Annotated in this window: 50 protein-coding genes and 1 pseudogene (1 of these 51 only partly in view); 21 read left to right on the plus strand and 30 right to left on the minus strand. The window is 69.0% G+C overall.

What is annotated here, in order from left to right; translation table 11 throughout:
- Positions 1-755 precede the first annotated feature (755 nt).
- From OIE47_RS27085 to OIE47_RS27095, 3 genes are all read left to right on the plus strand, one after another.
- Positions 756-1,229 (plus strand): hypothetical protein, encoded by a 474-nt coding sequence (locus tag OIE47_RS27085; protein WP_326557326.1) that lies wholly within the window; start codon positions 756-758, stop codon positions 1,227-1,229.
- Positions 1,230-1,393: 164 nt separating this feature from the next.
- Positions 1,394-2,068: a cytidylate kinase family protein gene (locus tag OIE47_RS27090; RefSeq protein ID WP_326557327.1), complete on the plus strand. Its 675-nt coding sequence runs from the start codon at positions 1,394-1,396 to the stop codon at positions 2,066-2,068.
- A 264-nt stretch (positions 2,069-2,332) separates the two neighbouring features.
- The gene (locus tag OIE47_RS27095) at positions 2,333-4,933 is read left to right on the plus strand and encodes a carboxypeptidase-like regulatory domain-containing protein (protein WP_326557328.1); all 2,601 of its coding nucleotides are present in this window, start codon (positions 2,333-2,335) and stop codon (positions 4,931-4,933) included.
- A gap of 86 nt (positions 4,934-5,019) precedes the next feature.
- Here the strand turns inward: OIE47_RS27095 and OIE47_RS27100 are convergent, their stop codons facing one another.
- Positions 5,020-5,517, minus strand: a complete 498-nt coding sequence (locus OIE47_RS27100; protein WP_326557329.1) for a hypothetical protein — start codon at positions 5,515-5,517, stop codon at positions 5,020-5,022.
- A gap of 192 nt (positions 5,518-5,709) precedes the next feature.
- Positions 5,710-6,186 (minus strand): annotated as a pseudogene (locus OIE47_RS27105) (non-reducing end alpha-L-arabinofuranosidase family hydrolase); the annotation flags it as partial.
- Positions 6,187-6,228: 42 nt separating this feature from the next.
- Here OIE47_RS27105 and OIE47_RS27110 point away from each other — a divergent pair.
- Positions 6,229-6,762 (plus strand): hypothetical protein, encoded by a 534-nt coding sequence (locus tag OIE47_RS27110; RefSeq protein WP_326557330.1) that lies wholly within the window; start codon positions 6,229-6,231, stop codon positions 6,760-6,762.
- A gap of 206 nt (positions 6,763-6,968) precedes the next feature.
- Entirely contained in the window at positions 6,969-7,274 is a 306-nt protein-coding gene (locus OIE47_RS27115) for a hypothetical protein (protein WP_326557331.1), read from the plus strand.
- On the opposite strand, the gene OIE47_RS27120 is transcribed toward OIE47_RS27115, so the two are convergent.
- Positions 7,261-8,466 (minus strand): MFS transporter, encoded by a 1,206-nt coding sequence (locus OIE47_RS27120; protein ID WP_326557332.1) that lies wholly within the window; start codon positions 8,464-8,466, stop codon positions 7,261-7,263. The genes OIE47_RS27115 and OIE47_RS27120 overlap by 14 nt on opposite strands.
- A 765-nt stretch (positions 8,467-9,231) precedes the next feature.
- On the opposite strand from OIE47_RS27120, the gene OIE47_RS27125 reads away from it, so the two are divergent.
- Positions 9,232-10,908, plus strand: coding sequence for an ABC-F family ATP-binding cassette domain-containing protein (locus tag OIE47_RS27125; protein ID WP_442792189.1), 1,677 nt, complete (start codon positions 9,232-9,234; stop codon positions 10,906-10,908).
- Positions 10,909-11,196: 288 nt separating this feature from the next.
- Here the strand turns inward: OIE47_RS27125 and OIE47_RS27130 are convergent, their stop codons facing one another.
- The 3 genes from OIE47_RS27130 to OIE47_RS27140 all read right to left on the minus strand — a co-directional run bounded on the left by OIE47_RS27130 (position 11,197) and on the right by OIE47_RS27140 (position 14,274).
- The gene (locus tag OIE47_RS27130; RefSeq protein ID WP_326557334.1) at positions 11,197-11,778 is read right to left on the minus strand and encodes a peptidase inhibitor family I36 protein; all 582 of its coding nucleotides are present in this window, start codon (positions 11,776-11,778) and stop codon (positions 11,197-11,199) included.
- Positions 11,779-12,248: 470 nt separating this feature from the next.
- Entirely contained in the window at positions 12,249-13,232 is a 984-nt protein-coding gene (locus tag OIE47_RS27135; RefSeq protein WP_326557335.1) for an aldo/keto reductase, read from the minus strand.
- 64 nt (positions 13,233-13,296) lie between these two features.
- Complete coding sequence (locus OIE47_RS27140; protein WP_326557336.1) at positions 13,297-14,274, minus strand: aldo/keto reductase; 978 nt, start codon at positions 14,272-14,274, stop codon at positions 13,297-13,299.
- A gap of 220 nt (positions 14,275-14,494) precedes the next feature.
- Here OIE47_RS27140 and OIE47_RS27145 point away from each other — a divergent pair, with 220 nt between their 5' ends.
- Together OIE47_RS27145 and OIE47_RS27150 are read left to right on the plus strand one after the other, a co-directional pair.
- The gene (locus OIE47_RS27145; protein ID WP_326557337.1) at positions 14,495-15,439 is read left to right on the plus strand and encodes a helix-turn-helix transcriptional regulator; all 945 of its coding nucleotides are present in this window, start codon (positions 14,495-14,497) and stop codon (positions 15,437-15,439) included.
- A 93-nt stretch (positions 15,440-15,532) separates the two neighbouring features.
- Positions 15,533-16,411: a helix-turn-helix transcriptional regulator gene (locus tag OIE47_RS27150; protein WP_326557338.1), complete on the plus strand. Its 879-nt coding sequence runs from the start codon at positions 15,533-15,535 to the stop codon at positions 16,409-16,411.
- Positions 16,412-16,420: 9 nt separating this feature from the next.
- Here OIE47_RS27150 and OIE47_RS27155 read toward each other — a convergent pair whose 3' ends face one another.
- The 9 genes from OIE47_RS27155 to OIE47_RS27195 form a co-directional block, all read right to left on the minus strand.
- Positions 16,421-17,119 carry a flavodoxin gene (locus OIE47_RS27155; protein WP_326557339.1) on the minus strand — a complete coding sequence of 233 codons (699 nt, stop codon included), beginning with the start codon at positions 17,117-17,119 and terminating at the stop codon, positions 16,421-16,423.
- Between the two features lie 239 nt (positions 17,120-17,358).
- Positions 17,359-18,537, minus strand: a complete 1,179-nt coding sequence (locus OIE47_RS27160; RefSeq protein ID WP_326557340.1) for an aldo/keto reductase — start codon at positions 18,535-18,537, stop codon at positions 17,359-17,361.
- Between the two features lie 380 nt (positions 18,538-18,917).
- Positions 18,918-20,117: a sensor histidine kinase gene (locus OIE47_RS27165; protein WP_326557341.1), complete on the minus strand. Its 1,200-nt coding sequence runs from the start codon at positions 20,115-20,117 to the stop codon at positions 18,918-18,920.
- Positions 20,114-20,797 (minus strand): response regulator transcription factor, encoded by a 684-nt coding sequence (locus OIE47_RS27170; protein ID WP_326557342.1) that lies wholly within the window; start codon positions 20,795-20,797, stop codon positions 20,114-20,116. The genes OIE47_RS27165 and OIE47_RS27170 overlap by 4 nt, the downstream gene beginning before the upstream one ends.
- A gap of 209 nt (positions 20,798-21,006) precedes the next feature.
- Complete coding sequence (locus OIE47_RS27175) at positions 21,007-22,155, minus strand: VWA domain-containing protein (protein WP_326557343.1); 1,149 nt, start codon at positions 22,153-22,155, stop codon at positions 21,007-21,009.
- Complete coding sequence (locus OIE47_RS27180) at positions 22,155-23,138, minus strand: VWA domain-containing protein (RefSeq protein ID WP_326557344.1); 984 nt, start codon at positions 23,136-23,138, stop codon at positions 22,155-22,157. Before OIE47_RS27180 ends, OIE47_RS27175 begins: the two co-directional genes overlap by 1 nt.
- The gene (locus OIE47_RS27185) at positions 23,135-24,022 is read right to left on the minus strand and encodes a DUF58 domain-containing protein (RefSeq protein WP_326557345.1); all 888 of its coding nucleotides are present in this window, start codon (positions 24,020-24,022) and stop codon (positions 23,135-23,137) included. Before OIE47_RS27185 ends, OIE47_RS27180 begins: the two co-directional genes overlap by 4 nt.
- A gap of 3 nt (positions 24,023-24,025) precedes the next feature.
- Complete coding sequence (locus OIE47_RS27190; protein WP_326557346.1) at positions 24,026-25,018, minus strand: AAA family ATPase; 993 nt, start codon at positions 25,016-25,018, stop codon at positions 24,026-24,028.
- Positions 25,019-25,032: 14 nt separating this feature from the next.
- The gene (locus tag OIE47_RS27195; RefSeq protein ID WP_326557347.1) at positions 25,033-25,890 is read right to left on the minus strand and encodes a S1C family serine protease; all 858 of its coding nucleotides are present in this window, start codon (positions 25,888-25,890) and stop codon (positions 25,033-25,035) included.
- A 233-nt stretch (positions 25,891-26,123) separates the two neighbouring features.
- Here OIE47_RS27195 and OIE47_RS27200 point away from each other — a divergent pair, with 233 nt between their 5' ends.
- From OIE47_RS27200 to OIE47_RS27235, 8 genes are all read left to right on the plus strand, one after another.
- Positions 26,124-26,909, plus strand: a complete 786-nt coding sequence (locus OIE47_RS27200; protein ID WP_326557348.1) for an MBL fold metallo-hydrolase — start codon at positions 26,124-26,126, stop codon at positions 26,907-26,909.
- A gap of 72 nt (positions 26,910-26,981) precedes the next feature.
- Positions 26,982-27,788, plus strand: a complete 807-nt coding sequence (locus OIE47_RS27205; RefSeq protein WP_326557349.1) for an alpha/beta fold hydrolase — start codon at positions 26,982-26,984, stop codon at positions 27,786-27,788.
- 14 nt (positions 27,789-27,802) lie between these two features.
- Positions 27,803-28,618 carry an alpha/beta fold hydrolase gene (locus OIE47_RS27210; protein WP_326557350.1) on the plus strand — a complete coding sequence of 272 codons (816 nt, stop codon included), beginning with the start codon at positions 27,803-27,805 and terminating at the stop codon, positions 28,616-28,618.
- Positions 28,615-29,409 carry an alpha/beta hydrolase gene (locus OIE47_RS27215; RefSeq protein ID WP_326557351.1) on the plus strand — a complete coding sequence of 265 codons (795 nt, stop codon included), beginning with the start codon at positions 28,615-28,617 and terminating at the stop codon, positions 29,407-29,409. The genes OIE47_RS27210 and OIE47_RS27215 overlap by 4 nt, the downstream gene beginning before the upstream one ends.
- Positions 29,410-29,527: 118 nt before the next feature.
- Positions 29,528-31,933, plus strand: coding sequence for a LuxR C-terminal-related transcriptional regulator (locus OIE47_RS27220; protein WP_326557352.1), 2,406 nt, complete (start codon positions 29,528-29,530; stop codon positions 31,931-31,933).
- Positions 31,930-34,635 carry a helix-turn-helix transcriptional regulator gene (locus tag OIE47_RS27225; RefSeq protein WP_326557353.1) on the plus strand — a complete coding sequence of 902 codons (2,706 nt, stop codon included), beginning with the start codon at positions 31,930-31,932 and terminating at the stop codon, positions 34,633-34,635. Before OIE47_RS27220 ends, OIE47_RS27225 begins: the two co-directional genes overlap by 4 nt.
- Before the next feature lie 12 nt (positions 34,636-34,647).
- Positions 34,648-36,153, plus strand: coding sequence for a penicillin acylase family protein (locus OIE47_RS27230; RefSeq protein WP_326557354.1), 1,506 nt, complete (start codon positions 34,648-34,650; stop codon positions 36,151-36,153).
- A gap of 232 nt (positions 36,154-36,385) precedes the next feature.
- Positions 36,386-37,048 carry a hypothetical protein gene (locus OIE47_RS27235; RefSeq protein ID WP_326557355.1) on the plus strand — a complete coding sequence of 221 codons (663 nt, stop codon included), beginning with the start codon at positions 36,386-36,388 and terminating at the stop codon, positions 37,046-37,048.
- 61 nt (positions 37,049-37,109) lie between these two features.
- On the opposite strand, the gene OIE47_RS27240 is transcribed toward OIE47_RS27235, so the two are convergent.
- From OIE47_RS27240 to OIE47_RS27250, 3 genes are all read right to left on the minus strand, one after another.
- On the minus strand, positions 37,110-37,886 hold the full coding sequence (locus OIE47_RS27240) for a maleylpyruvate isomerase family mycothiol-dependent enzyme (protein WP_326557356.1): 777 nt from the start codon (positions 37,884-37,886) through the stop codon (positions 37,110-37,112).
- Between the two features lie 367 nt (positions 37,887-38,253).
- Complete coding sequence (locus tag OIE47_RS27245) at positions 38,254-39,051, minus strand: SAM-dependent methyltransferase (RefSeq protein WP_326557357.1); 798 nt, start codon at positions 39,049-39,051, stop codon at positions 38,254-38,256.
- A gap of 151 nt (positions 39,052-39,202) precedes the next feature.
- Entirely contained in the window at positions 39,203-39,799 is a 597-nt protein-coding gene (locus OIE47_RS27250) for a TetR/AcrR family transcriptional regulator (protein WP_326557358.1), read from the minus strand.
- A gap of 273 nt (positions 39,800-40,072) precedes the next feature.
- On the opposite strand from OIE47_RS27250, the gene OIE47_RS27255 reads away from it, so the two are divergent.
- Positions 40,073-40,630: a hypothetical protein gene (locus OIE47_RS27255; protein WP_326557359.1), complete on the plus strand. Its 558-nt coding sequence runs from the start codon at positions 40,073-40,075 to the stop codon at positions 40,628-40,630.
- Between the two features lie 364 nt (positions 40,631-40,994).
- On the opposite strand, the gene OIE47_RS27260 is transcribed toward OIE47_RS27255, so the two are convergent.
- Both OIE47_RS27260 and OIE47_RS27265 read right to left on the minus strand, forming a co-directional pair.
- Positions 40,995-41,795, minus strand: a complete 801-nt coding sequence (locus OIE47_RS27260) for an SDR family NAD(P)-dependent oxidoreductase (protein WP_326557360.1) — start codon at positions 41,793-41,795, stop codon at positions 40,995-40,997.
- Between the two features lie 29 nt (positions 41,796-41,824).
- The gene (locus OIE47_RS27265; RefSeq protein ID WP_326557361.1) at positions 41,825-42,571 is read right to left on the minus strand and encodes an SDR family NAD(P)-dependent oxidoreductase; all 747 of its coding nucleotides are present in this window, start codon (positions 42,569-42,571) and stop codon (positions 41,825-41,827) included.
- A gap of 1,355 nt (positions 42,572-43,926) precedes the next feature.
- Between OIE47_RS27265 and OIE47_RS27270 the strand changes: the two genes are divergently transcribed.
- The 3 genes from OIE47_RS27270 (at position 43,927) to OIE47_RS27280 (ending at position 47,968) form a co-directional block, all read left to right on the plus strand.
- Positions 43,927-45,864, plus strand: a complete 1,938-nt coding sequence (locus OIE47_RS27270) for an ABC transporter ATP-binding protein (RefSeq protein WP_326557362.1) — start codon at positions 43,927-43,929, stop codon at positions 45,862-45,864.
- A gap of 439 nt (positions 45,865-46,303) precedes the next feature.
- On the plus strand, positions 46,304-46,648 hold the full coding sequence (locus OIE47_RS27275; RefSeq protein ID WP_326557363.1) for a DUF1801 domain-containing protein: 345 nt from the start codon (positions 46,304-46,306) through the stop codon (positions 46,646-46,648).
- 582 nt (positions 46,649-47,230) lie between these two features.
- Positions 47,231-47,968 carry a VOC family protein gene (locus OIE47_RS27280; protein ID WP_326557364.1) on the plus strand — a complete coding sequence of 246 codons (738 nt, stop codon included), beginning with the start codon at positions 47,231-47,233 and terminating at the stop codon, positions 47,966-47,968.
- Here OIE47_RS27280 and OIE47_RS27285 read toward each other — a convergent pair.
- On the minus strand, positions 47,896-48,432 hold the full coding sequence (locus OIE47_RS27285; RefSeq protein WP_326557365.1) for a low temperature requirement protein A: 537 nt from the start codon (positions 48,430-48,432) through the stop codon (positions 47,896-47,898). The two genes, OIE47_RS27280 and OIE47_RS27285, sit on opposite strands and share 73 nt — an antisense overlap.
- A gap of 280 nt (positions 48,433-48,712) precedes the next feature.
- Between OIE47_RS27285 and OIE47_RS27290 the strand changes: the two genes are divergently transcribed.
- Positions 48,713-50,116 (plus strand): serine hydrolase domain-containing protein, encoded by a 1,404-nt coding sequence (locus OIE47_RS27290; protein ID WP_326563259.1) that lies wholly within the window; start codon positions 48,713-48,715, stop codon positions 50,114-50,116.
- A 119-nt stretch (positions 50,117-50,235) separates the two neighbouring features.
- Here OIE47_RS27290 and OIE47_RS27295 read toward each other — a convergent pair whose 3' ends face one another.
- From OIE47_RS27295 to OIE47_RS27335, 9 genes are all read right to left on the minus strand, one after another.
- Positions 50,236-51,150 carry an urease accessory protein UreD gene (locus OIE47_RS27295; RefSeq protein ID WP_326557366.1) on the minus strand — a complete coding sequence of 305 codons (915 nt, stop codon included), beginning with the start codon at positions 51,148-51,150 and terminating at the stop codon, positions 50,236-50,238.
- On the minus strand, positions 51,147-51,830 hold the full coding sequence (gene ureG / locus OIE47_RS27300) for an urease accessory protein UreG (protein ID WP_326557367.1): 684 nt from the start codon (positions 51,828-51,830) through the stop codon (positions 51,147-51,149). Before ureG ends, OIE47_RS27295 begins: the two co-directional genes overlap by 4 nt.
- Before the next feature lie 22 nt (positions 51,831-51,852).
- Positions 51,853-52,554: an urease accessory protein UreF gene (locus OIE47_RS27305; RefSeq protein ID WP_326557368.1), complete on the minus strand. Its 702-nt coding sequence runs from the start codon at positions 52,552-52,554 to the stop codon at positions 51,853-51,855.
- Positions 52,554-53,117: an urease accessory protein UreE gene (gene ureE / locus OIE47_RS27310; protein ID WP_326557369.1), complete on the minus strand. Its 564-nt coding sequence runs from the start codon at positions 53,115-53,117 to the stop codon at positions 52,554-52,556. Before ureE ends, OIE47_RS27305 begins: the two co-directional genes overlap by 1 nt.
- Before the next feature lie 30 nt (positions 53,118-53,147).
- Positions 53,148-54,866, minus strand: a complete 1,719-nt coding sequence (locus OIE47_RS27315) for an urease subunit alpha (RefSeq protein WP_326557370.1) — start codon at positions 54,864-54,866, stop codon at positions 53,148-53,150.
- Positions 54,867-54,908: 42 nt separating this feature from the next.
- The gene (gene ureB, locus OIE47_RS27320; protein ID WP_326557371.1) at positions 54,909-55,304 is read right to left on the minus strand and encodes an urease subunit beta; all 396 of its coding nucleotides are present in this window, start codon (positions 55,302-55,304) and stop codon (positions 54,909-54,911) included.
- 87 nt (positions 55,305-55,391) lie between these two features.
- Positions 55,392-55,694: an urease subunit gamma gene (locus OIE47_RS27325; RefSeq protein ID WP_326557372.1), complete on the minus strand. Its 303-nt coding sequence runs from the start codon at positions 55,692-55,694 to the stop codon at positions 55,392-55,394.
- 165 nt (positions 55,695-55,859) lie between these two features.
- Entirely contained in the window at positions 55,860-57,371 is a 1,512-nt protein-coding gene (locus OIE47_RS27330) for a lactonase family protein (protein ID WP_326557373.1), read from the minus strand.
- A gap of 116 nt (positions 57,372-57,487) precedes the next feature.
- Positions 57,488-57,671, minus strand: the final stretch of a protein-coding gene (locus OIE47_RS27335; RefSeq protein WP_326557374.1) for an alpha-L-fucosidase. The gene runs 1,901 nt beyond the window's last position; the window shows 184 of its 2,085 coding nt (coding positions 1,902-2,085); its start codon lies beyond the right edge, outside the window; the stop codon is at positions 57,488-57,490.

Consider the following 57,671-nt stretch of genomic DNA (forward strand, 5'->3'; position numbering starts at 1 on the left):
GTGAATCAGCGGACCACTACCCAGTGCGGAGCCTCGGCAACCTTCAAGATCTCAGCCAGCCAGTCCTCGACCGACGAGTCGAAGCTGTGGCTTCGCCCGTGGTGGACCGGACCCGGGAAGGATTTGGTCGGGCCGACCCTGCCGCCGGAGGTAGGTCCGGCAGGTGGGCTTCAAGCTGACGAGGGCCGAGGACGGCTCTGGCAGCCTGTTCTCGACCCTCGTGGGCCGATCCGGCGTACAGAAAGGCGACGTTGACCCTTGTTTTTACGTCGCCAACGGCTGTAGTCCCGCGTCCGGCGAGTTCCCACGACCGGGGAAGTGGTCGGACGCCGTTCGAAAATGTTGTTGACGGCCGGCCGATCAGAACCGTTTTGGAGAGTCGGCGGACGTCGCGGGCGGCTATCCCTGGTTGACGACTTGACCGGAAGAGGCCGGTGACCGGCTCGGTGGTGTGGATGGCCCGCGTGTCACCGGGGCGTTCGTCGAGTGGACAAAGTCTGCCAGGGGCGGTTATGGGCTGCTTGCCACTGAGGATCTCCGGGACCTCGACCAGGAGGGGGCGGGACGGATCTTTCCGATGTTGGCGCCGGAGATGCGGGCCGGAGATGCGTACCCTGGCTTCCCTGGGGACCCCCAGTGTTCCATCTCTTGTCGCAACGCGGCGGAATTGAAGGGTTAGCCGAATGGGGTACACCGGGCGGATCGTGGTCGCGCGTTCGGGTCGGCCGCTGTCGGAGTTGGCAGCGGTGCGGGGCGTGGACGCCCTGGAGGAGAGGGTCTTCGCAAACGGCTGGCGGTCGGCCACCCTGGACGGCGATGCCCGGGGTGCACTTCGGGGATTGGTGACCGAGACCGGGGCGCCTGCGCTGTCGGCCTATGTCATGGACAGCGACCTGGCGGATGTAGAGGCGCTCACGCCGGCCGGAGTCTCGTGGCATGCCTACCTCCACGAGCGGACGGCGATCGAATATGGTGCACCGCCGATGGAACAGCCGCTCGACGAGGTGGTCCGGAGGGCGCTTTCCTGGTCCGCCGAAGCGCACCTCACATCGTCCGAGAGTGCCATCGGCGCAGCGTTCGACGCACAGAACGTGTTCGTGGAGGACACCCTGGAAAAACTGCTCAACGCCCTGGGTATCACGCCGGCTCCATCCGGCGGATCGCAGGAAGGTCAACCAGCCGCAGTTCCCGCCCGGATCGTTGACCGCCGTCCGGAGGTCACGGCGTAGGAAGGTGCCGGCCATTGTCTGCCCGAACAACCTGGGTCAAGTCTCCTGTATTCCGGCTGGGAAGAGCATTGGGTCGGCGCTCATCGCCGCCACGACCTGCGAAAGGCTGGCACCTGAGGTCGGCTTGACCTGGCGACCTTCGCGAGACTAGGACGGGGCGGGACATGGATCAGGGCACCCGCGACGAGATGCTCGGCCGCCTGGCCGAGGCAGTCCGGTCCGTCACGGTCGCACACCCGACGCGGGTGGCCGTCGATGGACCGCCCGCTGCCGGCAAGACCACCCTCGCCGACGAGTTGGCCGTCGTCCTGCGCGAACAGGGCCGCGACGTCATTCGCGCGACGATCGACGATTTTCTCTTCCCCCGGGCGCAGCGCTATCCGCGCGGAGAGTTCTCGGCCGAAGGCTGCTACTTCGATGCCCACGACTACGACGCGTTGAACCGGGTTCTGCTCGACCCGCTCGGCCCGGGCGGAGATCGACGTTTCCAACACGCGGTCTACGACCGCACCGCGGATACTGCGCTGTCCCCGCCGGTCACGACTGCCACCGCCGACGCCGTGCTGGTCTTCGACGGCGTCTTCCTCCTGCGCCCGGAATTGATTGTTCGATGGGATCTGCGCATCTTCGTGTCGACCGCGCTCGAGAAGACCGTGGATCGTGCCGTGATCCGAGAGCGCAGGGTGTCATCTCGCGCCGAAGTCGAACGGCGCTGGCGTGAACGTTACATACCCTCCCAAGAGTTCTACTTCGCCACGGTCCGCCCGACCCATCACGCCAACATCGTCGTGCACAACGACGAGCCCCATCAGCCGGTCTGGGAGACCCAAACACGTTGACCGCACCTAACTCGGTAGATCCGGTCATCTCGGAGGTGTGTCGGCCGGCCCCGTGAAGCCGTCGGGGAGGCGAGAGCTGTCGCCGAGCTGGTCCGGCGTCGACACCCGTGGCTACGACGCCGGGAAGGAAGTCAACGGTCGCATCGTGACCGGCACCCGTACCCGCGATCGTTTCCCGTTCATCCAGAGACCCCCCCCGGCAGGTCTGATCTCCGCATAGGCTCAGGTCCTTAGTGGATCAACACCCAGCGGAGTTTGACACGCATGCTCAAAAGACTCTTTTCCGCCGGCCTCGTCGCCGTCGGTCTGATCCTCGTCGTCCCGGCCACACCGGCGTCGGCCGCGCAGATCTCCGGGCCGCTCGAGCCGCAGACCGGCACGGTCCGGGGCGTCTTCACCGACCGATCCGGCAACCCGATCGTCCACGCGTCGATTTCCACCAGCAGCCTGACCTACAACCACTGGCAGCGTTCGGCCTACACGGACGCGCAGGGGCGCTACGAGATGGATGACGTGCCGGCCGGCCCGGTCACGGTCCGATTCTCGGACGGCACCATCTCGCAGTACGCCCCCGGCAAGCCGAACGCGGACGACGCCCAGCGCTACACCGTGGTGCCGGGCCTGGCCACGGTGGTCGACGAGCGGCAGGTACCGACCGGCACGGTCCAGGGCCGGCTCACCGACCAGGCCGGCAGCCCGGTGGCGCAGGCGTCGGTCTATCTCGACGCCGAGCCGTACTCCTATTTCGCGCCGGGCGCCACGACCGACGCCGACGGCCGCTACTCCATCACGCACGTGCCGGCCGGCGAGGTCACCCTGCAGTTCGTGAAGTTTCCGTTCCGCGTGTGGGCACACCAGGAGCACGGCCAGGCCGCCGCCAAGAGGTTCACCCTGCGCGGCAACCAGACGCTGACCGTGGATGAAAGCCTCCTGCCGACCGGCACCCTGACCGGGCTGATCACCGACGCGGAGGGCAACCCGGCCCAGACCAGCGTCGTGGCATACGAGGTCGACGGCGACGGCAACTACAACACCAGCACCGGGGCGGACGGTCGGTTCTCGCTTACCGTGCCCGCCGGGCGCTGGCGGGTCTCGCTCAACGCCCGCCAATGGGTGCCCGGGAAGATCGACGAGGCGGCGGGCAAGATCTTCCGGATCGCCGTGGGGCAGTCCGTCGAGGTGAACGACTCGCTCCGGCCGACCGGTGCGCTCCGTGTCGAGTTGCGGGACGGCAGCACCAGGGTCGACCAGTACTCGTTTGCCCTCTGGCATGGCGGCACGAAGGTCGCGTTCGCGAACGGCACAAACGTTGGCTCCCGTACCTTCGAGGACCTCCTGCCGGGCGACTACCTGTTCAGCTACGACGATTACTTCGCGCCCGGCACGCTCCGGATCGAGGACGCCGTCCCGGTCAAGGTCCGGGCCGGACGGACCAGGACGCTGGAGGTGACGCACCCGGCTCGGTCCACGCTCTCGGGCCGGGTGACCCTGCCCACCGGGGAGCCGGCGCCCGCGCTCTCCGTGCAGGCCGACGTGATCGCTGAGGGCGTGCACCAGCGCCACACCGTCCAGACGGGTACGGACGGCGAGTGGCAGATGACCGGTGTGTTCCCGGAGTCGTACCGGATCACGCTCACCAACTCGTCCCGTGAGCTCTCCCAGGACGGCGGTGAGGTAACCGTGGCAGCGGGCGGTTCCGCGTCGGTGAACTCGACGTGGCACACCGGTGGCTCGCTCGTCGTCAGCGCGGTGGACGCCACCACGGGTGCCCCGGTCGGCAACTACTGCGTCGCGGTGGTCGCGAAGTTCGACGACTTCTGCACCCAGGGCTCGACGGTGACCGTAGCGGGACTCGCCGCAGGCCCGACCTTGGTCACGCTGAACATGCTGGACGGCAGCGACTACCTCGGCAAGAAGGACGTGCCGGTCACCATCCCGGCCGCCGGGCGGGCCACGCTGACCATCCCGGTCGAGATCGGCGGCCGGTTCAACGCGCGAGTGGTCGACCGTGCGACGGGGACGACGGCGGGTGAGAGCGTGTGCTTCTACGCCGTACCGCCGGGTGCGGGTGGCACCAGCGAGCGCGCATCCGCCTGCACCAACAAGCAGGGCATGGGCACCAGCGGCACTCTGGCGCCGGGCACCTACCAACTGTTCGTCAAGCCGCCGGACGGCAGCGCGTACGGGGCGCAGTGGTTCACCCCGGAGGGCGGCACCGGCGACCAGAGGCAGGCTGCCAAGATCAATATCAAGGCGGGCAAGACCACTCGGCTCGGCACGATCCAGTTGGACCCCGCAGGGTCGGTCACCGGCGTGGTGCGCGACCCGGACGGCCAGCCGGTGGAGCACGTCGAGGTCGGGGTCACGGCCTTCGAGATCCCCCGGTCGGAACTCTTCCCCGAGGGCACGGACAACGAGGGCGGATACACGGTCGGGAACCTCGGGCCGTACGCGTGGCCCCTGCTCTTCACACCGATCGCCGATCTGCCGCGGCAGTGGTCCGGCGCGACCGGCAACCGGTTCCAGGCCGAGACGGTGCCGGTCACCAGCGGCGCGACCAGTACCTATGACGCCACGCTGTCGGCGGGTGCCAAGGTCACTGGAACGGTTACCATCGCACCCGGCGACACCGCCTGGAGCGGCGGCCGGCTGAAGGCACGCGGCGTGAACACCGGCGACCTACTCGCCGTCGGTGACGTGGCAGGTCAGGGCGGCACCTACGAATTCCGGGTGATCGGCGGTGGCCCGGTCAACCTGGAGTGGTACCTGGCCGACCCGGTGACCAAGTCGACCGGCTGGCACGACGGCAACCCGGTGCGGGTGCCCGCGAACGGCCGCGAGCAGCTTGACCTGACCATCGGCTGAGCCGTGGGGCCGGGCCGGCGACCGCCGTCGCCGGCCCGCCTCCGCTCCGGACCAACGCCCGTCGGGGCGAACTCCGGGGGATTCGGCTACTTCTCGCCACGACCTGCTTCAGGGGTCGGTTCGACCGCAAACTGTTGTCCGGAGGCGGCCAGGGCTGCCATCAGGTCGGGAAACTCGTGTGGCGACTTGGAGAACAGCGCTTGGAAGACCGGGCGGCGGGAGACCGCGACGGCGATTCGCTGCCACCCTTGATCGTGATGCGGGTCCGGAAACCGCTTGGCCACCCGGTTTGCATGGTCAATCGCCCCGGCCATCACGTCGGCCACCAGCAGCGCTCGATCACGGTTAGGGTCGTCGTCGGCGAGGGGACGGCCTTCCAGCACGTACGACCGGAGTTCAGGATGCTCGAAGATCATCATTAGGGCCTGGTCGTACCGCTCGCTCGCGGAGTTCAGCGCCTCATACCGTCCCATCAGGTTGGTGATTTGCGTCTGCTCCCGCAACTTGCTGGTCTGCCGCGCGAGCAGGAGCAGGGAGACCACTACCGCAACCGCGCTTACCGACTCCGCAATGTCCCCGAGCATGGCTCTCCCCGCAGTCGTCGTCTCCCTTCAGGATAGGAATCGGCCTCAAGAACGTGGCGGTCGCCGGGCTCCGGCGAGGCCCCGGGTGGGCTGTGCCGGCAGCATCGGCGCCGGCACAGCCCACCGTGATTTGCTCGCATCGCCTGTGTCCCGAACGGTTTCACGAACGAGATCCACGGCCGTGGGACGGACCTAGCGCTGCCGTGTGAGCAGTCCTGGCCGGTAGGGCAGGAGTCCGTAGTCGCCGCCGGAGCTGGGGGATCGTCCCTGGTAGAGCAACTGCAGGTTGCAGGGATCGACGGTCATGGTCTGATCGGCGTTGCTGCGGATCAGTTCGCCGTGGCTGATGTCGTTGGTCCAGGTGGCGCCGCTGTTGGCCTTGCCGGCGAAGGGATTGTTCTCGGTCGCGGCCTGCGGGGTCCACGAACCGCCGAGACTGGTGGCGGTGAACGAGCGGAAGTAGCGACCCTGCGAGCCGATGGCCTCGACGAGCATGAGGTATTGGTTCTGGCCCTGGATCTTGTAGACCTGAACCGCTTCGAACAGGTTGTTCGTCGTGTCGCTCATGATCACCGTCGAGGTGGAGCCGAAGCTGCCCGGGAAGTTTCCGATGGGCATGCTGGCGCGGTAGATCTTGCCGTTGTCCCCGGCGAGGAACAGGTACATGTTCGTGCTCGTTTCGTCCCGGGTGTCGGTCGGGTAGGTGAGGGCATGGATCGCAACGTGGTCAAGGTGGTGCTCGCCGCTTGGGAACGACCCGACTTCCGGGCTGGCCTGCGGCACCTGATCGACCTTGACGAGGTGACGTCTCTGCTTGCCGCGCTGGCCGTCGACGATCACGACGACGAGGTGCGGCATCGGGCGATGGAGCTGCTGCGGTCGGCGCTGGAGACAGCGGAGATCCGTGGTGCGGTCCTGCTGCTGATAGAGACCGACGACATCCGGCGCAGCCTCGCGGACGCGATCTCGGACAACCTTACCGACCGCCCGGGTCTTGCGTCGTCGATCCGTGCGGCTCTGGACGATCCCGCTGTCCGCGCCGAGATCCGCGACGCCCTCGAGTCGCAGGGGTTGCGGACACTGGTGTGGAAGGTGGCGGAGGATGAGTTCCGCGGCCGTCGACTGACGCTGGTCGGGGAGGCGACGTTGCTGTTCCTCCGGCACCGGCCCGCCCGCCGGCTGGTTTGGGCGCTGAAGCGGCACGGCGTCATCCGAGAGTTGCGCCGCGGGCCGGCATCTGCCTGATCGGGCACGGCAACCGTCATCCGCGCACGCGGTGCTCTGGCTGCTGGTCGATGACGACCGTCGGCGTGTCGGCGGGGGGGCATCACCATGATCGGTCCTTGACCGCCGCAACGTAGCGGCAGGGCGGCCCCTGATGGGTCGCTCCGACACGAACCAGTGCTGCGAGGCCGGTGCGGGTTCATGTTCGACTGTGGTCAATTGTTCGGGTGACGGGGAGCGGAGGCGACGAGGCTCCGGCCGCGGAGCTGCTGCCGGCGTCCACCGCGTCGTGGGGGCCCGGCGTGGACAAACGGCCGAACAGCCTCATGCGCCTGGCCGACGGCGGATACGTCGGGTACGACGGCCTGATCGTCGCCACCGGGGTTCGTCCTCGTCGGCTGCCCGGTCGGGGCGGCCACGTGCTGCGGACCCTGCACGACGCCGTCGAGCTGCGCAAACGTCTCGGGCCGGGCCGGGCCGGCGCCTGGCCGTGGTCGGTGCGGGATTTCTGGCCGGGCACTACGCGACGCTGAGCCCCGAGCAGGAACGGGCACTGGCGCTCTGTGCGCGACTCCAGAGGACAATGGGCAGCACAGCGAAGAGAATGCTCGCGAGCCCGAGAAGGCTGATGGCCGCGGCGACGCCGGTCACATCGGCGATCAGCCCGGCGAGGGCGGCGCCGAGTCCGTGCGCGGTGAGGTTCGTGGACGCCGCGATGCCCATTCCACGGGCCCTTTGGTCGGCGGTGAGCAGTTCCGCGAACGTGGACACCGAGATGACGATGAGCACCGCCCACGCGGCGCCGCTGAGACCGAAGACCAGCATGATCAGGTACGGGTTGTCCAGCGTCACGACGGCCAGCAGCGGCAGACCGGGTGCGATGCACGCCACCGGGAACGCCTTCGGGTACTGGGCCGCGGTGACGTATGTGGCGAAGAGCCACAGGACCACCACGGCGAACAGTCCGGCCGAGGCCATGAACAGTCCGACCCACCGGGGGCTGAGGCCCACCTCGGCGGCGAGCGCCACGGCGAGCGCCTCCGGGGCGATGAGGAACAGGGCTGAGAAGGTCATCAGGAAGATCGCGCGCAGGGCCGGCGAGTGCCAGACCAGGCGGAACGTCGATGAGACGGCCGTCCGCTCGCCGGCCGCTGCGGCGGCCGGGCGGTGTCGGACGAACAGTAGGACGATGATCGCCGACACCGCGAAGGTGATGCCGTCGATGATCAGACAGGTGGTGGGGGCGAAGGCGGTGGCGAGGAAACCACCGGAGGCGAATCCCGCCAGCGTCGCGCCCTGGTTCAACGACTGCCGCAGTGCCATTCCGGCGCCGTACTGCTCCTGCGGCAGGATGTCGCGCAGCAGCGCGAGGCGAGCGGCCTGGTAGGGGCCGCTCAGCAAGGCCGACGTCGCCACCAGGGCGCACAGCAGCGGCAGCGGGGCACCGGGAACCGCCATGGCAAGGACGACCACCGCCCGGATCGCGTCGATCACCACCAGAACCTCACGGCGGGGCCGACGGTCGGCCACCGACGAGAGCAGGATCCCGCCCACGACGGTGGGCAGGTACGTCAGCGCGTAGGTCAGCCCGCTGAGCCCGGCGGATCCGGTACGTCCGAAGACCAGCAGGGCCAACGCAACCCGGGCGAGTTGGTCTCCGAGCACCGACAGCAACTCGGTCACGGCGATGGCGCGGAACTCTCGATTGCGCAGCAGCGTTCTCATGGCGCGGCGTCCCTTCCGGTCCGGGTCCCGGTTCGACACGATGTCGCCCAGACACTGCCACCGCGCACTGAATCGCCTCTTCCTTTACGGAGGGCTCCGGGTTCAGTGCCTGTCAACTCGTCGATGGTTGGCTATGCCTCAGCGCTGATGACCCTGAGGAGGTGGCCATGAAGAAGCTCACGCCGTACTGGTGATCCGAAGGTGCCAGCAGGCTGCCCGAGATGGCACGCCTACGTACGGGCAGCCCTGGTGACGGCCGGCGGAAGTCTCTTCGGGGGACACCGCCGGCCGGTCCCCTGGGGCAGAACGCCGACGGCCCCTCGGCCTTCCGTTCGAGGAGCCTTGCCGCCCGGGAGCACCGGGTGAATCAGCAACGGCGCCAGCCAGCGAGCACACGATGAACGCTGGGCCCAGGATCCTGGTGGTGGCGCGTGGACGTTGAGGAGCGCGTGCTCCCAGGTCTGCGCCTGGCTCGGATGATCCTGCTAAAATCCCCGTCATGGGTACGCTGGTTCTCTAGTACGGGACGCCGCGTTGAGTCTTCTCCGCGGCGGGTCCTACGCGCGCCCGGCGAAGAGGCCGTTGTAGGCGCGAGGTCCCCGTACATTCGTGCGCGTCCTCAGGGAGCGCATGTACCGCGACCGCTGGCGTTATCGCCCGCAGATCGCGAAGAGGAGCCCTGTGATGACTCATAGTTCTCGTTCCCCATCCCCGGCCCGGCTACCAACGAGTGCCACCACAAGCCGCCCGCACCGCGTCTGCGCGATCCGTGGCGGCGCCGTCCGGTTCGCCGAACGCACCGTACTCAGCGGTGTGGACCTTGTCGTGGGAGCTTCTGAGCGGATTGCGGTGATCGGCGACAACGGCGCCGGCAAGTCGACACTTCTCGGCGTCATCGCGGGAACCGTCAGCCTGACCGCTGGCGAACGACTGGTCGAGTTGCCCGGTGGGTTCGCGCTCGCCGAACAACGGCCCGACTTCCCGCCCGACGCGACGGTCGCCGGAGCGCTCGACGAGCTGCTCGCTGACGTACACCGGATCGAGTCCGAGATACAGGAAACCGCCGAAAGAGTTGCCCACGCGGAGGTTGACGAGCAACCCGCCTTCCTCGATCGGCTGAGCGCGGCGATGGATCGTTTCGAGGCGAGGGACGGGTACCACCTCGACCAAAGGGTGGACGCGGCGCTCGACCAGCTCGGACTCGGCGGGCTCGACCGTGCTCGGCCTGTCAGGTCGCTCTCCGGTGGCGAGCGTGCGCGGCTCGCCCTCGCGGCGGCGATGTCGTCGGAGGCGGAGCTGCTGCTGCTCGACGAGCCGACGAACGATCTTGATGACGCAGGCATCGCCTGGCTCGAAGATCGCCTTTCGAGACACCGAGGTGCCCTCGTGGTGGTGACACACGACCGCGTCTTCCTCGACAGGTTCGCCACGGCCCTCATCCGCGTCGAGGACGGCGCCCTGCGGCGTTACGGCGACAGCTATACGGGCTACCTCGCCGCACGTGAAGCCGAGCGACGGCGGCTACTGGAGGAGCACGAGGAATGGCGGCAGGAGTTGGTACGCAACGAAGCACTCATCGCCGCCAACGCATTCCGCCTCGATTCGACCCCACAGAAGCGGGAGCGGGCCATCTTCGGTCACGCCGCGTTCCGCGCGCGCAGCCGCGACCACGGTGCGATGCGACGGATCGGGATGGCGAAGGGGCGCGTTGCGCGCCTTCGCGCCAACCCGGCACCGCGGCCAGCGGACCCGCTCCGCTTCCTGGCACCGTTCACCGGTGATGGACCGCCGGAGGCCGGCGACGACTCCGGCGCGGGGGCGCTGCTGCTCGCGGCGGACGCAGTGCGTCTCGGCGTCGACGGAAGAGGGCCGCGGCTCACACTCGACTCGCTGGAAGTCCGGGCGGGGGAGCGATGGCTCATCTCGGGGCCGAACGGTGCGGGCAAGACGACGCTACTCCGGCTGCTCGCAGGCGAACTCACCCCACATCAGGGCACGGTCTGGCGTAGTCCCGACATCCGCGCGGCGTGGTTGCGTCAGGATCTCGCGACCGGCTCCCGAAAGACCCTCCTCGATGCCTTCGCAGACGCGATCGACGCGTACCACGACGACGCCGCGCAGTCACTGCTCAGGCTGGGCCTGTTCCACCCCGACGACCTGGCCCGGAGGCTCACCGAGATGTCGATCGGGCAACGCAGACGGTACGAGGTCGCCGTCGCGGTTACGGCGCCAAGTGACATTCTGTTGCTCGATGAGCCTACGAATCACCTGAACCCGGAACTCGTCGAGCAATTGGAGCACGCCCTGCTCGACTATCCGGGTGCTGTGCTCACCGTGACTCATGACCGACGCTGGCGTGAACGCGCGACAACCGCCGGCCACCTGCGCAGAATCCACGTGTTGCCCGGAGGGGACGTCTCGGCGATGCCGTCGACAGGCTGAACCCGGATCGGGTGCCACAGCATCGACCGGGGGCCTGGCCGGCGGGCGTCGAGACCGGCCCGCCCACCGTTGTCCGATCGCTGTGGACCACAGCGTGACCGAACAGGGACGGCAGGTCGGCCAGGGCCTCCGGCTGACTGGGCCCTCGCCGTGAATCCGGTCGGTCGTGGCTTGGCGATCGGATTCACGGCGGCCCTCCCGATCGAGCCCGGTGGTCGCCACTCGTGGCGATCCCTGGGCCCGACCCCGTTCATGTGCTCGATATGCCTTCCGAAGACCCCGACTGCCTCAGCAGACCTGGATCGCGTCGGCCTTGTCGTTGTTGGCGTCGCCCACGTAGGTGCTCTGCCTCGGCGACGGCTCCGACCAGATCCACTGCGGGGAGCTGCCCACGTAGTTGTAGACGACCGAGACCGCCCCGCCGGTCTGGTTGTTGTGCCAGGAGCTGGCCTGGTCCCGGAACCCGTAGTTCGGCAGATACTCGCTGATGCAATCGGTGAACGTGAGCCGGCGACCGTCGAAGTTGGAGTGCTCGTACAGGCAGGTCCAGCCCCTCGCGCAGTTGGCGGTGCCGAGCGGCGCGATCTTCTCGCCCGGAGCGAGGGCGGCCCTGGAACCGGGCTGCGGGATGGTCAGCACCACACGCCCACCCCGCCAGGCGATCTCGTTCGTTGAGATCTGCGTGCCGCCGTAGGCCTTGATGTGGGCGCTGATGTCCGATTGCAGCTTGACCTCGGCACTGGACATGCCGGCCTGCGGTGCCGCCGACGCTGCCGATGCTCCGGCGGTGATGGCGAAGAGCCCAGTGATCAGGACGACCAGCAGGCGCGCGGCGATCGGTCTGCGGGTGCGGTTCGGGATCGGTGTCATGGCGTCCTCCAGCGAAGTGATGTGGATGGAGCGGATCCGACCGGGCGGTGGCTGTGTCCACCGGTCCGGCCGCAACTCCTGGTCTGAGGATTTCGAACATCACTAAGCGCTTTCGTAACCATTCGCTATGTCGCCGACATACTCGACGCCCACTCGGTGTGACCAGATCATGGCTCCGCCACGGCCATGTCGATCGCGCAACCGGTGTCTCCCGATCGCGCACCAGCGCAGGCACTGGTCAGCGAGGTCATCGATATTCGCCTCAGGACCGCACGTCAGTGAACCGACAGCAGCGGTGATGGTGCATAGCCGGTCCGGCCAGGGAAGTCCTGCCCGGACCCGGGACCCTTCCGGCAACTCCCTGGGGCGGTTCCTGTGGGTCCGTGCGTCGCTGGTCCCGCTGTAGCGGGGGTTGGTCCGGGCACCGAGATCGGGGACCGTCCGGGGGCCGGGCCCGACGGTGCCGGCGCTCAGAACCAGGTGGGCATGCGGGGCACGTACGGCTCCTCCAGCGAGCGGATCTCCTCCTCGCTGAGCTGGATGTCGAGCGAGGCCACGGCGTCGGCCAGGTGGTGGGGCTTGGTGGCGCCCACGATCGGTGCCGAGACGACGGGGTTCTTCAGCACCCAGGCCATGGCGACCTGCGCCATGGGTACGTCGCGGGCCTCGGCGATCCGTTGCACGGTGTCGACGATGGCTTGGTCGCTGTCGAGGAACAGTGGCCGGCCCTTGGGGTCGACGACGGGGTAGTCCTTCCCGCGGCGGGTGGAGGGCTGCTCTCCCCAGGGACGGGCGACCCAGCCTGCCGCCAGGGGGCTCCAGGGGATGCTTCCCACGCCTTGCGCGGCGAGCAGGCCGAACATCTCCCGCTCTTCCTCGCGGTGTATCAGGCTGTACTGGTCCTGCATGGACACGAACCGGGTCCACCCGCCCGTGTCTGCGGCGTGCTGCATCGTGGCGAACTGCCATGCCCACATCGACGAGGCTCCGATGTAGCGGGCCTTGCCGGCCTTGACCACGTCGTGCAGGGCCTCCATCGTCTCCTCGACCGGTGTCTCGGGGTCGAAGCGGTGGATCTGGTACAGGTCGATGTAGTCGGTGTCCAGGCGCCTGAGGGACGCGTCGATCTGTTCCATCACCGCTTTGCGGGACAGGCCCGATCCACCGGGGCCCGGGTGCATCGGCTGGAACAGCTTGGTGGCCAGCACGATGTCGTCGCGCTGGACGTACTTCTTCAGAGCGCGTCCGACGATCTCCTCCGAGGTGCCCAGGCCGTAGATGTTCGCGGTGTCCCAGAACGTGATGCCCAGATCGACAGCCTGCTCGAAGATCGGCTCGGCCTGTTCATCATCCAGCACCCACGGCATGCGCTTGGCGGGGTCGCCGAAGCTCATGCAGCCCAGGGCGATGCGGCTGACCTTCAGTCCCGACGATCCGAGGCGGGTGTATTGCACGATTCACGTCCTTCTCTCCAATTTCGGGCCTCGCAGCCCGACATGGCGGGGGTTTGGGGGCTGATCAGCGTTCGAGGAGGCGCATGCCGGCCTCGTCATGGGTGTTGCCCGACGCGGGCGTCAGGTTGTTCAACTGCTCGATCTGGCCGCGTGTCAGTTTCACGGCGTCGGCGGCGGTGTTCTCCTCGACGCGGACGACGCGCTTGGTGCCGGGGATCGGGGCGATATCGTCGCCCTGGGCGAGCAGCCAGGCCAAGGCGACCTGGGCGGGGGTGGCACCGGCCTGGTCGGCGACGGTTTGGACCTCGTCGGCGACACGCAGGTTGCGCTGGAAGTTCTCGCCGGTGAACCGGGGGTTGTCCTTGCGCCAGTCGGTGTCGTCGAACTCGGCGGTGGAGCGGATCTTTCCGGTGAGGAATCCGTGTCCCAGCGGCGAGTAGGGCACCAAACCGATGTTGAGCTCGCGCAGCACAGGGAGAACGCGTGCCTCCGGGTCCCTGGTCCACAGGGAGTACTCGGTCTGGACGGCGGCGACCGGGTGGACGGCGTGAGCCCGGCGAATCGTCTCCGGACCGGCCTCCGAGAGGCCGATCTGGCGGATCTTGCCCTCGGTGATCAGCTCGGCCAGTGCCCCGATGGTCTCCTCGATCGGGACCTGGGGGTCGACACGGTGCTGGTAGTACAGGTCGATGTAGTCGGTGCTCAGCCGATTCAGAGAGCCTTCGACGGCGGTACGGATGCTGGCCGGGCTGCTGTCGAGCTGCCCGGAGGGACGGCCGGTGTGGGAGAGGAAACCGAACTTCGTCGCCAGGACCACCTCCTCGCGGCGTCCCTTGAGAGCCTGACCGACCAGTACCTCGTTGGTGTAGGGGCCGTAGACCTCGGCTGTGTCGAGGAACGTGACACCCAGGTCCAGGGCCCGGTGAATGGTGCGGATCGACTCGGCCTCGTCGGTCCCGGAGCCGGTGTAACCGTGGGACATACCCATTGCACCCAGACCAATGCGGGAAACATTCAGGTCACCGAGCGTTATGTGTTGCACAGTGTTGCTCCATTTCAACTCGGGACACGATGGGGTCTTGCACTCGACACCGACTTTCGTTGTACTCCGGTACCCGTGAGCCGGGGGACGTACGGCCGCAGGTCGGTGTGATCCCACCCTCGTCCGAACTCGGCGCAGGTGGCAGGCCGCGCCGTTCGGGGTAATGACAGGGCTCCCCAGGGTGCTGCCCGGCCGGTCAGCACGATGTGACACTGGAGTCATGGCAGCTGAGCGCACCTCCGGCAGCGGCGAGAGCAGCGGCATGGAGCTGGGCCGGTTCCTGCGGGCCCGCCGCACCCAGACCAGCCCGGAGCAGGTCGGCCTCAGCGTCGGTGCCGGACTGCGCCGCACCCCGGGGCTACGTCGGGAGGAACTGGCGACCCTGTCCGGAATCAGCATCGACTACTACGTACGCCTGGAACGCGGCAAGGAGACCCATCCCAGTCCCTCCGTCCTCGACGCCCTCGCCCGCGCCCTGCAGCTGGACGATCAGGAGCACCACCACCTGCGGGAGCTGGCCGCCCGAGCCGCCCGTTACGCGCCCGAGCCGCCGCCCGCCCCCAGCCGAACCGTGCGCCCCCACCTCAAGGTGCTGCTGGACTCGATACGCCCCAACCCGGCCTACATCATCAGCCGCAGTATGGAGATCGTCGCGTGGAACCCCGGCGGCCTCGCGCTGTACGCGGGTCTGGGCGACTGGCCCGCCAGGCAGCGCAACCTCGCGCGCTACCTTTTCCTGCACCCCGCCGCCCGCATACTGTTCCCCGACTGGGACAACCAGGTCCGAACGTGCGTATCCCGGCTGCGCGCCGTCGCCGGCACCGCGCCCGACGCCCCCGACCTGACCAACCTCGTCGGCGAACTCCTCCTCAAGAGCCCCGACTTCGCCAGGCTCTGGGAGCGCTACGACGTGACCGGCCGCAAGATCGTGCAGAAGACTTTCCAGCACCCTCACGTCGGCACGATCACCCTCACCGGCCAGTCCATGCAGTTGGAGGGCACACCGGGCCAGCGCCTCAGTGTGTACGTCGCCGAACCCGGCACCCCCGACCACGACGCCCTGCTGCTGCTCGACCTGACCGCACCGCTGCCGGCCACACCCGCACCGGCGCCGGATCCAGAACCTGATCGTGCCAAGCCCCGAGGCGATTCCCAGGCGCCGTGACAGGTCGGCGGTCCCGGATCTGATCGGCGGCGTCGTGCAAGGGGGTACGGACAGGGACCCCCTCTGCGCCGGGCGAGCCGCCTAGCCTGGGGTATGGACAACCGAAGTGAGGTCCGAGCGTTCCTCAGCTCACGCCGGGCGAAGGTCAGCCCGGAGCAGGCAGGCATCCCCCCGTACGGCAACCGCAGGGTCGCCGGGTTGCGCCGTGGCGAGGTCGCCGCGCTCGCCGGGGTGAGCGTCGAGTACTACACCCGCCTGGAGCGCGGCAACCTTGCGGGGGCCTCCGAGAGCGTCCTGGACGCCGTCGCCCGCGCGCTGCAGCTCGACGACACCGAGACCGCGCACCTGCACCATCTGGCCCGCGCCGCCGGCCCGGCATCGGCACGTACCCGCGCTCGCCGTGAGAAGGCGCCCGAGATCCGGCCCGCGGTCCGCCGGGTGCTGGATTCGATGACCGGCGTGCCCGCGTTCCTGCGCAACCACCGCTTCGACATCCTCGCCGCGAACCCGCTGGGCATGGCGCTCTACGCACCCATGTTCGCGACGAGCACGACGCTGCCGACAAATTCGATGCGGTTCAACTTTCTGGATCCGCACGCCCGGGTGTTCTATCCGGAGTGGGCGCAGATGGCCCGCTTTGCCGTTGCCGCGCTGCGCATCGCCGCCGCCCGGAACCCGGACGACCGGCACCTGATGAACCTGATCGGCGAGCTGTCCATGCGCAGCGAGCCCTTCCGTGCCTGGTGGGCTGCTCAGGACGTCTACGTGCACCGTAACGGCACGAAGCGTTTCCGTCATCCGGCGGTCGGCGAGCTGGATCTGGCCTACGAAGCGCTCGAAGTCCCCGGCGACGGGGCACTGACCATCGTGACCTACTCCGCCGAGCCGGGGACGCCGTCGGGCGATGGCCTCGAACTGCTCGCCACCTGGGCGGCTACCCAGGAGAACGCCATGCCCCGTGCCCCGCGGTGACGTGCTGTTTCAGCGGGTGGGCAGGCCGGCGCGGCGCAGCCAGGCCGCGACGGCGGGCTCGGCGTCGGCGACTTCCTCTCCGCGTACGGCCAGGCCCTCGCCGAGCGTCGCGCCGGGGCAGGACGCCGCGTAGTCGCGTTCGGTGGTGCCGAGACCGCTCATCGCGTACGTGGTGAGCGGGTGGACGGTCTTGCCGGTGAAATCGAGGCCCTCGACGAACGTTGTCATGATCATGGGTGCTCGGACGTTCCAGATCGGGCTGCCCAGCACCACCGTGTCGTAGCGTTCGATCGAGGTCAGCGGGTTGGCGATCTCCGGCCGAGAATCCGACTCCTGCTCCCGTACGTTGCGCGCGACCGTCGGTTCATAGTCGTCGGGATACGGGTCAGCAGCCTCGATGCGGTGCACGTCGCAGCCGGTCAGGCGGCCGATCATGCGTGCCACGACCTCCGTGTTGCCGACCTCCAGACGCCGACGACCGCCGTTGAAGTAGTTCTCTCCCGCCCGGGAGAAGTACACCAACAGCATCGCGTCCCCCACGGCAGACGGCGGAACGGGGGCGCCTCCCGATGCGCTGCCGGTCGCCGGAGTGGCTCCGGGCGAGTCGACAGGGGAGTCGGTGCAGGCGCTCGACAGCGTGCCGGCCGCGGTCCCGGCGGCGCCGAGTAGCGCGCTTCGAAGGATCGCGCGACGCGAGTGCGTTTTCATCGTCTCACCACCTTTTTTCGGATTTGCCGCCACCGGTACGGATGCGGCCCATGGTCAGGGCTCGGCAGGTTCGTCGTCGCGGTCCAGGACTGCCCGGCACGAGCGTCGAGGAACACGAACCGGGCGTGGTTGGGTGCGCCGGACTGCTCGTGGAGCGGTGCGAACACGGGACGGCCCGGCCAAGTGCGTTGGCGGCCAGCAGAGCGGGCCCCGCCCACCCAGCCCGCCCGTCCGGTGTGTCATGGCATCCGTGCTTCGACTCCGGTCCCGGCGAGGACCGGGGCCGGTAGTCGTTCGCCCCGGATCTCGATCGCGTTCAGGGCGGTGGTGAACTCCCGCAGATCGTCGCCGGTGAAAGTGACTTCTTCGGTGCCGATGTTCTCCAGCAGGTGCGAGGTCCGGGTGGCGGTCGGGATCGGGACGATCCACGGCTTCTGGGCCTGCAACCACGCCAGCGACAACTGCGCCGGCGTCGCCCCCTTACGCACCGCCCAGTCGTTCAGCAACTGCACCACCGCCATGTTGGCCGGCATGTTCTCGCGTGAATGACGGGGCACCATCGCCCGGAAATCACCCTCGGTGAACCGGGTGTACGGGTTGATGGTGCCGGTGGTGAACCCGTACGCCAGCGGTGCCCAGCACACGAACCCGATGCCGAGTTCCTCGCACGTCGGCAGAACCTGCTCCTCGGGCCCACGCCACATCAGGTTGTACTCGTTCTGGATCGCCGTCAGCGGCTGCACCGCATGCGCGCGGCGGATCGTCTGCAGACCCGGCTCCGACAGCCCCCAGTGTCGGACCTTACCGGCCGTGATCAGCTCCCTGACCGCGCCCGCGACGTCCTCGATCGGCACCTGCGGATCGACGCGGTGCTGGTACAGCAGGTCGATGTGGTCGGTCCGCAGACGTTGCAGCATGCCGTCGACGGCCTGCCGGACGTGGTCGGGCCGACTGTTGAGGCCACCGCGTTCGCCTGTGTCCTGGTTGACGTCGAACCCGAACTTCGACGCGATCACCACCTGGTCGCGGACCGGTTGGAGGGCTTCGCCGAGGATCCGCTCCGACTCCAACGGCCCGTACACCTCTGCGGTGTCGAACAGGGTCACGCCCTGGTCGACGGCGGTACGGATGATGGTGACCATGTTCTCGCGGCTGCTGACCGGCCCGTACAGATTTCCCGGCATCGTCTGGCAGCCCAGCCCGATGCCGGAAACCTCCAGCGAACCCAACCTCCGGCGCGCTCCCAGCGTGATCGCCGTCGTCGCGGTGTCTCCACCCCCGGCCGCCGGTGCGGCACTCGACCGGGTCCCGGCCGTCTGCTCGCCCGAGGTGCACCCTGCCACCCCGGCGACCAGAGGGGTCGCGGCAATGCCGGCCGCACCCAGCAAGAACCTGCGGCGGCTGTTGTTGTCAGACATTCGGCACCTTCTCGTTCTCAGCGATATGGGCGTGACTTCCCATCCATGCAACCCGTACCGCTCACGGCCAGGGAGCCACTGCTGAAAGGAGTAAGGACAGGGACCCTTTGACAGGTTTAGAAATCGACGTCATACAGCTGAGCTCGTACCCCTGATGTCAAAGCCCCGCGGTCCACTCTCACCTAAGGGCTTTTTCTTTCGGCGGACTTTCGATCCGTTTTGGTGATATCTGCCGGCGGGTGCCCGACGGCGTCGGCGTGGCCGCCGGGCGCCCGCCTGTTGCTGCTCGGGCCGAGGTGTCTCGGCGGTGGCGGGTGCGCTGCGGGTCACCGTTGTGGTGGGGCGTTCAGCGGGCCGGGAACCGCAGGATGCGGTCGTCGTCAGGGCCAGGGGTTGAACGGTGGCGGTGGATCCTCACCGCTGCAGTCGACGGCCGGTAACCACAGCACGAAGGTGCTGCCTACCCCGAGACGCGAGAAGGCCGCCACCTGACCGCCGTGCGACTCGACGATCTGCCGGACGATCGCCAGGCCAAGGCCGGTACGCCGTTCCCGCAGGGCCGAGCCGTTGTTGCCGGGTACACCCCGCCAGAAGCGGTCGAACACGCGGGACAGGTCCTCCGGGGCGATACCCGGCCCCTCATCGGCGACCGCGAGCCACAACCACGACCCACGGCGACCGGTCGCAACGGTCACCGTCGAGGACGCAGGTGCCAGCCGTACGGCGTTGGACAGGAGGTTCCCCGCCGCCCTGCGTAGGGCGTCAGGATCACCGATGAGATGCAGTTCCTCGTCACCGACCTGACGCAGATGCAGCGGACGATCGGTGACGAAGGACTCCTCGGCGGCCTCGCGAGCGAGGATCGCCAGGTCGACGTCTGTGTCGGCCAGCGCATCGGTGTCGCGGCGCGCGGTGGCGAGCAGATCCTCGACGAGCAGCGACATCCGCGTCGTAGCCCGGTCGACGACCGCGATGGCCCGTTCGCGTTCCTCGGCCGAGGCACCGGGCAGGGTCAGGGAGGCATCGATATGGGTACGGATGATGGCCAGCGGGCTGCGCAGCTCGTGCGAGGTGTCGTCGATCAACTGCCGCTGCGCCTGAAACGCGTTGTCGACCCGATCCAGCATCGAGTCGATGGTGTCCGCGAGGTCGCGCAGTTCGTCACGCGGCCCGGCCAACTGGATTCGCCGGGACAGGTCGGTCGCCTGGATCTCGCGCGCGGTCCTCGCGATCGCCCCGACCGGCCTCAGTGCCCGCCCGGACAGCACCCAGCCGATTCCGAGGCTGGCGACGAAGAGCCCGCCGACGGCGATCAGCGAATATTTCCGTAGCGTCTGCAGGGTGTTGAAGTTGACCGCAGCCTCGATCTCACTGACCTCGGCGACGGTCGTGGTACGGACGTACTGGCGGCTGTCGCTGTAGACCTTTGCCGTCCGCTGGGTGATCGGCTGCGGCGAGGTGGTCTGGGCCACCGCCACGTAGGTGATGACCAGGGCACCACCGGCGAGCGCGAAGAGCAGTGTCGAATACGCCACGGTCAACCGGAACCGGATCGACCGGAACACCTCGGGGCCCTTCACCGCACCGCCTCGCGCAGCCGGTAACCACGGCCGACGACCGTCTCGATCGCGCCCTGCCCGAGCTTGCGGCGCAACGTGCCGACGGTGACCCGTACGGTCTGGGTGAACGGATCAGCGTTGGCGTCCCACACGTGCTCGAGCAACTCCTCGCTCGACACCACGTGGCCGGGACGGATCATCAGATACTCCAGGACACCGAACTCCTTGCGCGTCAATCCCAACCGCTCGTCGCCCCGCGTCACCAGATGCCGGGCCGAGTCGAGGACGAGGTCCCCGACGACCAGTCGCGCCGACGTGCCGGCCGTGTCCCGGCGCAGCAGCGCCCGTACCCGGGCGAGCAGCTCTGCCAGGGCGAAGGGCTTCACCAGATAGTCGTCGGCGCCCTCGTCGAGACCGCGTACCCGATCGTCGAGACCGCCCCGTGCCGTCAGCATCAGTACCCGCAGATCACCCCTACCCGGAGTGCTGACCTCGCCCCGGCGTACCGAACGGCACAGGGTGAACCCGTCACCGTCGGGCAGGTTGACGTCGAGCAGCATCAGGTCGTACTCGTTGACGGTCAGCCGGTCGTACGCCTGGGCGGCGTCGCCGGCGACGTCGACCGCGTACCCGGTCCTGGTCAGTCCCAGCCGTAGACCCTCGGCCAGGTCTTCCTCGTCCTCCACCACCAGTAACCGCATGTGTAAACCGTATTTCTCCCGATTCAAGGGTTTTACGCGGAGAGACGTGCGGAACTCCTGATCCCACTCCGGCCGTCCACCATTCAAAGGTAGGCATGCCTTCCGGCGGCTGAGAGGTTCTGGCAGTACCCCGTTCGGCGAGGACTACCTTTTTGTGAGCCGCCCCGCGCGAGAGGTCCGGCGCCGGGCCGGGACCAGGACGATCGCCGTCATCGCGGCGGATGCCCCAGAGCCTGCGCGGTCGCGGCTTGCCCATCTCCTGGTCGGGACGCCCCATCCGGTCGTCGGATCCTCGCCGGGCGCCCGCGGTTCCACCACAGGGACAGACCGGCGCCGGCGAACGCCAGCAGCGTTCCGGCGAGCACGAACCAGACCGTGGTCTCGGTCTCCTGCCGGTGCAGGCCGATCGCGCTGGGCAGGCCGGAGAGCACCTCGGCGAGCTGGTCGGCGTCCTCGGCCCGGAAGTACCTGCCGCCGGTGGTATCCGCGACCTCGGTCAGCGCCTCCTCGTCCATCTGCAGGAACTGGCGGAAACCGGAGGGGTCGCGGAAACCGCCGCGCCCGGAGAATCCCGGCTCCGGACCGCCGCGGTACAGGTCGCCGGTGATCTGGTCGGGTCGGCAGACCATGCGTGTCGGCTCGGTCGTGCCGAAGCCGATGGTGAAGACCCGCAGGTGGCGGGCGGCGGCCTGCTGGGCGGCGGTGACCGGGTCGACGCCGGTGGTGTTCGAACCGTCGGTGAGCACGACGATGGTGTCCGGTTGGAAGTCGGCCGGGGCGCCGGGGCCCAGGTCCACGCCGGTCTTCGCGACGTCCGGATTGTCCTCGGCGATCGCGTCGATCGAGGTGAGTATCGCCTGACCGATGGCCGTGCCACGAGAGGTACGGAAGCCGTCGATCGCGTCGGTCAGCCGCTGCTTCTCCGTGGTGGGCGCGACGATCAGGGCGGCGATGCCGGAGAACGCGACCAGCCCGATCCGGGTGTCGTCGTCGCTGTCCTCGATGAACGCGCGGGCGGCGTCGCTGGCGGCCGACAGCCGGTTGGGTGCGACGTCGGTGGCACACATCGACCCGGACACGTCGATGGCCAGCAGGATCGAGGAGTCGGCGCGGGGTACGGCAATCTCCGCGTGCGGGCGAGCCAGGCCCACGGCGAGGACGAGCAGGCCGGCGAGGAAGAGCGCGACGGGAATCCTGCGTCGCCATGCACTGCGGCCCGGAACGGCGGCGCGGATCAACGCGATGCTGGAGACGGTGACCGCGGTGCGCTTACGACGTCGGTTGAGCCACCAACGCGCCGCGAGGAGCAACGGCACGGTCAGTAGCGCGAGCAGCGCCCACGGCCAGCTGAGGGACATCAGACGATCCTTCCGTGCCAGCGGGTGTTCAGGAGGCTGCCGATCGCCAGTAGCAGCAGCGCGGCCGCGGCGAACGGCGCGGTCAGCTCGATCGGTTCCGTCCTGGTGGTCAGCCGCAGGTCGATCGACCTGGTGGTGTCGACCAGCGCCTGCGTGTTGCCGGCCTGCTGGTACGTGCCGCCGGTGGTCTGCGCGACCATGGTCAGCAGCGATTCGTCCAGGGCGGTGCCGAGCTGATAGCCGTCCACCTCCACGGTCGCACCCTTGGCGGTGCCGACGCCGACGGTCTGCACGCGTACGCCGGCACCCGCCGCGAGTTCCGCGGCCTGCGTCACGTCCGGGCCGCCGGTCTCCTGCCCGTCGGAGAAGATCACGATGGTGGCGGACGGCCAGTAGCCGAGTTCGTTGGCCGGCGCGGCGGTGTCCGGGTCGGCGTCGCCGCCGGTGGGCAGGCTGACCGGCTTGCCGGTGACGGCACCCAGTCCGACCAGGATGGCCTGGCCGAGGGAGGTGCCCCCGCTCGTGGTGGCCCGGTCGATCGCGGCCTGTGTGGCGGGTCGGTCGTCGGTGGGAGCCTGGGTGAGCAGCGCCTGATCGCCGAAGAGGAGTACGCCGATGTCGACCGAATCGGGCTGCCCCTCGACGAACTGCTTCGCGGCGGTCTGCGCGGCGCCGAGCCGGCTGGGGGTGACGTCGGTGGCTTTCATGCTGTTGGACACGTCGAAGGCGAGAATGACGGTGCCGGAGACATGCGGCACGGAGAGCTCGGCCGAGGGTCGGGCCAGGCCGGTGAGCAGGATCGGCAGCGCGGCGAGCAGCAGAACGTACGGGAGGTGGCGTCGGATGCCGCCGCCGGCGAGCCGGCCGAAACCCACCGCGGCGAGGGCGGCCGTGCGCCGCCGCTGGAGCAGGACGTAGCCGGCGACCGCCGCCGCGGTGAACAGAACGGCCGGGATCAGCACGAGGGGATGGCCGAAGCTCACCGGGACCTCCTTCCGGATCGACGGACCAGGTCGAGCAGCGTCGCGGGCAGGTCCTGGTCGGTGGTGATCCGGTGGGCGTCGACGCCGGCCTGGCGCATCCGCTCGGCCAGCTCGGTCTCGCGCGCACCGACCTGCTCGCTGAGGCGGCCGCGCAGCAGTGGGTCGCTGGTGTCGACCAGGAGCTGCTCGCCGGTCTCCGCGTCCTCGACCAGTATCAGGCCCAGGTCGGGCAGGTCCAGCTCGGCGAGGTCGGCGATGCGGAGGACCACGACCTCATGCCGATGGGAGAGCATGCCCAGGGGGCGTTCCCACCCTGGATTTCCGAAAAAGTCGGAAATCACGAAAATCAGGCTGCGCCGCTTGGCGGTGGTGGCCGCGGCCAGCCGCAGCATCGCCGACAGATCGGTGGTGGACCCGCCGCCGGCCTGCGGCGGCGGCTCCAACAGATCGCGCGCGATGCGCAGCACCTGGTTTCTCCCGGTACGCGCGGGTACGACCCGGTGCACGTGATTGTCGAACAGAATCGCGCCGATCCGGTTGCCACCCGTGGTGATCAGCCGGGCGAGACTGACCGCGAGTTCGGTGGCAGTGCCGGCCTTTCCGGTGTCGCGTCCGGTACGCATCGAGGCGGATCGGTCGACGACCAGCCAGGCGGTCATCTCCCGGTCCTCGGTGTACTGCCGGACGAAGGGCTCGTCGAGGCGCGCGGTGACGTTCCAGTCGATGTGCCGGACGTCGTCCTGCGGGGTGTACACCCGCAGGTCGGTGAAGTCGATCCCGGCACCGTGCCAAACCGTACGGTAATTACCCTGTAGCCGCCCGTCGAGACGACGGCTGAGCCGCCATTCCAGACGCCGCAGCAGGCGTTCGGGTGCCCCGGCCATGGGTCAGCGACCTCGACCGACCGGCTCGGGTACCGGCGTGTTCGCCAGGATCTTCGCCAGGATGTCGTCCGGAGTGAGGTCGTCGGACAGCGCCTCGTAGGACAGCACCAGCCGGTGCCGTAACACGTCCAGGGCGAGGTCGGTCAGGTCCTGCGGGACGGCGTACTCCCGGCCGCGGACGTACGCGAGCGCTCGTGCGGCGAGCACCAGGCTGATCGACGCGCGCGGGCTGGCACCGAACGTGATGTAGCGCGTCAGGTCGCTCAGGCCGACCCGGGCGGGATCACGGGTGGCGTGGGCCAGGCTCACCGCGAACTCGATCAGTGACGGATCCACGTACACCCGGTCCGCGGCCTGCTGAAGGCCGGACAGCGTCTCCGGGTCGATGATCCGCTGGAGCGCCGCGCCCGGGGCGAGTGCCCGCTCGACGACCACGAACTCCTCACCCGGCGTCGGGTAGCCGACCAGCACCTTCATCATGAACCGGTCGACCTGCGCCTCGGGCAGTGGGTAGACGCCTTCGTTCTCGATCGGGTTCTGGGTCGCCATGACCAGGAAGGGGTCGGGCACCCGGTGGGTCTCACGGCCGATGGTGACCTGGCGTTCCTGCATCACCTCCAGCAGGGCGCTCTGTACCTTGGCGGGTGCCCGGTTGATCTCGTCCGCGAGCAGCAGGTTGGTGAAGACCGGTCCGATCTGGACCTGGAACTCACCGGTCGGCTGATGGTAGATCCGGGTACCGACGATGTCCGCGGGCACGAGGTCGGGGGTGAACTGCACCCGATGGAACTGCCCGCCGATCGCCTCGGCGAGGGATTTCACCGCGAGCGTCTTGGCGAGGCCGGGTACGCCCTCGACCAGGATGTGCCCGCGCGCCAGCAGAGCCACGATCATCCGCTCGAGCAGCGGGTCCTGGCCCACGACGGTCTTCTTGACCTCGTACAGCACCTTCTCGATCGGGCCGGCCGAAGCAGGTAGGGCGTCATTGCCGTTCATACGAGCATCCTTCTCTACAACGGTGGGACGGCAGGGCCGTTGCCCTCTCGGCCGGCAGCGATTGCGGTGCCGATCGGAACGGCGAAGCCGATGCCGATGAACGTGCCGGCGTCGGTCGGGTTCGCCAGGGAGACGACGATGCCGACGACCTGACCCTGGTTGTTGATCAGCGGCCCGCCGGAACTGCCCGGGTTGACCGCCGCGTCGAACTGGATGAGGCCCGGTGTGCCGGCCACCTGCCGGTTCAGGCCGGAGACGACACCGGCGCTGGTGCTCATGGACAGCCCGAGTGGGTTGCCGATCGCAACCACCTCGTCACCGACAGCCGTTGCGCCACCGAGCACGGCGGGCACCAACGTCTCGGGAAGCTCCCGTGGCGTGAGCGTGGCAATGTCGGTCGCCTCGTCCGCGTCCGCCACCGTCGCGGTCGTCCGGCTGCCGTCGGCGTAGCTGATCTGGATGGTGGTGGCGGAGGCGACGACGTGCGCCGCAGTCAATATGGTCCCGTCCGAGTTGGCGATCACGCCGGTGCCGACGGCCGATTCCGTCATGCGTGACCCACTGGACGCGCTCGGTCGGCGGGTGGTTTCTATCCGTACGACCGACGGCAGCAGCGTCTGGTAGATGTCGGCGTTGCTCAGCGGTGCGTCCGACATGGACGGGGAGGCCGAGGGTGCCGCGACGGGTGGCGGTGACACACCGACACCGCCACGCCACAGCACCGCGACGGTGATCGCCACGGCCCAGAGCACTCCGGCCGCGACGAACACGTGTCGCCGCGTACGTTCCCGTCGTTTGCGTGGCTGATCGGTCGTGCTCCCTCCGCGGACCGGCTCTGCCGCCGCAGAGCCGCTCACCTCGAGGTCGATCATGCTTCCGACCCTACCGAAAGTACCGAGAAAGAAAACCGAAAGCGACGGCCGGAAACTCTGTCCCGGCGGGGTCGGGGCCGCGCCACCGCCGGTGCTTCGCCGACGTCCCGCGCGCCGGGATGGCTGCACCTACGACACAGTCGTTCAACGGAAGCGAGCGATCGCGTGTGCGTGCATCGTCGGTGCCATCGCCCCGCGGACCCGCGGGCCTGACGTACACGAGGACAACGCCGATGCACGACGTACGAGTGACACACATCGGGGGACCGACGGCCCTCATCGAGGTGGCCGGCTGGCGGATCCTCACGGACCCGACGTTCGACCCGCCGGGTCGCCGGTACGCGTTCGGCTGGGGGACCAGCTCGCGGAAGGTCGCCGGGCCCGTGCTGCGACCCGAGCAGGTCGGACCCGTCGACGCGGTACTGCTCAGCCATGAGCATCACGCGGACAACCTCGACGAGAGCGGCCGGGAACTGCTCACCGGCGTTCCCGTCATCGTCACCACCCGCGCCGGTGCGCGCCGCCTCGGCGGCCGGTCGCGTGGCCTGCGACCGTGGGACGAGACCGTCCTCGAGGCTCCCGGGCGGCCACCGATCACGGTCACCGCGACGCCGTGCAGGCACGGGCCGCCGCTCAGCCTCCCCATCGCGGGGCCGGTCATCGGGTTCGCGTTGCGGTGGGACGGCCAGGAGCACGGTGTGCTGTGGGTCACCGGTGACACCGTCATGTTCCGCGGCCTGCGGGAGGTGCCACGGCGGCTGACCGTCGACACCGTACTGCTGCACCTGGGCGCCGTCAGGTTCCCGGTGACCGGCCGCCTGCACTACAGCCTCACCGGACGCGAGGCCGTCGAACTCTGCCGACTCGTCCGGCCACGCACCATCATCCCGGTGCACTACGAGGGCTGGTCCCATTTCAGCCAGGGCCGAGCGGCGGTCGAGCGGGCGTTCGCGGCCGCACCGGACAGGCTCGGCGACCGATTGCGGTGGCTGCCGGGGCAACCACCGTCAACTCACTGAAGCACCGCCGGAACGGCATCCCGCAGCGTAGTGGCGCAGCACATGCAGCCATCGCTGAAAGGGTTCCATCACATGCCGACCACCCGACGTACCCTGATCGCCGGCTCCGCCGCGGTCGCCACCGGAGCCCTCATCGCGGCTCCGGCGGCGACCGCACACACCAGGCCGGTCACGCCGAAACCGACCGTCGTGCTGGTGCACGGCGCGTTCGCCGACGCGTCCGGCTGGACCGACACCGCCCGGATCCTGCAGCGCGACGGCTACCCGGTCCTCGCGCCGGCGAACCCGCTGCGCAGCGTCTCCGCCGACGCCGCCTACCTGGCCAGCGTCCTGGCCACCGTTCCCGGGCCGCTGGTCCTGGTCGCGCACTCGTACGGCGGCATGGTCATCACCAACGCGGCCCTCGGCAACCCGAACGTCAAAGCCCTCGTCTACGTCGCCGCGTTCGCCCCCGAACAGGGTGAGACCCTGCAGGGACTCCAGCTCAAGTTCCCGGGCAGCAAGCTCGGCGAGGCGGCGCTGGACTTCCGACCGTACCCGACCGCCGACGGCGCCGGCAGCGTCGACGGGTACGTCAAGACCAGCGTCTTCCGCGACGTGTTCGCCGCCGATCTGCCCCGTGCCACGACCGACGTCATGGCCGCCACGCAGCGGCCCGGCGACGTGCACACCCTCCTGGAGCCGTCGGGCGCTCCGGCCTGGAAGGAGATCCCCACCTGGTACCTCGTGGCCCGCAACGACAACCTCATCCCGGCCGCGGCGCAGCGGTTCATGGCGCAGCGGGCCAGCGCCCGGATCACCGAGGTCAACGCCTCGCACGTGGCGATGATCTCGCAGCCGAGGGTCACCGCCGACGTCATCAAGCACGCCGCCCGCTGAGAGGACCCACCATCATGTACGTCACCACCACCGACGGAGCATCGATCTTCTACAAGGACTGGGGTGCCGGCCGCCCGGTTGTGCTGTCGCACGGCTGGCCGTTGAACGCCGACAGCTGGGAGGCACAGGCGCTCTTCCTCGCCGAGCACGGGTTCCGGGTCATCGCCCACGACCGGCGCGGGCACGGCCGGTCGACGCAGACGTGGCACGGCAACGAGATGGACACCTACGCCGATGACCTCGCCACGCTCCTGGACGCCCTGGACCTGCGCGAGGCGACCCTGGTCGGTTTCTCCACCGGTGGCGGTGAGGTTGCCCGGTACATCGGTCGGCATGGCACCGGTCGGGTCGCCCAGGCCGCGCTGGTCTCGGCGGTGCCGCCGTTCATGCTGCAGACACCGGACAACCCCGGCGGGGTCCCGGTTCAGGTGTTCGACGCGATCCGGGCCGGATCCCTCGCGGACCGTTCGCAGACGTACAAGGATCTAGCGGCCGGGCCGTTCTTCGGTGGGGCCGCGTCGCAGGGCGTGCAGGACGCGTTCTGGCTGCAGTCGATGGCCGCCGGCCACCGCAACGCCTTCGAGTGCATCGCCGCGTTCTCCGCCACCGACTTCCGGCCCGACCTCGCCGCGATCGACGTGCCGACCCTGGTCATCCACGGTGACGCCGACCAGGTCGTGCCGTTCGAGGTCGGCGGCATGGCCTCCTCGGCGCTGATCAAGGACGCCCGGCTCGTCGTCTACGCCGGCGCACCGCACGGTATCACCGACACCCACAAGCAGCAGCTCGGCAGCGACCTGCTCGCGTTCCTGAAGGAGTACGACGCATGAGCACGATCGTCCTCATCCACGGCCTGTGGGTCACCCCGCGCAGTTGGGAGCACTGGATCCCGTACTACGAGGCGCAGGGTCACACCGTCGTTGCGCCCGCCTACCCCGGCTTCGAGGTAGAGGTCGAAGCGTTGCGCGCCGACCCGACCCCGATCGCCACCGCCACCGTGCCGCAGACCCTCACGCACCTGGAGAAGATCATCACGGCGCTGCCCGAGCCGCCGATCCTCATCGGCCACTCGTTCGGCGGCACGCTGACGCAGCTACTGATGGACCGCGGGTACGGCGCCGCGGGCGTGGTCATCGACTCGGCCCCGCCGGAGGGTATCCGGGTCACCCCGCCGTCGCAGATCCGTTCCCTGTTCCCGATCCTGAACAATCCCGCGAAGCGGCACCAGGCGGCCGGGTTCACCCCGGCGCAGTTCCACTACGCGTTCACCAACACGCTGCCCGAGGACGAGGCGCTCGCCGCCTACGAGCGGTACGCGATCCCCGCCCCGGGCAGCTGGGTATGGGCCTACGGGCTCATCGCGAACTTCACGCCCGGGCGTCAGGAGACCTGGGTCGACTTCCGCAACGAGCGGCGAGCCCCGCTGCTGTTCATCGCCGGCGGTGCCGACCACATCATGCCGCCGTCGGTGAACAAGTCCAACGCCCACCACTACCAGGCGGCCGGCACCGTCACCGACTACCACGAGTTCCCGGGCCGCTCGCACTGGACGTGCGCCGAACCAGGTTGGGAGCAGGTCGCCGACTACGCCCTGAACTGGGCGTCACAGCACCTCCGGTAGGTGCGCGGTGGCGGTCGGGCGAGCCGGTGCCCGACCGCCACCGGCGGCTGGTGCGTCCGGCGGTCTCGGGCGATACTGGCGGCCCGGGGCATGAGCGAGCACGACGAGAACGGAACCGATGGCAGCGGCACGGCAGGCGGACGTCGATTCGCACGGTGCCGGGCGAGCAGCGGCGTTGCGAGAGGTTATCGCCTACCTGCGTGGGGCTTCGTCCGTCGATTCCGGTTTGTACCTGCAGGGAAGTGCCGGCGTCGGCATGTCGACGGTGCTGTCCAGCGTCGCGGCCCGGGCGCGGCGTCGCGGTCATCGTCCCATCGTGATCAGCGGGTCTCGTGCGGAGCGTGACGTCGCGTTCGCGGGACTGCACCAGATGCTGCACGCGTGCCGGCGCCTGCCCACCGCTCGTCCGCTGGTCGACCTGCTGACGGCGGCCGTCGGGGGGACTGCCGCCGGCCTCGATCCGGCTGCCGGCCTCGACCCGGCGGTGGTGAAGGCCGTCAGATCGCTGCTCGCGGCGATCACCGTGGACGCGCCCGCGCTGGTCGTCGTCGACAACGCCCACCGCCTCGACGCGCAGACGTCCGCGACCATGGCGTCCGCGCTCGCTGGTGCACCCGTGCCCGGCCTGGCCGTCGTGTTGGGCGGGCACCCGGTGGGCGCGGGGGCGTGGCCGTCGCTGCGAACCCGGACGCTGCCCGGTCTACCGGAAGCCGCGGCCCGGCGGCTGCTGCTCGCCCGGGCGCCGGGACTGGACCGGTGGCTCGCCGACCGGATCGTGGACGAGGCCGCAGGCCGGCCGCTCGCACTGGTCGAACTGCCGATCGCCTGGCGCGACCGGTACACACCCGGCGCCGACCTCCTGGAGCAACACTCGCCGCTGACGACACGGCTCGCGCAGTCGCTGCTGGAACAGGTCACCGCGCCGCCCCCGGAGGGCGCTCTCGGCCTGCCGGACGTCCCGGAGGCCGGGGGCAGGCACACCGATCCGCTACTGGCCGCCGCGCTGGCGCGGACGGCGGACCCCGCCGACCCGCCCGCGACCCACCCGGAGCCCGTCGGGCCCATCCAACGCGCCGTGGCCGTGATGCGATCCGGGCAGCGCGACGAGCAGGCCGCCGGAGCGCTCATCGAGGGTGCGAGTGCCGCCGCGGACCTCGGCCGGTTCGAGGTGGCCGCGGCGCTGCTCGACGACATGCCGGAGCGGATCAACCCGATCGACGCCGTCCGCCGCGACCTGATACTCCGCCGGGCCAGCGACGGGACCTGGCCCCGGCTGCCGGCGGAGATGCTGTGCACCGTCGCCGACACCTGCCGCGGCGCCGGCAACCCCGACCTGGCCCTCGATCTCCTCGCCGGGTTCGCCGAAACCGTCACCTGGACCGACCTCGACGAGCCGGACCGCCAGCGGCTTCTCGTTTCGCTCGGCGCCCTCGACCGGCACCGCGCCGACCCACGCCGGCTGCTGGTCGCCGCGACCCTCGCCGGCCACCAAGGCCACGTCGGCGTCGACGCCAGCAGGCAGGCGGGGCTGGCGCTGCGGCGGCTGGGCCACCTCGAGCCCGCCATCGCGTACCTGGAACCCGTCGTCGCGACGCTGACCCGGCAGCGCCGCATGGGCCTGCTGGTGCCGGCCGCGGCAGCCCTCGCCGACGCACAGCTGTTCCTCGGCCGGTGGAACGACGCCGACCGGCACCTGCGGGCCGCGACCGATGCAGCGGAGCGCACCGGCCAGGTTGTGTGGCTGGCGTACCTGCAGGCGACGGCAGCGCTGCTGCACGCCTGGCGCGGTGATCTCGACACCGCCCGCGGCGCCGCCGACGCGGCCGAGTTGGCGGTGGGGGACCGGCCGGTGTGGCCGGTACGGCTGCGGGTGGCGGCCGCCCGGGGGATCGCGCTGATGACCGAGGAACGCTTCGCCGAGGCGTGCGTGGCAATGGAACCCGTGATGGTCGGCCCGAGCGTTCGTGCGTACACGATCGACCTTGCCGTCGTCGCGACCCTCCACGCGGAGGCCGCCAGCCGCGGCCGGCCACGACCCGAGCGCCAGTTGCCGGACAACCTGTCACCCGACGGCGAGGCGCACCGCCTGTACGCACGGGCGCTGCTGCAACCACTCAAGGCGACGTTCACCGACCTGCTCGAGCGGACCGGGCGGCTGCCGTGGCTACGGGCGCGGGTCCAGCTCACCTACGGGTCATGGCTGCGGCGTGACCGGCGCGTCGGCGAGGCACGTGAGCAGCTGCACGCCGCCCGTGCCGGGTTCGCCGCGCTGTCCGCCCGGCACTGGTCCGACCGCACGGAGCAGGAGCTGCGCGCGGCCGGCACCGACCAGCGCCGAGGGCTGCTCACACCGCAGGAGCTCGCGGTCGTCAAGCTCGCCGCGACCGGTCTGTCCAACCGCGAGATCGGTGCGCGGCTGGACCTGTCGGCACGCACCGTCGAATCGCACCTCGCTCGGGCCTTCCCGAAACTGTCGATCAGCTCCCGCCACCAGCTCCCCGCCCGCCTGTACGAGCTGACATGACCGACCTGTTCGGCAGGGCGCACGAGGTTGGTGTGCTCGACGGCCTGATCGCCGGTGCGCGCCAGGGCGGCGGGTCGTTGCTGCTGCGCGGTGACGCCGGCGTCGGCAAGTCGGCACTGCTGCGCGCGGCCACCGCGATCGCCGACCGCCACGGACACCTGGTGCTGACCGCCGGCGGCGCCGACGGTGACGCGGCCCCCTACGTCAGCTTCCGCCGGATCCTGCCACCCCGGATGATCGACGCCGCGGACCTGCCGCCCGCCCAACGCGCCGCACTGCTCGCGGCGACCCGTACGGACGACCCCGCCGCCGTCCCCGAGCCGTTCCTGGTCGGCATGGCCGCCCTGACCGTCCTCACCGACGCCCCCGAGGACCGGCCGATCACGCTCATCGTCGACGACGCCCATTGGCTGGACGCACACTCCCGCGCCGTGATCGCGTTCCTCGGCCGCCGGCTCGCCGCCGACCCGGTGCTGCTGATCGTGGCGACCAGACCCGTCGACGACCCCGCCACCGCCCTCGACGCGACCACGACCCTCACCGTGCCGCCGCTGCCTGCCGACGCCGCGACCGCACTGCTCGACTCGGTCGCCGCCGGCCTGGACCCGCTCGTCCGCGGCCAGATCCTGCACGCCGCCCGCGGCAACCCCTTGGCACTGACCGAACTGCCCCGCACCTGGGCCAGCACGGCACCCCCCGCCGCGACCATCCCCGTCGGCGACCACATCCGGTCCAGCTTCGCCGGCAGCTACCGCCGCCTGCCACCGATCAGCCGCGACGTCCTGCTGATCGCCGCCCTGGACGAACACTCCGCCACCACGGAGATCCTCCACGCGGCCGAACTCTTCGCCGGCCGACCGATCCCGCACGGCGCCCTGAGCCCGTCCGCGTCGGCCGCCCTGATCACGGTCTCCCGTACCGACGTCGTCTTCCGCCACCCGTTGGTACGGGCAGCCGTCATCGAATCCGAGGACGCCGAACGTGTGCGGGCCGGACACCACGCCCTTGCCGTTGCCCTGGAACGCTCGGATCACCGCCGCGCCCTGACCCACCGGGCCCAGGCCGCCCACGGCACGGATGACATCCTCGCCGCTGACCTTGCCGCCGCCGCTGAGGAAGGCCGCCACCGCGCCGAGACGACGACCGCGATCTGGCTCATGGAACGCGCCGCCGGCGTCACCACCGACCCGAGTCTGCGCGGCCACCGGCAACTGATCGCCGCCACCTGGGCGTACGAGCTCGGCGACCGCCGTACCGTCGACCGGCTGGTCACCCGCGCCCGCGCCGAGCCCCTGACCCCGCTCGACCAGATCCGCGCCGCGTGGCTCGCCGAGATCTTCACCGGGCACGGCACCGACATCCTTGCCCTGCACCGCGACGTGCAGCTCGCCCGGGACGCCGGCGACCTCGAACTTGCCTGGAACGTCCTCATGTCCATCGCCTCCCGCTGCTACTGGGCACCACCGGACGAGCCGACCCGGCAACTGCTCGCCGCCACCGCGCAGGCGCTGCCCGTCGCCGGGTCCGAGTACCGCCTGGTCTTCGCCCTGTCCGGCATCGACCAGGTCAGCCACACCGCCCGCATCCTCGCCGAATGCCGCCGCGCCCTGACCCGGGACGTCCCGGACGCCAACGCCCTACGGATGTACGCGATGAGCGCGGTCGTCGTCGGCGACGCGCTCGTCGCCCGGACGTTCGGCGACGAGGCCGAGCGCCTACTGCGCGCCCAGGGCCGCCTCGGGCTCCTGCCGCACGTCCTGCTCACCCGCATCCAGGCAGACTGGTCCATCGGCCACTGGGACCGCGCCCGGACCGCCCTCGACGAGGGCCGCCGCCTCGCCGCCGAGACCAGCCAACCAACCTGGCGCAACTCGGCCCGCCTGAACGAGGCTCGCCTCGCCGCCCTGACGGGCTCGTTCGAACACCTCGCGCGAACCTTGGCCGAGATCGACGCCGAGGCGCTCGCCCAGGGCACCACCAGTTTCCTGCCCCGCGTGCAGGTCGTGCGCGGCACGGCGTTGGTGGCCCGCGGCAGGTACGAGCACGGGTTCGACGTGCTCCGGCGCGTCTTCGATCCGCAGGATCCGTTGTACGACCCCCGCAGCACCTTCCCCGCGATCATGTTCCTGGCCGACGCCGCGGTGCACACCGGCCGCGGTTCGCCCGCGCTGGAGCTCATCGACGGGGTTCGCCGGCTGCTCGGCCCGACCCCACCGGTCGACTTCCGGGTCGTGGACGCCTACGCCAGCGCGGTCCTCGCCGACAGCGAAGCGTCCTTCCTGGCCGCGTTGGAGGGCGAGGCAGCTCATTGGCCCTGGGTGCTGGCGCGGCTCCGGCTGGCGTACGGCACGTTGCTCCGCCGGCGTCGTAGGGACGCCGATGCGGTGCCGTACCTGCAGTTGGCCCTCGCCGGGCTGTCTCGGATGGGTGCGCTGCCCTGGGTGGAACAGGCCCAGCAGCAGTTGCGCGCCGCCGGCGCCCATACCTCCCAACCGGGCGTGGTGCCGCAGCAGGTGCTGAACGCGCAGGAACTGCAGATCGCCACTCTGGCCGCCACCGGCCTCAGCAACCGCGAGATCGGCACACAACTGTTCCTGTCCCCACGGACGGTCGGCTCCCACCTGTACCGCATCTTTCCGAAACTCGGTATCACCTCCAGGGGACAGCTGACCGCCCTGCTGAACACGACGTCGGCCAACTGACGTTCGCGGCCGGTGGGACTCGGCGCGGTGGTACGCCGGACCGAGCACGGCATCCCGCACATCCTCGCCCGCGACATCTACCACACCTGGGTCAACCAGTCCCGAACGGTGGAGCGGCTACTGGCCGGCCCACCGCCGATCGGGCCGTCGTCGCAGGCTCGGGAGCTGGTCCGGGGGTACGCCGCAGGCTACAACCGGTACCTGGCCGAGCGGACCGTAGCGGGGCTGCCGGATGCGGCCTGCCGCGGGGCGGGGTGGGTACGGCCGATCACGGAGCTGGACGTGTGGCGGCGGGCGTACCAGATCGCGGAGCTCAACGGCGGCGAGGCCGCCAGCTACGCGATCGCGAGCGCCGCGCCACCCGGAACCGCGGCCGACCCTGCCCTCGTGCCGGCCGCGGACGCGTCGCCCCGCACACCGACGGGTGCGTCGCACTCACCCCGCACCCCGGCAGGGTTGGCCAGCAACGCCATCGGGATCGGCCGGGCGGCGTCGGCCGGCCGCACCGGACTGCTCTTGGCCAACCCGCACCTGCCATGGAACGGTGACCTGCGCCTGTACCAACCGCACCTCACCATTCCCGGCGAGCTCGACGTCAGCGGTGCCGGGTTCTACGGCCTGCCGGTGGTGAACATCGGCCACAACGACCGGCTGGCCTGGAGTCATACCGCGTCGACCGCGCAGACCACGACGATGTCCCGGCTCACGCTCGTCCCCGGTGACCCGACCAGCTACCTGTTGGACGGCCGGCCGCGTCGGATGGAACAGGCCACGGTCCGGGTCACTGTGCCGCGGGCCGACGGCCAGCTCGGTCAGGTCAGCCACAAGGTCTACCGAACACCGGACGGCCCGATCGTCGCCGGCGGGTCGGTGCCCTGGTCGCAGGAGCACGCGTACGCGATGCGCGACGCGAACGCCGGCAACCTGCGTGTCCTCGACCAGACGCTGGACATGGGCCGTTCCCGCGACGTGACCCGGCTACACGAGTCGTTGACCCGGCACCTCGGCATCCCGTGGGCGAACACGATCGCCGCCGACGCCGACGGCGCCGCGTACTTCAGCGGGGTGCAGGTTGTCCCGCACGTCAGCGACGAGCTGATCGGCCGCTGCGGCAGCAGGACCGAGTACGGCGAAATCGTCCTCGACGGCAGCCGCTCCTCCTGCGGTTGGGGCAGCGACGCGGACGCGGTGGCTCCCGGCCTCCTCGGTCCGGGCCGGCTGCCGACGCTGACCCGTACCGACAGTTTCAACCTCATGACCGACGAGTGGGAGCCGGCTTCGGGTGAGTCGCTGCCGGACGTGGCGCACGGGTCGTCCTTCATCATGGCCGTCGAGCTCACCGCGGCCGGGCCGCGTACCCGCACGCTGCTCACGTACGGCCAGTCCAGCAACGTGGGCTCGCCGTACCGCACCGACCAGGCCCGCCGGTACTCGGCGAAGCGGTGGGTCACCGAACGGTTCACCCCGGCCGAGATCACCAGTGACCCGGCGCTGAGGGTCCGCACGCTCCGCCGTTGACCGACCGAACGGTCCACATCGGTGTCGGTGTCTGCCCGTTGTACGGGCGGACACCGCACCCAACCCTGGTCCGGGCCGGATCCGAAGATCGTCTGCTCCCGATACCAGCGGAAATCGGCCCCGGACCGGTCTATCTCGGCAGCCAGGTGCGATTCGGTCGGCGCCGCGGCGGCTTCGCTGCTCGGGCCGTCTTGTTAGGGTCAACCACGGTCGCTGAGTGTGTCAGGAGTCCATGGTGTCCTTTACCTTTGTCACCGCGGCGCGGATACCAATGCCACGGACGGGCTTCGACTCGTGGCTTGACGTTCCGATAGCGTCCGCGGCGGTCATCGAAAACCCGGCTGACATGTTCGTCGGCTGGTACTGGGGTGACCGTGAGGGGCAAGCTGACTGGACGGACGCCGAGACCGACCTGACTCCCCGCGAGCTCCTCGCCGGGCGGGTTGCTGCCAGTTGCGCTGTGAACGGCGACGGGGTGCTCACCGTGCTGCGGTACCGGGATGGCGCACTGGAGGCGTATCTGTGGACGGTTGGTTACCCCGGAGTCTGGGAGACAGCCGCGCGGCGGCTCTTGCTGATGCTGGCCGGCGCCGGTGCGGTCAAGGACGACGGCCCGGACGGCTACGTCCTGTTCTGGGAGGACGCTGCGGGCATGCTGCCCCGACGCGATCAGGATTCACCGTTGGCACTGCTGACGGTGAACAACAGCCGGGTACGTTTCGTCGGCAAGCGGCCGCTGGCCGATCTGCTCGCGGAGCCTGAGCCCGTCGAGGACGCGTTCGCCGAACTGGCCGAGGCTCTCGACGAGGATCTCGATGTCGAGGATGCGCAGGATTCCGTCGCCCCGCTCGACCCGCGGTACATCGAATCCGCCGTACTGAACTCCGCGCGTTAGACGTACTCAGATCGGTCTGTTCGGATATCCGCCCCACGTGCGGGCCTTCACCGATGCGCGGTCAGTCGGTGACCCAGTTCATGTGTTCGATCCAGTGGTCGAGTAGCGCCCGATCGCCGTGCACCTCCAGGGTGGGAGCCGCATCCAGCGGGCGACGCCTGCTGAGCACGAGCAGTAGTTCGGCGGCTGAGCCGCGTACCGCGACGTCCGCCTTGGTGTGCGTGCGCTCCAGGACGACCATGTCCGGTTCCCGGCGTGCCACCCACTCCCCGGATGCGTCGGTGGCGTGGAAATGCAGGGTCTGGCCCGCGCCGCGCATCGCATCGGCGAAGTCCGGCCTGTTCTCCCAGTAGCCGCGGGACGTCATCGTGTCCAGCCAGTCCTCGATTGCCGCAACGGCGGGCTCCGGCGCCAGCTCGTACCGCAAACCGAGCGCCGCCGCCGCGTCGGCGCGATGCACGCAAGCCTCGCCGAGCAGTCGACGCGACCAGAACGGCACGCCCGCGTCGCCGCCTGACGGATCCCACACCGGTGTGTCGTCGGCGACCGATTCGAACGCCTGCTTCGCTTCGGCCGCGGCGTCGGTCAGCCAGACGCGCCACTGGGCCGAATCGGTCGGGGCTGGAACGTAGCCGGCGAAGGCCCTGCTCGGCTCGGTCAATCGCTCACCCACGAGCATTGTCACCATGTGCTGTGTCGCGCCGACATGGTCGACCAGATCGGCCAGGGTCCACTTCGGGCATGTCGGTACCGGGGTCGCCGCGTCCCTGCCGTGTACCCAGTCGGCGAACGTGCTCGTCTGTTCGACAACAGCATTCAAATAGGTGGACGTGTCCATCGCTGCACCTCCAAGTGCTCCGTCGATACTTGCTGAAAATACGTCATGCGGCCGGGCCGTGGGCGGTCGTCCGATACGAAAAGAGCTTCGGTACGAGCGAAGGTGAATAGCCCGCAGCTTCGCCGAAGGCCCACCCTGCCTGTATTTCTCGTCGCCGCGACCGCCACGTCATCGACTCCGGCCACCCCCGCCGATCATCTACCCGCGCCGGGACATCTCCGGTCCCGTGGCGCTCGACGTGAAACCGCGCCACCGTGTCCGGAGGGTGAGGACGCCCGTCAGAGGTCGCTGCCCGGACGGCATGTTCGCGCAGGTGATAAAGCGCTACGGGTACGCCGGAAAGCCTCTCCAGCTCGCCGTGGACGTTCTACGGCTTGCGCGCCACACCGCAGTACTGGTTCACGTCGATGTCGGGGGTGTCTGGTCCGGGACGCCATCGTGAGCAGGGCACCACGCCGGGTGGGAGCAGCTCGAGGCCGTCGAAGAAGCGTGCGATCTGGGTGGAGCTGCGGTAGCCGATCTTCGGTGTGCCGTGCTCGTTCCAGAACCCCACGATGTCGTCGGCCTCGGCCCGGTTGATGTCGTGACACCCGTGTGCGATGGCCAGGTAGCTGCCCGACGGCAGCGCGTCGACGAGCCGCTGCACAACCTCTCGTGCCTCGTCGTCGTCGAGGATGAAGTGCAGGATCCCCAACAGGGTGATCGCTACCGGCTGGTCGAAGTCCAGGGTGCGACGGGCTTCGCGCAGGATCGTGTCCGGGTCGCGCAGGTCGGCCTCGATGTAGTCGGTGGCGCCCTCGTCAGAGCCGGTCAGCAGGGCACGGGCGTGCACGAGTACGAGTGGGTCGTTGTCGACGTAGACGATGCGGGATTCCGGGGCGATGGACTGAGCGACCTGGTGGGTGTTGTCCGCCGTGGGTAGGCCGGTGCCGATGTCCAGGATCTGGCGGACTCCCTGCTCTGCGACGAGGTGATGAACCATCCGGCGCAGGAAGGCGCGGTCTTCGACGGCCAGGTCGATGATCTGCGGTAGGCGCCTGGCGATCTCGTCACCGGCTGCTCGATCAGAGGCGAAATTGTCCTTACCGCCGAGCCAGTAGTTCCACAACCGTGCCGAGTGCGGCACGGAGGTGTCCAGTTCCTGCTCTGCCCGACGATCTTCCACGGCTTGTTCCCCCGACCCGTTGAACGTCTATGGCGAGACATCCTCCCATAAGCAAGGTGATCCTCGATCGCCCTGAACCAGCTCACCGGCCATGAGGACGGTTTGAGCTGATGGGCTGCTCGGTCGGCGGCCCGAGGCTCTGTCGCGGCGGTCAGGTTGGCTGTCGCGAGCCGTGGATCTGGACGAGTCCGTCGACACCGCGGAGGAAGGTCTCGCAGATCAGGACCGGGTCGAACAGGCAGCCGGCCGCCATGGCGCCGTCCCGAAGCATGACGAAGTGCTGCGCGGCCCGCTCAGCCTCGGTCTCCTCGATGCTCGCCATCAGGGTGCTGATCGTCTCGAGGAACCATCGCCGATGGCCGAGTACGGCTTGATGCACGGGATGGGCGGGGTCGGGGTACTCGGCGACGGCGTTCAGGAAGGCGCATCCGCGGAAGCCGGGGGACTGGATGCCTGCGGCGATCGACGCCGCAACGGCCCGGACCGTGTCGCTCGCCGATGTGCCTGCGTCGATGGCCGTTTCCACCTGGCTACGGATGCCGTGGTCGGCGGCCTGGAGGTAGGCGAGGACAAGGTCTTCCTTGCCGGGGAAGTGCCGATAGAAGGTGGCCCGGGTCACCTTCGCCTCGGCGATGACCCGGTCGACGCCGACCGAGTGGATCCCCTCCGCGTAGAAAATCCTGCTCGCCGTGGTCAGGAGCCGGAGTCGCGCCTCGGATGGCCGGGCTTCGGTCTCGGTACGCGCCATGGGAACGAGTGTAGCGACAGAACGTTCGGTCTTGCCGTTTGTTGCGTCACGTTCCTGATCCACAGGGTCCAACGAGCATCCCCGTACAGGGGCCGAACCGTCCGGAGTTTCGCGTTCCGTGTGAGGTGCGCCGTAGATAGAACGTTCCGTCTTGACATCTCGAAGCGGGGTTGTCATAGTCGGGATCAGGCAGAACGTTCGTTCTTCCTGAGTGATGTTCCGATCGCGGCACCCGCTGGACCCAGTCCCTCAGCAACCACCGAAAGGTTGACCATGACCACCCTTGCCGCTTCCGGCATCTCGACGACGGCGTCCGCCCTGCGGCGGCTGTACTTCGGTCGCTTCGCGTTCGCCATCGTCTGGGCGCTCGTGACGCTCCCGCTCGCCAAACACCTCAATCCGCTCACCGTCACGCTGCTCGTGATCTACCCCCTGTTCGACGTGGCTGCCGCCATCGTCGACGTCCGCGTGTCGCGGGCCACCGGATCACCCACCCTGCTGTACGTGAACGTTGCGGTCAGCCTGCTCGCCGCGGTCGGCCTGGCCATCGCAGGTGCCTCCGGCATCCCGGCGGTCCTGCGCGTGTGGGGCGCCTGGGCGGTCGTGGCCGGTTTGGTCCAGCTGATCGTGGGCGTCACCCGCCGCAAGATGGGCGGCCAGTGGCCGATGATCATCAGTGGTGGCATCTCCGTGCTTGCCGGTGGGTCGTTCTTGGCCGCTGCCTCCGCGGACAACCCGGTGTTGACCAACGCGATCGGCTACGCCATCCCCGGAGCCATCTTCTTCCTCATCGCGGCCATCCGACTCGGCCGCGCAGCGAGGGGGAACTGACATGGAAAACACCACGTACGACGCCATCGTCATCGGCGCGGGACGGTCGGGGAGAACGTCGCCGATCGAGTCGTGCACGGTGGTCCGACCGCCGCCGTAGTCGAGCGGGAACTGGTCGGTGGTGAGTGCTCCTACTGGTCATGCCGACCGAGGCGTTGATGCGCAGCGCGACCGTGCTCCGTGCGGCTCGTCAGCCGCCCGGTGCTCGCGAGGCGGTGATCGGTGACCTGGACGTGGCGGCCGTGGTGTGCCCTCGGGACTTCTTCGCCGCGCACTGGAAGGATGACGACCAGGGTGCGTCCGTCCCGAACGTCGCTGGTCTGCGCGAGGCCGCACCGTTCGCCTGTGGTCGCGCTGCGCTCGCTCATCGTTCGCTTCCCGCGAGCGCCAACGGCAGGAGCCGCTCCCAGTAGAGGTCGGCGAGCCGTTTCCGGTTCGAAGGATCGGCGGCGTCCCCGCTCGGCGACACGACATGGTCGTCCTCGAGGTAGGAGCCGGAGGGGACGTCGGCGACTGCGGCGTGGAGCACCCGGGCCGCGCCCCGGGTGGGGGGACCGCCGATCCGGCCCATCATCGCGGCGCTGAGCGGCGTGTCGTTGAGTCCGGGGCAGAGGGCGACGACACTGACCGGCATCGACCGGAGTTCCTCCGCGAGCAGCGACGACCACGTCACCATCGCGAGCTTCGCTCGTGCGTACGCGGCCACCGGCGAGTAACCGTGCGCCAGGTCGATGTCGTCGAAGTGGAACCGCTCGACGCGGTGCGCGGACGACCCCACGTTCACGATTCGTGCGCCCTCGGCCAGCGAAGGCACGAGCAGCCGCGTCAGCAGCGCGGGCGCGAGTGCGTTGACCTGCAGCGTCCGCTCGTATCCAGCCGTCGTGACGATGCGCTGCGGGGCGCCCGGGACCCCGGCATCGTTGATCAACAGGTCGATCGTCGACACGAGCGACCTGATCGAGCGGGCAGCCTCGACGACCTGGGAGAGGTCGGCGAAGTCGGCCTCGACGTAGTGGACCTCGGCAGGGCCGGACCTGCGGATCTGCGTGAGAACCTGTCGCACCCGTTCTTCCGGCTCGGGCCCGAGCACGATGAGCGTCTCGGAGCTTCGCGCCAGCCGGTGGGCTGCCGCTTCGCCGATGCCGCTCGTGGCGCCGGTGAGCACGACCGTGCCGAACCGCTCCCCGGTAGTCTTCACAGCGCGTATCCCCCTGAGACCTGGATGTCCTGCCCGGTGATCCACGCGGAGTCGTCCGAGGCGAGGAACGCGATGACCCTGCCGATGTCCTCGGGCTCGCCCACGCGGCCGAGTGCGGTCCTGGCGGCCATGCCCTCGATGATCTCGGGGTACTTCTCGAACGCGTCGTCGCCGATGCGGGTGCGAGTCGGTCCGGGGGCGATCGAGTTGACGCGGATGCCTCGCGGGCTCAGCTCTTTTGCGAGGAATCGGGTGGCGATCACCAGACCGCCCTTCATCGCCGCGTACCCCGAGTAGCCGGCCTCGGTGTCACCGGGACGTACCGAGCTGCTTGAGGTGTTGATGATCGAGCCCCCGTCGTGGATCAGCGGCAGGAGCGTCTGCGTGAGGAAGTACGGCCCGCGTAGGAGCACGCGGTAATACTGGTCGAATGCCTCCTCGCTCATGTCCTCGAATGCGCGACCGCCACCGAAACCGGCGTTGTTGACGAGCGCGTGGATCTTGTCGGTGCCCCATTCGTCACGGAGGACACGCGCGAGCTCGCTCCTGAACGCGGGAAAGGTTTCGCTTTGTCCGATGTCGAGAGGCAACGCGACTCCCCGGCCGCCGTTGTCTCGAATCCTGGAGACCGTTTCTGCTGCGCCATCGGGACGGGAGTTGTAGGTAACGACCACTCCCATACCGCGTGCCGCGATCTCGATCGCGGCACTGCGCCCGATGCCGGCGCTCGCGCCGGTCACCACGGTTACTGCTTGACTGGCTGTCGTTGTGTTCATGCTTATAGCAAAACGCGACAGCCAACCGATGTGTTAGGGGAATCCTCGCGACTCCTTGCCCAATCCTCGCTTCGTCGCCAGAATCCTGCTCCGACGCAGGGGCCGGAGAGCGTCGTCGGGCCCCACCCGGGCCGGTCGCAACGCCCGCCCAACCGCGAGACGCCGCCGGCGCCGATGGCCGATCCAAACCACGAGCCGGGTACGCCGAGGAAAGCTCCGCCGGGGCATGATCAGCGAATATGCGCGGGCAGCGTGGCCAGAACCGGGTTTGCGAGCGGCACCGGGCGCAGTACGCCGCCGGGATCTGCTGATCCAGCGGGGCGAGGTCACGCCCCGCTGGCGCCGGTCAGCTCTGCGACGGCTTCGGGGTCGGGGTCTTACCCGAGGCGGTGGGTGTGGGGTGGGCGTACGCGACGGCGAGGCGGAGGGCGACGAGGACCTGGACGGGCTGGTCGACGGGAACGGGTTGTCGGTCGGGTAGAAGGTCGGGTTCCCGCTCGGCGTGGGTTGGCCGGACGAGCAACTACCGGCGGGCGCCCACTTCTCGGGCGCGTGGGCCGGAGCGAGCCCGCCGGACGAAAGGTGCGAGACCTTCGCCCGGTAGATGTTTTCGCCGAATTGGACAGAGTTGTCGATGTAGTACCAGACGCTGCCGATCCACTGTGGCAGGCTGCTGCAGTAGCTCGCCGGGCCGGCCTGCGCCTGGATCGTCGGCGTGAGGATCGGCGCGGCCATCGCGGCCACCGTTGCGCCGATGACCAGGGTGATTGTCTGACGTCGAGACTTCATCAGATCCCCCTGTACATCTAGTTGATCATGGTCAGGGGCGATGCTACCAACCGTCCATAATGGACGTTAGATCTTTGACTGGACGAACCGTCAATGGTGGGCCAGGCACCCGCCGTCCGTCAGTCGATCGCGGTTACGAGCTGGAGTCCTGTCGCGGCGAGGTCGAGGAGGGGATCCGGAAGGGGTGGCGCTCCACGGGGGTGATGTTCGTGTCGACGCGGTGACTCGTACGCCTCGGGCTGCCTGCGTGGTACGCGCGTCGAGCTGCCTCGGGGTCATATCGGACCAGCGGTCGCCGTCCGGACGCGGCACTGCTGGACGTCCGTTGACACACGCGTTCGACACGCCGGTAACTGCGTGACTCGATCCGATTGCTGAACGTAGGCTTCCTGGGCATGGTTCCCCTCGCTGAGGCCGGAGCCGCCCCTCCGCCAATGCCGGCTTCCTCCGGCGATGTGCCGGGTGATTCACCCTGTCCGAGGTTGTTGCCGCCCGTGCTGCCCCCGAGTTCCGCTGCTGCTCAAGGAGGTCGTGTGGAGACTGTGATCCGCCCTCATCAGTCCTCGGACCAGGACGGGAGGACCAGCGATACCGACGAGTTGGTGTTGCCGGAACTGGAGGATCCCGACTGGATGCATCACGCCCGTGAGGTCGCCCATACGAGCTTCTGGGCGGTGGCCCGCCGCCTGCCCCACCTGGTCCGGGAGGCGATCGGGGTGGCGTGGGCGACCAGCCGTCGGGACACGATCGCCTCGATCGGGCTGAATATCGCCGCCGGGGTGATGACCACCTTCGGGCTGCTGGCCACGACGAGCGTGCTGACCCAACTGTTCGCCGCCGGCCCCACCCCCGACCGGGTACGCGCCGCCCTTCCGGCGCTCCTGGTCGCCGCGGCGGCGGTGATGGCGAAGGGTGGTCTGACGATCGCCGCCGGGTGGGCTCAGGCCCGGCTGATGCCGCAGATCAACTACCGGGTGGAGCTGCGGATGTTCGAGGCGACCACGGCGGTTGACCTGGCCGCGTTCGACGATGCCGGTTTCGCCGAGGAAATGGACCGGGCACGGGACCGGGGCATGCGTGAGGCCGCCTCGATCGTCGACAACACCGTCAACCTCATCACCGGTGTCGTCGGTGTGCTCGCGACCGCCGTCGCGGTCGCCGTCATCCAACCGATTCTGCTGCCCTGCCTCCTGCTCGCGGCCGTGCCAGAGGCGGTCACCGCGGTACGGATCGCCCGCCGCCAGTACCTGAACCTGCTGGCCCGGATCACCCGACGCCGACGGATGTGGATGCTCGCCACCCTGATGGCCAACCGGCACACCGCCGCCGAGATTCGCTCGTACCAGATGCGGGAGTTCCTTCTCGGCGAGTACCGACGGATGATGAACGCCGAAACCCGCGCCGATCTCGACCTGGTCCGTTCCCAGACCACCACCCGCCTTTTCGGAGCCTCCGTCGCGGGGCTGGCCAGCTTCGCGGTGTACGGCGTCCTCGGTGGGCTGCTTCTCGTCGGCTGGGTCGCCCTCGCCGCCGCCGCGACCGCGCTGCTGGCGTTGCAGACCGCCCACTCCAGTCTGGGCATCGCGGTGTTCGCGACGAACTCGCTGTACGAGGACGCCCTCTACTACCAGGACTACCGCGATTTTCTCGCCCGCGCCCACGGCCGCACCCGGCCATCAGACGGCCAGCCCGTCGACGGGTTCGACACCATCGAACTCGACCGGGTCAGCCTGAGCTATCCGGACACCGACACCCCGGCCGTGGACGAGGTCAGCCTGACCGTCCGGCGCGGCCAGGTGGTCGCCCTGGTCGGCGAGAACGGCTCCGGCAAGACCACCCTGGCCAAGCTCATCGCCGGTCTGTACCACCCCAGTTCCGGCGTGATCCGCTGGGACGGGACCGACACCGCAGATCTCGACCACCACAGCCTCGCCTCACACGTCGCGGTGATGACCCAGGACTGGTGGAAGTTTCCCTTCACGGCGAGGCAGAACATCCTCATCGGGCGGCATGACGGGCCGGTGAACAGGCCGGGCCCGAGTATGGAGGACGCCGCTCGGGCCGCCGCCGCGCACGACATGATCCTCGACCTGCCCTACGGCTACGACACCCTGCTCGACCGCGAGTTCAAGAACGGCCATGACCTGTCCGGTGGCCAGTGGCAACGCCTCGTCGCCGCCCGCAGCCTCTACCGCGACGCCCGACTGCTGGTCTGCGACGAACCCTCCGCCGCCCTCGACGCCCGCGCCGAACACGCGATGTTCCAGCACCTGCGCCGCCACCCCGACCGTCTGATCGTCCTGATCACCCACCGGCTCGCCAACGTCCGCCACGCCGACCAGATTTACGTCATGCGCGAGGGCAGACTCGTCCAACAGGGCAACCACGACGACCTGATGGCCCAGGACGGGCTCTACCGTGAACTGTTCGACCTGCAGGCCGCTGGCTACCTACCGGAGTCCGCGCCATGACCCGAAACCAAAGCTGCCGTGAGCGCGTGCGCCGGTCTGGAACGATGCCCAGGCCGAGGCGACCACAGGGGGAGTCCTGAAGGCCGAGGGTGAGCGGCGACATCCTGATCTACGGTAGCGTCGCACTGGTCGGGATGGCTGCTGTACAACGAACTCGTCGACGAACTGCGCCTGGCCACCTATTCCGTTGTGATGGTGGTGGCGTGCGCCTCTTCGAGGAGTCGGACGAGCCGGCGGTCCTCCGCCTGATCGGCGCGCAGCCGTTCGACTCGGGCGTGGTCGTGCTGACCTACGCACCCACCGGAGGACAAGCTCGTCGGGTGGGGGCAGGAGCCCGGCGCCCTGGGTGGTGAAGGGTAGGAGCGGGGCGGCACTCGACCCTTGGCTACGACACGTCTCATAGACCCGCTTTCCCATGAACAGTGACGGAGGAAAGACCGTGAACGACGACGTCACCCAGTACATCAACAAGACCCAGCCGTGGCAGATCGACGTATGTGAAAAATTACGCGCGATGATCGACCAAACCGTGCCAGGCGTGGAGGAGCGGCTTCAGTACGGCAAGCCGCACTACACCAAGAACGGCCACTACGCGGCCGTCATAGCGGTAGCGAAGTCCAAGGTCTCGTTCATGGTGTTCAACGCAACGGACATCCCCGAGGTCAAGGGATTCCTCCGGGCAATGGGCAACGGTGAACGGAAAACCGTCGATATCACAGAGGGGCAGGACGTCGACTACGGCGCGCTCGCCAGCATCCTGGGAAAGACCACGGCTGCCTTGTAGTTGCCGGCGTTTCTGCCGTGACACGGTCTGGAATCTGACCTGCTGCGCGCATTCGACGGCGTGGTTGACCGGGCCGATGAGAAGACGGTGGCCCGCTGTGTGGCGGTCCGTTACGGTGATGGTGACCCATGCGCCAGGCTGCGGCGGGCGCATGGGATCGCCCCGCTCCTGAGCACAGGGCCATCGGCCGACCGCTGCTGCCGCCGATCGCGCGCGACGCCAGGCCGAGATGGCAGAACGCTGCGGTGTCCACCCAGACAGCTCCTGGGGCTGGTAGTGCCTGGCCATTTCTTGGTGCGTGTTCGTCACGTACCGCGTCGCGCGTCGGCACCGGGCGGCCGACGGGCGAAAGTGGGGCTCCGGGCGGGATCGAGGGATCTCGGTGGCCCCGCCCAGCCAAGCGTTGTCAGTCGACGTGGTCGGCCGGCGCCTCGCACGGCAGCCGAGCCGAGCCGCGTAGTCTCCCTGATCCAGAGCCCGCCAGCAACAGACCGACCTCCTCGCCGACACCGGCATGACCCTCGACCCCGAACTACCGTGACGACCCGAACTTCAACCTTTCGAGTCGGTAGCATCGCCGGCATGGCAACGCGGCTTGTTCAGGTCAACATGAAGGCTCGGGACGACTCCGCGTTGGGCGCTTTCTGGGCGGCGGCGCTCGGTTGGGAGGTCTCCAGCGAGGGACCCGGCGTGACCAACCTCGAACCCGAGGGCTTCGTCTACCCCGACGCCGTCGCCGTCTGCCTCGACCTGGTCGTCTCCCCGGAACCCAAGACGGTGAAGAACCGCGTGCACGTCGACCTCGCCACCACCTCGGCAGCCCAGCAGGCGGAGATGGTCACGCGGCTGAAGGATCTCGGCGCGACACCCGCCGACGTAGGCCAGGGCGACGTCCCATGGACGGTCATGGCCGACCCGGAGGGCAACGAGTTCTGTGTGCTGGACCCCCGACCGCTCTACCGGGACACCGGGCCGATAGCCGCGGTAGTGGTCGACTGCGCGGATCCGCGGGCGATGGCCCGCTTCTGGGGCAGTGCCATGGACTGGATCCTGCACGAGGTGACCGATCACGACGCGGTACTGCGCTCCGCCAAGGGCGTCGGCCCATATCTGCAGTTCCTTCGCACACCCGACGCGAAGACCGGGTGGAACCGCGTCCATCTCGACGTCCGTCCATACCCGAGCGACGACCCGGAGGCCGAGGCGGCCAGGCTGCGGAATCTCGGCGCCACCTCCATCGACCTAGGTCAAGACGACGTCCCGTGGACGGTCCTCGCCGACCCGGAAGGTAACGAGTTCTGCCTCCTTGCCCCAGGCTGACCCGAGCCTCTTTTCCGTTCACTACGGCCACGAGCGAAGTACCGCTCGGCCAGGTGTTCCCCGGCGATCGACCACTCGGCGACGCGGGCTCGGCCGAGCCTGGGGGTCGGCCAGCCGAACGCCGCACCGGCGAAGTCGAGCCCGACCGTCAGGGTCCACAGCACGCCGCGTACGCCGTGGCTCGCGGTCACGCCGCCGAGCAGCCAGAGCATTCCGCTCGTACCGAGCCAGAAGATCACCCGCAGGGAGACGATCCGCTCCGGCCGGTGGACCACCGCGAGGAACACCGACCGGCCAAGTTGGACCGCCACGTATGCCCCGGCGAACACGACCGCGTGCTCGTTGAAGCCCCGAGAACGGCGACGGACATCCATGGCGCCCAACATGCTTGCGATGACGAGGAACTGGATCTCGGGCCGGTCCGGGTCCAGTCGGCTGGTGATCAGCGCGGTGAACGACCACACCAGCCAGAGCGCCCGCGCCCCTCACTCATTCGCGACCCCCAGACCCATCGAGTCAGCGCCCGGGCAGATGCTTTCTCGCCTCGTCCGGTGGTATCGAGCCGAACTGGCGGTACTCGTGCAACCGCGTCCGATGCCCTGTCAGCTGGAGTTCGAAGGGGCAGGTTCGCCGGCCGGCGCACCTGGCGCTGCCCCGGAAACCGACAGCGCCGGTTTGTGGAAGGATTTTTGAATGATCCGTGGCCGCATGCTGATCGGAGTCGTCGTCGTGGGGTTGGGTGCGATGCTGCTCGGCTGGCTCGTGGGTCCGCGCCCGGTTCGTCTTGGCCCGGACACCGTGGGGGACGTGGAACTCGCAGCGTCGGTGCGGGCCACTATCTCTGATCCCGACGGATATCGCACGCTCTCGATTGCACTGGTGGAGCACGGTACGGTGCGGTTCGCAGGTCTCGGCGGTGGCGTCGAGCCGGCCACGTCATTCGAGATCGGTTCGGTGACCAAGGCTCTCACCGGCATGTTGCTCGCCGATCTCGTCGCGGACGGCACCGTGCGCACCGATGAACTGCTCAAGGAATTGCTGCCCGACGTGGCGTTGGCCGCCCCGACCATCGCCAACATCACGCTCGACGCTCTGGCCAGTCACCGGGCCGGGTTGCCTGCGGTGTGGATGACCTCGTCCGGACAGGTGTCGGCTGCCGGCCCGTACGCGGGGCAGGATGTTGGTCGGCTACTTTCGTCGGTGGGCGGCACGCCGGTCACCGACCCGGGAACGGTGCGCTACTCCAACTACGGGATGGCGTTGCTCGGCGCGGCGCTCGGGGCGCGGACCGGGATGTCATACCCGGAACTGCTCCGGCAGCGGATCCTGCAACCGCTCGGGATGGCCGAGACCCGGTTCCACCTCGACGGCGAGCCGATCCCCGAACCACATGCCGATGGCAGCACCGTCAGCGGTCGAGCGACCGCGCCGTGGCAAGGGTCCGGCTACGCGCCGGCCGGTGTGGGTGCCTGGTCTACCGCGCCGGACCTGGCGAAACTGGTCAACGCCATATTGCAGGGGACTGCGCCGGGCATTGCTGCGAGTACGCCTCGGTTCGACGCCGGAGCGTTGGCGCCGGGCCGGCGGATCGGCTACGGCTGGTTCACCGATACCACCAGTTCGGACCCGGCGCGGGACATCACCTGGCACAACGGTGGTACCGGCGGGTTCCGATCATTCGTAGGATTCGATCGGGCAGCTGGGCGAGGAGTTGTCGTCCTCGGCAACACCGACCGATCGGTAACCGAACTGGGTAAAGGGCTGCTCGTGGGGCGGGCCTTGCCGGATCGGGGTCCCGCCGGTCCAGGTGGGCTGGCCATCGCGGTGACCGTACTCCTCAGCCTCGGCGGGGCCCTTGTGCTTCTCCTGGCAACGCTCCGACACCCCGACCGGCTCAAGCTCGTCGCGACCGGGATCTGGGCCGTGGCCGGACCGGTGTTGGCGTACCCGGTCGGCGCCTGGCAGGTGGTGCCGTGGCTGCTGTGGGCCGTCGGCGCCGGCCTGTCGGCAGCGGCACTGATGCTCGCGGCCCTCCGCTGGAGGTGGATCCGGACCTACCGGGGCCGCTGGGCGTGGCTGGGCTGGTTGAGTACGGGCCTGTCGGTCCTGACGGCAGCCAGTGCCGTCGCCACCTTCGGCATCCGGTAGCACCATGGCGCCCTCCGACATCCGACCTGTCGCCCTGAGTAGCCATGGACCCGGCCGCCCGCGCGGCGGGGCTCCTGGCGCTCGAAGGGGCGGCTCGGGTGCCGTGACGTGCGGCTTTGTCAGCGCCATCCGAAGGCCGGCGGAAGGGCCCGGCCGACGGTCTCCATGCGTGCTGTGCCGCAGAATTCACGCACCTGGGCCCGCACCGGTTCCGTCTCCCGTCCGAGCACCTTGTAGATCAGGCCGGCGCCGTTCGGTAGCCGGCTGACTCCCGCGACCAGCGGGGTGCCGTGGTCCCACATCGGAGGAGTCCGTTCGTACACCCTGGCGGCGCGCTCGGGCGAGGTCAGCAGGACGACGTTGCCGAAGACGTGGAAGTCGTCGAGGACGCCGGACCGGGCCACTCCGAACGAGGCGGGCTCGACGACGAACTTCTCGACGAACAGGTCCGGGCCGCCGGGTCGGGCGGCCCGGACGGTCGAGGAGAAGAGGTCGTACCGGAAAATCTCACCTTGTCGGTGGTACTTCCGGCCGGGCAACAGAATCTCGGTGTAGAGCATGGTGGCGGATTCCGGCAGCGTGACGCCCGTACGGGTGATGAACCGGCTGTTCCGGTAGGGGATGACGGGCTCGGGGAGGTATTCCAGGTAGGCGTTGTCGGCGAGGGTGATCTGCTGGATCTGGGCGGCGTGGTTCGCGTCCATCTGTTGGATCTTGTTTGCCGCCTGGGTGGTGAGGTGGGCGCGGGCGTTGACGCCGAGCGACACGTCGATCCGCTGCCGGTCGCCCTGGAGCATCCCGCCGGAGGTGGTGATGATGAAGACGCACGCCATCTCGGGCATCGCGGTGTCCCAGTACAACGCCTGTTGGGCGAGCAGGGGGGCCTGCCTGAACAGGTCGGCCAGCACCGTCCGCCGGTCCCGGTGTTCGAACGCCAGGCGCAGCAGGCCGACCTTGCCCGGTGCGCCGCTGGGTAGCTGGGCCGGCTCGTCGAGGTAGGGCGCGAGTTCGGGCGCGTCGTCAACCGAGATCATGCGGGTACGTCCAGCGCGGCGGCTGGTTGACGGGCCTGCGGTGCGTCCGGGTCGACCGGCTGCGCGAGATCGAAAAGGGCGTTGTGTCGAATGAGTGAGATCAGTTCGTCGATACCCGCGCCGGTCCTGCAGTTGGTGAAGACGACCGGCTTCCCGTTGCGCATGTCGGCCGCGTCGCGGGCCATCAGGTCGAGGTCGGCGTCGACGTACGGTGCGAGGTCAATCTTGTTGACCACGAGGATGTCGGACTGGGAAATGCCCGGACCGTTCTTGCGCGGGATCTTGTCGCCCGCGGCGACGTCGATGACGTAGATGAAGTAGTCCACCAGCGCGGGGCTGAAGGTGAGGGTCAGGTTGTCGCCCCCGCTCTCGATGAGCAGCAGGTCGCTGTCCGGGAACCGTTCCTCCATGTCTTCCACGGCGGCCAGGTTCATGCTCGGGTCTTCCCGGACCGCGGTGTGCGGGCACGCCCCTGTTTCCACACCGATGATCCGCTCCGCCACCAGCACTCCGGTGAGTGCCCGCCGTACGTGCTTGGCGTCCTCGGTGGTGACGACGTCGTTGGTCACCACGAGCACCCGTAGCCCGTCGGCGACGAACCTGGGGACGACCGCCTCGATGATCGCCGTCTTGCCGCTGCCGACCGGGCCTCCGACACCAATCCGGCTGACCGTTTTCATACCCACTCCCGAAACTCTGCTGTCAGTTCATGAACATGCGGACGTGCGCGTGGACGTGGGCCGCCGCCAGCACGTCGATCACGGGCCCGAAGGTGGACATGTCGTCGAGGCCCGCCGCCCTCACCCGCTGGTACTCGTCGGCGGCGGTCGCGTTGACCCGGTAGAGGATCGCCTGGGTGTCGAGGTGGTCGACCCGCATCAGCCGTACGGCGGCGCTGAGCACCATCACCGCGACCCCGTACTGGTGCGTGGCGAAGGCGTCCTCCTCGGTGAGTTCGAGGGCGGCGAAGAGCGCCCCGAGCGCGACGGGGTAGGTCACGGGAACAGGATCGGCGGCCGCGTCCCGGAGTCGCTTGTCCAGCATCGAGTCCCCGATGACGTGTGCCGCCGCCTCCGCCAGCTTGCGACCCATCCGTACGGTCATGGTCCTGGTCTCTTCGGAGAGCTTGCGGACGTGTACCGCCTCGTCCGCCTGGCGGATCCGGTCCAGGTCGCCCAGGGCGGCGGCGCGGTGCCCGGCGAGAACCGCCACGCCGTCGCCGGTGGCGGCGAGGTGGACCAGGGTACGGGTGAACTCCTCCAGCCCCGCGCGGTCCCGGACCACGCCCTGTTGCACCGCCATCTCCAGCCCACCGGAGAAGGAGAAGGCGCCAACGGGGAACATCGAGTCCCCGAACTGGAGGATCTTCAGGGTCGCCGGGATCGTCGACGCGGGCGGCTCCATCAGTCGACGGGCTGGGGAGCGTGTGAGTGTGGTGTCGAGCCGGCGCCGCCGAAGAGCCGGCGGGACTCGTGTGGGGCGAGGTAGGCGATGACCTCGGTGCCGGGAACGAAATCGTGGGAGACGCCGGTGAGGTCGTGGGTCCGCATCACCGAGTCCATCACCTTCCGGTCGACGGTGAGCGGGACGTACATCCTGTTGTCCTTCACCACCGCCGGCCAGTGCTGGTTGCCGATGGCATGGCCGAGCTCGATCGCGGCGCGCAGTCCCAGCTCTGCCGGTTCCTTGCCCAGCCCGCTCAGGTCGATGACCATCACCTCGCCGAGCTGGATCCGGGCCACGACCGCGGTCCGCGTCGTCTCGTCCCAGCGGAGGATGTCGCCGTCGCGGAGCCGGTGCCCCCGCCCCAGGGAAAGCGCCACCTCGTCGCCGTCCACGGTGCGCTTGCGCAGCCGGTTCTTCTGCGCCTCCCACTGGTCGAGCAGGAGGTCGTCCACCCGGGCCGCGTCGAGCCGGATCTTCCATCCGGGGTCGCTCGCATTGCCCAGCACCGATTCCACGAGCACGTCGAACTCCTCTGTTGCCTGCGCCGGCCGTCAGCTGAAGAAGTACAGCTGGCTGAGCGGGAGGTTCCTGGCCGGTGGGACGGTGGCATGCACGCCGTCGACCTTCACCGCGAAGGTCTCCGGGTCCACCTCGATCCGCGGCAGGACGTCATTGCGTACCATGTCGAGCTTGGTCAGACCCCGCGTTCCGCGTACGGGCAGGACCTGACGGCGTAGGCCGAGTTTCTCTCCGACGCCGGCCTCGTAACCCGCCTTCGACAGGAAGGTCACGCAGTTCTCACTCAGCGCCGTGCCGTACGCGCCGAACATCGGTCGGTAGAGGACGGGCTGCGGGGTGGGTATGGACGCGTTCGGGTCACCCATGATCGACCAGAGGATCTGGCCGTTCTTGATGATCATTTTCGGCTTGGCGCCGAAGAAGGCCGGCTCCCACAGCACCAGGTCGGCGATCTTGCCGGGCTCGATGGACCCGAGTACGTCAGCGATACCCTGGGTGATCGCCGGATTGATGGTTATCTTCGCCACGTACCGGAGTACCCGGAAGTTGTCGTTGTCCGGTGAGTCCTCCGCGAGCTTGCCGCGGGCCACCTTCATGACGCTGGCCAGTTGCATGATCCGCAGCCAGTTCTCCCCGATCCGGCCCATCGCCTGGGAGTCGCTGGACATCATCGAGATGACGCCCAGATCGTGCAGGACGTCCTCGGCGGCGATCGTCTCCGGGCGGACCCGGCTCTCCACGAGCGCCACGTCGGACGGGACCTTCGGGTTGAAGTTGTGGGTCACCATCGTCATGTCGAACAGCTCTGCCTGGCTGTTCACCCCGTAGGGGTTGGTGGGCGTGGTGGAGCTCGGCAGGCAGTTCATCTCGCCGGCCACCTTGATGATGTCCGGCGCATGGCCGCCGCCGGCACCCTCGGTGTGGTACGTGTGGATGGTTCGACCCTCGAAGGCGGCGATGCTGTCCTCGATGTAGCCGCTCTCGTTGAACGTGTCCGTGTGGATGGCGACCTGGACGTCGAACCGCTCCGCCGCCGCCAGCACCGTACGGATCGCCTCCGGCGTCGCACCCCAGTCCTCGTGGATCTTGTAACCGGCGGCACCCGCGAGCGCCTGCTCCTCCAGTGGACCCGCGCCGGAACTGCTGCCCTTGGCCAGGAGGCCGATGTTGATCGGAATGCCCTCGAACGCGCGCATCATGGCGTGCAGGTTCCACGGGCCCGGGGTGCAGTTCACGCCGTTCGAGCTGTCGGTCGGGCCGGTGCCTCCACCCCAGATGGTGGTGATGCCGTTACTGAGCGCGGCGTACGCCTGCTGCGGCGCGATCAGGTGGGCGTGCGCGTCGATGCCGCCGGCGGTCAGGATGAGGTGCTCGCCGGCTATGGCGTCGGTGCCCGTTCCGATCACCAGGCTGGGACTGACACCGTTCATGATGTCGGGGTTGCCGGCCTTGCCGATCCCGACGATCCTTCCGTCCTTGATCCCCACGTCGGCCTTCACCACGCCGACCTGCGCGTCGAGGATGGTCACGTTCGTTATGACCAGGTCCAATGCCCCGTTGGCGTTGGTCAGCTCGGCGTTCGCGCCCATGCCGTCCCGCAGGGTCTTGCCCCCGCCGTACACGGCCTCGTCGCCGAGGCTGCGCAGGTCCTTCTCGATCTCGATGTAGAGCTCCGTGTCGCCCAACCGGATCTTGTCCCCGGTCGTCGGCCCGTACAGTCCGGCGTACTCCTGCCTGGATATCTGACTCATCGCCTGCTCCCGGGCCCGCTGTCGGCGTCCCGTCGATCCGGCCTACCGCTCATCGCGGGTGCCGTCCGACCCGAAGCCCCGGATCCGGGCGCGAACCATCGCCTCTGCCCGCGCGGGTTGATACCCGGCCGGACCGCCGCCGGTCCAACCGTTCACCAGGCCGTTGAAGCCGTACACCCGCTGTCGTCCCCCGTACGGGACGAGCTGGACCGTCTTCTTGTCGCCTGGCTCGAAACGGACCGAGGTGGCGGCTGGTATGTCCAGACGCCAGCCGAAGGTTGCCTCGCGGTCGAAGGTGAGGCAACGATTCGTCTCGTAGAAGTGGAAGTGCGAGCCCACCTGGATCGGGCGGTCCCCGGTGTTGCACACCTCGATCCGGAGGGTCGGGCGCCCGGCGTTCAGCTCCACCGGCGTGCTCGAGAGGACGTAACCGCCCACCGGTCCCGGTCCTTCGGGATCGGGGCCGGGTTGGCCCTGGGGTTCCGGCACTTCTGCCTCGCATTCGGGTCGGGCGTGCTCGTCCTGCTACCGGATGGGCGAATGTACGCTGACGAGGCGGCTGCCGTCGGTGAACACCGCCTCGACCTGGAGCATCGGCACCAGGTCGGCCACCCCCTCCATGACGTCGCTCTTGGTGAGGACGTGGCTCGCGTCGTGCAGCACCTCCTCGAGGGTCTTGCCCTCCCGGGCGCCTTCCAGGGCTGCGGCGGCGACGATGGCGACCGCCTCCGGGTGATTGAGCTTGAGGCCCCTGTTCTTGCGTGCCGTGGCGATCTGGGCCATGGAAAGAATGGTCAGCTTGTCCAACTCCCGCGGAGTCAGGTACATGTCGCCCGTCCTTTCGGGGCCGATTGCCGCGTGGCGATGACGGGGCACGGTGGGGGAGTGGGTTCGTCCCACGATAAGCCGCCAAACCGGCCATGAGGGGCTAATAGCGGTAAATCCCCCTCGAGATTCGCCGAGCGCGTGGCGCGAAGAGTCGAGTGGACCGGATCAGATGCCGGCCAGACCCTGCGGGCTGTTGTACGGGATGCTCGTGCTGGAGACCGGTTGGAGGGCGCCGTCGGGTTGGACGGCATAGCCGACCAGCTTGGCGGCGTTCCCGTAGATCTGGTAGAGGTACGCGCCGTCCGGCGTGATCCAGTTGTCACTCGGACCGCTGCTCACGGTGCCGTTGAGCGCCCTGAAGGTGCCGTCGCCGGGAACCCTCGGGCAGGCGGGGTCCCGCGCGATGGAGAGTTCGGTGCCGTCGATGTGGAAGCTGCTGATGTTGCTGTAGCCGAAGTTCGTGGCGAACACCATTCGGTCGTCCGGCGAGATCGCCAGCCAGCAGAGCTCGGAGGGCTTCCCCGCGCTCGTGTCGATCTCCACGACCGGACCGATGTCGACCCGCCCGGCCGAGTCGATGCTGCCCATGGCGACCCCGTCGCCGACCGCCTCCCCGACGATAAAGGTGTCCGGCCTGCTCCGCAAGAAGGCGATATAGAAAGGGGAGCCGCCGTTCGCGTCGTGGAACGACGGCGCGCCGAGCGTGCCGTCCCCGGTCACGGGAAAGGTGACCAGGCCGTCCGGGTCCGGTTCGTTCGAGGCGATCGACTTCGGCGCACCGTCCGGTCCTCGTACCCAGAGGATCGCCGAGCCGTCCGGATTCGCGGTGGGTGGCTGGTCGAACGTGGTGCCGACGAAGAGGAACCGGCCCTCCGGCGCAAGCTTGACCATGGTGGCCACGCGATCGGCTTTGTCCGACGTATTCACCGAGTAGCGTTCCAGGCGCACTGCCAGCTTCCCGTTGTCGTCGACCGACATCAGCCGCAGATGATCCGGCCCGAACGCGTGCAGAACGAACAAGGTGCCGCTCGACGGGGAATAGGCCAGGGACTTGGCGGTACCACTCCGTCCGGTCACCGCGTTGCCGGTCGGCTTGACATCCAGCAGCGTGAGACTGCCATCCGCGCCGACACCGAAACTGGAGACGGAATTGTCCCCGCCGTTGGTGGCGAACAGGAACCGTAGATCCGGGGTCAGGATGACGCTGGCCGCGCCCTCGAACGCGTTCGGTGCGCTGGGCTGGCCGCTGATCGGCTTGAAGGGCCCGGAGCCGGTACCGCCCGTGAGAGTCCTGTCCACCTCGCTGATCTCGACATTGGGAGATCGGACATAGTGGATGACGGCGTTGGCGGTCTCGTTGGTCTGCAGGTACAGATGTCCGCCCCGCCGCTTTCCACCGCCCGCGGCCTCACCCGGCACGGATCGCTCATCCGACATCCGCGTCTCCCCCGTATCCACGGTTCCGTTGGACAGATCGGTCCTCGCTACGGTCTTCCGGCCAAGAACCCGGCTTGGAGATGAATCGAGACTGCCGTGGCTGTGGCCCGACGCCCCGGCGAAGCAGCTCAAGTCCGGGTTCGAGCCTAATGCGCGGAGCAGGTCCAGATCGCCTTTCCGGTGATTCTCTCGGGCGGAACCAACGGGCAGACGCCGACCGGGACAGCAGACCTCGTGCACCAGGTCCTGTCTCGCGGAATCTGGTGGTCGGGGGTATGGCCCGCGAGGTCCGGTCGGTCGGTCCCGGTCGCTCCGGCCGTGGGCCGGCGGGGCCTGAACCCCGCCGGCCCACCGCGCTACGAGGCGACTACGTCGAAGCGATCCACGAGCATGTACGTTCCCGATCGTTTGACGCCGCGCAGGGTGTGCGAACCCTGCGGTAGTCCGCGGACGCTGTAGATGACCTGTTGCGCCAGGCGGGTGCTGCTGCTCGTGTCGACCGTGGCTCGCAGGACACCGTCGAGGTAGATGTCCACCAGG

It is taken from the genome of Micromonospora sp. NBC_01796 (assembly GCF_035917455.1).
Classification (GTDB): Bacteria; Actinomycetota; Actinomycetes; order Mycobacteriales; family Micromonosporaceae; genus Micromonospora_G.

What these genes read in the sequence shown, in the direction of transcription:
- OIE47_RS27290 (WP_326563259.1), top strand. Translation starts at nt 48,713, where the DNA reads ATGCTGCTCGGCTGGCTCGTGGGTCCGCGCCCGGTTCGTCTTGGCCCG.
- OIE47_RS27150 (WP_326557338.1), top strand. Translation starts at nt 15,533, where the DNA reads ATGGACAACCGAAGTGAGGTCCGAGCGTTCCTCAGCTCACGCCGGGCG.
- OIE47_RS27235 (WP_326557355.1), top strand. Translation starts at nt 36,386, where the DNA reads ATGGTGTCCTTTACCTTTGTCACCGCGGCGCGGATACCAATGCCACGG.
- OIE47_RS27120 (WP_326557332.1), bottom strand. Translation starts at nt 8,466, where the DNA reads ATGAGAACGCTGCTGCGCAATCGAGAGTTCCGCGCCATCGCCGTGACC.
- OIE47_RS27205 (WP_326557349.1), top strand. Translation starts at nt 26,982, where the DNA reads ATGCCGACCACCCGACGTACCCTGATCGCCGGCTCCGCCGCGGTCGCC.
- OIE47_RS27210 (WP_326557350.1), top strand. Translation starts at nt 27,803, where the DNA reads ATGTACGTCACCACCACCGACGGAGCATCGATCTTCTACAAGGACTGG.
- OIE47_RS27155 (WP_326557339.1), bottom strand. Translation starts at nt 17,119, where the DNA reads ATGAAAACGCACTCGCGTCGCGCGATCCTTCGAAGCGCGCTACTCGGC.
- OIE47_RS27130 (WP_326557334.1), bottom strand. Translation starts at nt 11,778, where the DNA reads ATGACACCGATCCCGAACCGCACCCGCAGACCGATCGCCGCGCGCCTG.
- OIE47_RS27280 (WP_326557364.1), top strand. Translation starts at nt 47,231, where the DNA reads ATGGCAACGCGGCTTGTTCAGGTCAACATGAAGGCTCGGGACGACTCC.
- OIE47_RS27325 (WP_326557372.1), bottom strand. Translation starts at nt 55,694, where the DNA reads ATGTACCTGACTCCGCGGGAGTTGGACAAGCTGACCATTCTTTCCATG.
- OIE47_RS27100 (WP_326557329.1), bottom strand. Translation starts at nt 5,517, where the DNA reads ATGCTCGGGGACATTGCGGAGTCGGTAAGCGCGGTTGCGGTAGTGGTC.
- OIE47_RS27195 (WP_326557347.1), bottom strand. Translation starts at nt 25,890, where the DNA reads ATGATCGACCTCGAGGTGAGCGGCTCTGCGGCGGCAGAGCCGGTCCGC.
- OIE47_RS27225 (WP_326557353.1), top strand. Translation starts at nt 31,930, where the DNA reads ATGACCGACCTGTTCGGCAGGGCGCACGAGGTTGGTGTGCTCGACGGC.
- OIE47_RS27185 (WP_326557345.1), bottom strand. Translation starts at nt 24,022, where the DNA reads ATGGCCGGGGCACCCGAACGCCTGCTGCGGCGTCTGGAATGGCGGCTC.
- OIE47_RS27110 (WP_326557330.1), top strand. Translation starts at nt 6,229, where the DNA reads ATGGATCGCAACGTGGTCAAGGTGGTGCTCGCCGCTTGGGAACGACCC.
- OIE47_RS27315 (WP_326557370.1), bottom strand. Translation starts at nt 54,866, where the DNA reads ATGAGTCAGATATCCAGGCAGGAGTACGCCGGACTGTACGGGCCGACG.
- OIE47_RS27255 (WP_326557359.1), top strand. Translation starts at nt 40,073, where the DNA reads ATGACCACCCTTGCCGCTTCCGGCATCTCGACGACGGCGTCCGCCCTG.
- OIE47_RS27145 (WP_326557337.1), top strand. Translation starts at nt 14,495, where the DNA reads ATGGCAGCTGAGCGCACCTCCGGCAGCGGCGAGAGCAGCGGCATGGAG.
- OIE47_RS27175 (WP_326557343.1), bottom strand. Translation starts at nt 22,155, where the DNA reads ATGTCCCTCAGCTGGCCGTGGGCGCTGCTCGCGCTACTGACCGTGCCG.
- OIE47_RS27090 (WP_326557327.1), top strand. Translation starts at nt 1,394, where the DNA reads ATGGATCAGGGCACCCGCGACGAGATGCTCGGCCGCCTGGCCGAGGCA.
- OIE47_RS27160 (WP_326557340.1), bottom strand. Translation starts at nt 18,537, where the DNA reads ATGTCTGACAACAACAGCCGCCGCAGGTTCTTGCTGGGTGCGGCCGGC.
- OIE47_RS27240 (WP_326557356.1), bottom strand. Translation starts at nt 37,886, where the DNA reads ATGGACACGTCCACCTATTTGAATGCTGTTGTCGAACAGACGAGCACG.
- OIE47_RS27170 (WP_326557342.1), bottom strand. Translation starts at nt 20,797, where the DNA reads ATGCGGTTACTGGTGGTGGAGGACGAGGAAGACCTGGCCGAGGGTCTA.
- OIE47_RS27295 (WP_326557366.1), bottom strand. Translation starts at nt 51,150, where the DNA reads ATGATCTCGGTTGACGACGCGCCCGAACTCGCGCCCTACCTCGACGAG.
- OIE47_RS27215 (WP_326557351.1), top strand. Translation starts at nt 28,615, where the DNA reads ATGAGCACGATCGTCCTCATCCACGGCCTGTGGGTCACCCCGCGCAGT.
- OIE47_RS27190 (WP_326557346.1), bottom strand. Translation starts at nt 25,018, where the DNA reads ATGAACGGCAATGACGCCCTACCTGCTTCGGCCGGCCCGATCGAGAAG.
- OIE47_RS27305 (WP_326557368.1), bottom strand. Translation starts at nt 52,554, where the DNA reads ATGGAGCCGCCCGCGTCGACGATCCCGGCGACCCTGAAGATCCTCCAG.
- OIE47_RS27200 (WP_326557348.1), top strand. Translation starts at nt 26,124, where the DNA reads ATGCACGACGTACGAGTGACACACATCGGGGGACCGACGGCCCTCATC.
- ureG (WP_326557367.1), bottom strand. Translation starts at nt 51,830, where the DNA reads ATGAAAACGGTCAGCCGGATTGGTGTCGGAGGCCCGGTCGGCAGCGGC.
- OIE47_RS27095 (WP_326557328.1), top strand. Translation starts at nt 2,333, where the DNA reads ATGCTCAAAAGACTCTTTTCCGCCGGCCTCGTCGCCGTCGGTCTGATC.
- OIE47_RS27220 (WP_326557352.1), top strand. Translation starts at nt 29,528, where the DNA reads ATGGCAGCGGCACGGCAGGCGGACGTCGATTCGCACGGTGCCGGGCGA.
- OIE47_RS27250 (WP_326557358.1), bottom strand. Translation starts at nt 39,799, where the DNA reads ATGGCGCGTACCGAGACCGAAGCCCGGCCATCCGAGGCGCGACTCCGG.